This is a genomic window from Oryzomicrobium terrae (assembly GCF_008274805.1).
Classification (GTDB): domain Bacteria; phylum Pseudomonadota; class Gammaproteobacteria; order Burkholderiales; family Rhodocyclaceae; genus Oryzomicrobium; species Oryzomicrobium terrae.
In genome coordinates, this window is sequence record NZ_CP022579.1 from 2,542,889 (window position 1) to 2,600,559 (window position 57,671).

Here is a 57,671-nt window from a genome sequence, read left to right on the forward strand (position 1 = left end):
GGCCACCGAGGCCTGCCACAACCTGTGCGGTGCGACCGCCCTGGACGCGGCCATCGACCTGCTGGCCCTGGCCGACGCGGTGGTGTGCAACGATTCGGGCCTGATGCACGTGGCCGCAGCCCTGGACCGTCCCTTGGTGGCGGTGTACGGCTCGTCCTCCCCGGGATTCACCCCGCCGCTGTCGGACCGGGCCACGGTGGTCTCCCTCAAGCTGTCGTGCAGCCCCTGCTACAAACGGGAATGCCCCCTGGGCCACCTGGACTGCCTCAACAAGCTCCTGCCCGGCCAGGTATGGCAGGCCCTGCCCGCCGGGCTGACCGACCCCCACCCCGGCGCCCACACCATCTCCATCGTCCCCATGACCGGAGGCACCCCATGAGCGAGTCCCCCCGCCATCACCCCCGCGCCCACTTCCCCACCCCGGAAGACGCCGAGGCCGCCTTCTACGACGCCATCGAGCGCGCCGACCTGGAGGCCCTGATGGCGGTGTGGTGCGAGGACGAGGAAATCGTCTGCATCCACCCCGGCGGGCCGCGCCTGATCGGGCTGGCGGCGGTGCGCAGCGCCTGGCAGGCGATCTTCGACGGTCCCCGCTTCCGCCTGCGCGTCGCCCAGCGGGCCCGCTGGCAGAGTGGCCTGATGGCGGTGCACAACGTGGTTGAAGTGCCTTCCCTGGCCGATGACCCGGAAACCCAGGATCCGGTCTTCGCCACCAACGTCTACGTGCGCGGCGCCGACGGCTGGCGCCTGGTGGCCCACCACGCGGGACTGGGACCGGAAGCTGACGAGTCGCCCAACGCCGGCGACGCCCCCCGGGTGCTCCATTGAGTCATCACGGCAGCCCGCTCGCCGCCTCCTTCGCCCCCTACCGGGCACCGCGCTGGCTGCCCGGCGGGCACGCCCAGACCCTCTGGCCGCTGCTCATCAAACCGGTGCCACCGGCCTACCGGCGCGAGCGCTGGGACACCCCGGACGACGATTTCATCGACGTCGACTTCCTCGATATCGACGCCACCCCGGCCAGCAGCACGACGCCCCTGGCAGTGCTCTTCCACGGTCTGGAAGGCAGTTCCCGCAGCCATTACGCCGTATCCCTGGCCCAGGCCTGCCAGGCCTGTGGCTGGGGCTTCGTGGTACCCCACTTCCGCGGCTGTTCGGGGGAGCTGAACCGTCTGCCCCGGGCCTATCATTCCGGCGACTCCGCCGAAATCGGCTGGGTGCTGGCCCGGCTGGCCGAGCGTTTTCCCGGCCGCCCCCTGCACGTCACCGGCGTTTCCCTGGGGGGCAACGCCCTGCTCAAATGGCTGGGCGAACAGGAAGAAAGCGCCGCCCGGCTGGTGCGTTCCGCCGCCGCCGTCTGTCCGCCCCTGGACCTGGCCGCCGCCGGCTTCAACCTGGGACGGGGCTTCAACCTGGTCTACACCCGCCACTTCCTCGTCACCCTCAAGGCCAGCGCCCTGGCCAAGCTGAAGCGCCATCCCGGCCTGTTCGACCCGGCCCGGGTGCGCCAGGCGCGCAACCTGTACGATTTCGACGAAGTGGTCACCGCCCCCCTGCACGGTTTCAAGGGCGCCCTGGACTACTGGACCCGGGCCTCGGCCAAACCCCTGCTTGACCGCCTCCGGGTACCGACCCTGCTCATCAATCCGGTCAACGACCCCTTTCTGCCCGCATCGGCCCTGCCCGGCCACCATCAGGTGTCCAACGCCGTGCGTCTCGAACAACCCGCCGAAGGCGGCCACGTCGGCTTCGTCGCCGGCTCGCTGCCCGGCCACCTGCACTGGCTGCCGCGGCGGCTTCTCCATTTTTTCAACGAACACCAACAATGACCGCCATGACCACTCCTGCCCTGCCCGCCGAAATCTTCAAGGCCTACGACATCCGCGGCATCGTCGGCAAGACCCTCACCCCGGCCATCGTCCGCGCCATCGGCCAGGGCTTGGGTACGTTGGCTCTGGAGAAATCCGGCCCCGGCGCCACCATCGCCATCGGCCGCGACGGCCGCCTGTCCGGCCCGGAGTTCGCCGCCGCCCTGGCCGACGGCATTCGCAGCACCGGTGCCGGCGTGGTGGACGTGGGCTGCGTGCCCACCCCGGTCACCTACTTCGCCGCCCAGCACCTGGGCTGCGGCTCCTGCGTGTCGATCACCGGCTCCCACAACCCGCCCGAGTACAACGGCCTGAAGATGGTGATCGCCGGCCAGACCCTGGCCACCGACGCCATCCAGGCCCTGCGCCAGCAACTACTCGACGGCCGTGTGACTAGCGCTGCCGCCCCCGGCCCCTTCCGCACGGAAAACGTGCTGCCCGCCTACCTGGAGCGCATCCTCGGCGACGTGAAGCTGACCCGGCCGATGAAGGTGGTGGTCGATTGCGGCAACGGCGTGGCCGGGGCCGTGGCGCCCGAGCTGTTCACCGGCCTGGGCTGCCAGATCGTGCCGCTCTTCTGCGAGGTGGACGGCACCTTCCCCAACCATCACCCGGACCCCTCCAAGCCGGAGAACCTGGAAGACGTGATGCGGGCGCTACGCGATACCGACGCCGAGATCGGCTTGGCCTTCGACGGGGACGGCGACCGCCTCGGCGTGGTGACCAAGGACGGCGAGGTGATCTTCGCCGACCGGCAGATGATGCTGTTCGCCGAGGATGTACTGACCCGGGTGCCGGGCGGCGAGATCATCTACGACGTGAAGTGCTCGCGCCTGCTCGCCGACCACATCCGCGCCAAGGGCGGCCGCCCCCTGATGTGGAAGACCGGCCACGCCCTGGTCAAGGCCAAGCTCAAGGAAACCGGCGCCCCCCTGGCCGGCGAGATGAGCGGTCACATCTTCTTCAAGGAGCGCTGGTACGGTTTCGACGACGGCCTCTACGCCGGCGCCCGACTGCTGGAAATTCTCTCCCGCAGCCCGGATGCCAATGCCGTGCTGAAAGCCCTGCCCAACAGCACCGCCACCCCGGAACTGAACATCAAGATGGCCGAGGGAGAGCCCTTCGCCTTGGTGGCCAAACTTCAGGCCGAGGCACGCTTTCCGGCCGCCCGTGAGGTGATCGGCATCGACGGGGTGCGGGTCGAATACGCTGACGGTTTCGGCCTGGCCCGGGCCTCCAACACCACCCCGGTGGTGGTGCTGCGTTTCGAGGCCGACACCCCGGCCGCCCTGGCCCGCATCCAGGACGAATTCCGCGCCGCCCTGGTCGCCGTCTGGCCGGGCCTGGCCCTGCCCTTCTGAGCCCACTCCCTTCCGCCGCCACGCCGTACCGATTGTTTCGCCCATGAGTACCCACCCGTTCTACCTGGCCCGCCAGCCGATCCTAGACCGGGACCAGCAGGTCCAGGCCTACGAGCTGCTGTTCCGCACCAGCGAGACCAACAGCGCCACCATCGACGACGACGGCCAGGCCACCGCCACGGTGCTGGCCAACGCCTTCGGCGAGCTGAGCCTGAGCGACGTGGTGGGTCCGTACAAGGCCTACATCAACGTGCCGGCGGATTTCCTGATGCAGGACTCCCTGGAATTCCTGCCCGGTCCCAAGGTGGTCCTGGAACTGCCCGCCGACGCCCTGCCCGACGCCGACCTGATCGCCCGTTGCCGGGCCCTCAAGGCCAAGGGCTTCACCCTGGCCGCCGGCAATGTGGCCAGCCTGGACCCGGCGCGGCTGCCGCTGCTGCAGGAAGTGGACATCCTCAAGGTGGATCACCAACTGCTCAACAATCAGGAGCTGTTCGTCCTGTTCTGCCACCTCAAGCCCCTGGGCCGGGAGCTGCTGGCGGAAAAGATCGAGGACATGGAGCAGCTGGAGCACTGCCAGGACCTGGGTTTCACCCTGTTCCAGGGCTACTACTTCGCCCGCCCGACCTTGATCGCCGGCAAGAAGCTGGAGCGCTCCAGCCTGGCCCTGGTCAAGCTGATCGGTCTGCTCATGGAAGACGCCGAAACCTCGGTGCTGGAAACCACCTTCAAGCAGGAACCCGGCCTCACCCTCAACCTGCTGCGCCTGGTGAACTCGGTGGCCAGCGGCCTGGCGGTGCGGGTCGGCTCGGTACGCCACGCCATCACCCTGATGGGCCGGCAAAAGCTGCTGCGCTGGCTGCAACTGCTGCTCTACTGCCAGAACGGCAGCCCGGACGCCCCGCCTTCGCCCCTGCTGCTCACCGCCGCCACCCGGGGACGCCTGCTCGAACTGATCCAGCTGCGCCTCACGCCGCGCCATCGTGATGCCGCCGACCGGGCCTTCATGACCGGCATCCTGTCCCTGTTGCCGGCGGCCCTGGGCGTGCCCATGGACGAATTGCTGGCGCCCCTTCCCCTGGCGGCCGAAGTGCGCCAGGCCCTGCTCGAAGGCAAGGGGGAACTGGGCCGCCTGCTCGGCCTGGCCGAAGAAATGGAGCGCAGCGTTGCCCGCGACGGCCACGGCGGCAGTGCCGAACCGGAAGCCCTGGCCCAGCTGGCCGGACTGCCCCTGCAAGCGCTCAACGCCTGCCTGGCCGAAGCCCTGGGCTGGGCCAATAGCCTGGCCCAGGAAGTGGCCGCCTGACCCCCAGGCCGCCGCCCTTGCATGGCCCCGGCACCGGTCATCGGCGCCGACGCTCCGCTCCTCCTCCACCCTTGCCCCGCTGCCGGGGCCACGGTATAAATTGCCCATGAGCCGGCACAGACCGGCCGCCGCCTCCGGCCCCTTTGGTCCGGAGATCGGGGAGGTAAGAACGAGGAGACCATCATGTGGGAGCTTCGCCCTGCCCGGGAGGAAGAGGTTGCGTCCGTCGCCGCCCTCTTCGATCTCTGCTGCAACCTGCCGGCCCGTGCTGTCCCCCAGGACGGTGACGTCATACTGGTGGCTGCGCGCAACGCCCATCTCGCCGCCGCCATCTGCTTTCGCCCCCTCGATGCCCACCACGGCTGGATCTACGGCTTGGCCGTGCGGCCCGGCTTTCGCAAGCGGCGCCTCGCCCGCAAGCTCTACCAGCACGTTCTCGATGCCGCCGGGCAACGGGGGCTGACCCATCTCTACGCCACCGCCAGCGTCGGCAGCTCCTACTTCCAGACCCTCGGCTTCGCCATCGGTGAGCCGACGGCGTTGCCGGCCAGCCTGAACCAGGCCCTCGACGAATCCGGCTTCCATCAGAGCGAGGCCATCGTCCTGCACCAGCCCCTGCTGCAACCCGAAGGCATTTCACCCGCGGGCGAGGCCACCGCCCTGTTCGATGCGGGCTACTTCTGCGCCGAGAGCGTGCTGCTCGCCACCGCTCGCGCCACAGGCCTGGACGAACCGGGCCTGGCCCGGCTGGCCACCGGCTTCTGTACCGGCATGGCCCACACCTGGAATACCTGTGGCGCCCTGTCCGGGGGCGTCCTGGCCATCAACCTGGCCTGCGGCCGCGACCAGCCGGGCGAATCCGTCAGCACCAACTTCCAGGCGGTACAACGCTTGCACCAGGAATTCACCAGCGCCTGCGGCGGTTGCCGCTGCAGCGAGCTCAACGGCTTCGACCTTTCCACCTCCGCCGGACGCCATGCCTGGGCCCAGGACGGGGGCCACGCCCAATGCCGGGAATACGTGGCAATCGCCGCCCGGCTGGCCACTGCGGTAATCCGTGAGGCCCGCCAGGAGGATGAAGCCCGGGGCGGACTGATGAACCTGTTTCCGCCAGGGGACGAAAGCGAAGCGGCAGCGGCTTACGTCCCCCATCCGGCGTAAGCACTGCAAGTAAGCACCGCAAGCGCGCGATCCCGCAGCAACACCAGCAACGCAGTCGTGCCCCTGGAGCGGGCTCACGCAGCCGGACGCCTGGGTCAACCGGCCTGTGCGCCCAATCCGGCGCGGCGCAACCAGTCGGCCACCGCCAGTCCGGTGCCATAGTCCCAGGCCTGCAGGCGGGCCGGCGGCACCAGGCGGATTTCAGCCAGTTCCTCGTTGAGCACGATCTCGCCCTCGGCGCGCACGTGGTAGACGATCAGCAGTTCGTTCTTGCGCGGGAAAGGGTAGAGGCCGATCAGGTCGGCGCTGGTGGCCACCAGGGAAAGCTCCTCGCCAACCTCGCGGCGCACCGCCTCATCGGGAGCCTCGTCCCGTTCGAGAAAGCCGGTGATCAGGCCGAACTTGCCTTCGGCCCAGGCCTGGTTGCGCGCCAGGATCATCTGCCCCTGCCATTCCACCAGGGCCGCCACCACCGGCACCGGATTGCCCCAGAACACGTAGTCGCAGGCCGTGCACAGGGCCCGCTCGTGGCCGCCGATTTCGTCGGTGGTCAGGGGTGCCCGGCAGCGCGGGCAATAGCGGTGGAGGGGATCGAGGGCGGCCAGCGACGGGGACGTATGGGGCGTGAATTCGGACATGGCGGATGGGACAAAGCACGGGAATGGAAGGCCCACAGCATAGGGCCTCCGGCGCCGGCTTGCCACCACTGGCCATGATGGCGAGCGATGCCCCAATCCCAGGCCCTTCGCGGTGCGCGGCTTCCCCCCGCGAATGCCAGCGCCCCCCCGTTCCGTCGGCGGAGCCGGCCGCGACTCCCCACGTATTCCCTTGGCGCAACTCTCCTCGGACCAATCCCCCCCCGCCGGGCCGAGCGGACAAACAAAAACCGGCCCCGTGGGGCCGGCTTTTGTTGGGATGAGGTTGCCGCAGCACGCCCAAAGGCGGGCTACTTGTGCCCCAGACTGCCCCGGTTGTAGTCTCGGTCGCCGGGCATGACGGTGCGGCCGACGCCGAACACGCCCCCCTGGGCCGCCACCGGCCGGGTGTGGTTTTCCGGGAACTGATCGGCCAGTGCCTTGGCGGCCTTGGCCTTGTCCGCGTCCACGTATTCCCAGCGGCCGTTGGGCAGCAGGCGCACCGGGTCGCCGGTGGCGGTGGTGGCCTCGATGGGGGTGCGGTCCAGGGCCTTGGCCGGAACACCAGCACTGGCGCCATTCTCCGCGGCATGGGCCGGGAACGCCGCGACCAGCGCGGCGCCCAGGGCCAGGGCCTTGGGAAGGCGCATCACAGCTTGCCTTCGACCCAGGCAGCCACGGAGGCCAGGGCCGCCGGCAGGTTTTCCGGCTGGGTGCCGCCGGCCTGAGCCATGTCCGGCCGGCCGCCGCCCTTGCCGCCCACCTGCTGGGCCACCTGGTTGACCAGCTCGCCGGCCTTGACCTTGCCGGTCAGGTCCGAAGTGACGCCGGCGATCAGGGTGACCTTGCCGTCGGCTACCGAGGCCAGGACGATGGCGGCGGACTTGAGCTTGTCCTTGAGCTTGTCCATGGTCTCGCGCAGGGCGGTGACGTCGGCCCCGTCCAGGGTGGCGGCCAGCACCTTGGCGCCCTTGATGTCGGCCGCCTGGTCGGCCAGGTCGTCGCCCTGGCTGGAGGCCAGTTTGGACTTGAGCTTGGCCAGTTCCTTTTCCAGGGCCTTCACGTTGTCGAGCACCTGGGCGATCTTGGCCGGCAGCTCAGAAGCGGGGGCCTTGAAGGCGCCGGCGGCTTCGCTGATGAGGGCTTGCTGCTGCTGCACCAGGGTCAGGGCGTTGTCGCCGGTGACGGCTTCGACGCGGCGCACCCCGGCAGCCACGCCGGATTCGGAGACGATCTTGAACAGGCCGATGTCGCCGGTGCGGGTGACGTGGGTGCCGCCGCACAGTTCCTTGGAGGAACCGATGGTCAGCACCCGCACTTCGTCGCCGTACTTCTCGCCGAAGAGCATCACGGCGCCGGTCTTCTGGGCATCCTCGATGGCCATTACCGAGGCATCGGTGGCGGCGTTGGCGAGGATCTCGGCGTTGACGATGGCCTCCACCCGGCGGATTTCCTCGGCGGTCATCGGCGCGTTGTGCACGAAGTCGAAGCGGGTCTTGTCCGGATCGACCTGGGAGCCCTTCTGCTGCACGTGCTCGCCCAGCACTTCGCGCAGGGCCTTGTGCATCAGGTGGGTGGCGGAGTGGTTGCGCACGGTGCGGGCCCGGGCCACGGTATCGACCCGGGCGGTGACGGCGTCGCCCACTTTGAGGGTGCCGGTGGTCACCACGCCGTGGTGGCCAAACACGGTGGCCTGGATCTTCTGCGTGTCTTCCACGGCGAACAGGCCGGCGCCCTTGATCTCGCCCCGGTCGCCCACCTGGCCGCCGGACTCGGCGTAGAACGGGGTGTGGTCGAGCACCACCACGCCCAGGTCGCCCTCGTGCAGTTCGTTGACCGAGGCACCGTCCTTGTACAGGGCCAGCACGGCGCCCTTGGCTTCCAGGCTGTCGTAGCCGTGGAAGGTGGTGGGGGCGCCTTCGTATTCCAGGTTGGCGGCCATCTTGAACTTGCCGGCGGCGCGGGCCTGTTCCTTCTGCCGGGTCATGGCGGCGTCGAAGGCGGCCTCGTCCACGGTCACGCCGCGCTCGCGGCAGACGTCGGCGGTCAGGTCCAGGGGGAAGCCGTAGGTGTCGTGCAGCTTGAAGGCGGTCTCGCCGTCGAACACCTTGGTGCCGGCGGCGTCCATGGCGGCCAGGTCGGCCTCCAGGATGGCCATGCCGTGCTCGATGGTGGTGAAGAAGCGCTCTTCTTCCTGCTTGAGCACGTCCATGACCCGGGCCTGGTTGGCCTTCAGGTCCGGGTAGGCCTCGCCCATCTCGGCCACCAGGTCCGGCACCATCTTGTGGAAGAAGGCGGCCCGGGCGCCCAGCTTGTAGCCGTGGCGGATGGCGCGGCGGATGATGCGGCGCAGGACGTAGCCGCGGCCCTCGTTACCCGGGATGACGCCGTCGGACACCAGGAAGGAACAGGCGCGGATGTGGTCGGCCAGCACCTTGAGGCTGGGGCTGTCCAGATCGGCATCCGAGGTTTCCCGGGCGGCGGCGGCGATCAGCTTCTGGAACAGGTCGATCTCGTAGTTGCTATGCACGCCCTGCAGCACGGCGGAGATGCGCTCCAGACCCATGCCGGTATCCACCGAGGGCTTGGGCAGCTTGTGCATGACGCCGGCTTCGTCCCGGTTGTACTGCATGAAGACGTTGTTCCAGATCTCGATGTAGCGATCGCCGTCTTCCTCCGGGCTCCCCGGGGGGCCGCCCCAGATGTGCTCGCCGTGGTCGTAGAAGATCTCGGTGCAGGGGCCGCAGGGGCCGGTGTCGCCCATCATCCAGAAGTTGTCGGAGGCGTAGCGGGCGCCCTTGTTGTCGCCGATGCGGATCACCCGCTCGGCCGGCACGCCCACTTCCTTGGTCCAGATGTCGTAGGCCTCGTCGTCCTCGGCGTACACCGTCACCCACAGCTTCTCGGTGGGCAGCTTGAAGACCTGGGTGAGCAGTTCCCAGGCGTAGGAAATGGCGTCGCGCTTGAAGTAGTCGCCGAAGGAAAAGTTGCCCAGCATCTCGAAGAAGGTGTGGTGCCGGGCGGTGTAGCCGACGTTTTCCAGGTCGTTGTGCTTGCCGCCGGCGCGCACGCACTTCTGCGCCGTGGTGGCCCGGGTATAGGGGCGCTTGTCGAAGCCGAGGAAGACGTCCTTGAACTGGTTCATCCCCGCGTTGGTAAACAGCAGGGTCGGGTCCTCGTGGGGAACCAGGGAGGACGAAGCCACGATCTGGTGGCCCTTGCTCGCGAAGAATTCCAGGTACTGGCGGCGGATTTCGGCGGTATTCATGGTGGTCGGACGCTTCCGTTGCCACGCCCGGCGCGGGCCGGACGGGCCAAATATGGGCAAATTGGCGAAAGGCGGAATATTACCAAACGGGGGTATCATGGCGGCCCTTTTGTCGCTTTTTCCCGGGTTTTTCTCCGGGTTTTTCTCCAGGTTTCCCACCGGTTTTCCCCGACCGGAGCGATCCCCGCCGTTTTCGCACCGCCACCGCCCATGGTTTCCCCCTCCATCCCCCGCCCCGCTGCTGCCCTCCCCTCCCTCGTTCCGCCGGAAGTGGCCGAGGTGGCCCGGCGCTGCCCGATCGGCGTGTTCGATTCCGGCATCGGCGGCCTGACCGTGGTGCGGGCGCTGATGGAACGGCTGCCCCTGGAGAACATCGTCTATTTCGGCGACACCGCCCGGGTGCCCTACGGGGTCAAGTCGGTCGCCACCATCGAGCAATTCACCGGCCAGATCGTCGATTTTCTCCTCAAACACGAGGTGAAGATGCTGATCATCGCCTGCAACACCATGGCGGCAGTGGCCTCCCACGTGGTGCGGGCCCGGGCCGAGGCCGCCGGCCATCTGCCGGTGCTCGACGTGATCGAGGCCGGCGCCCGGGCAGCGGCCGCCGTCACGCGCAACAACGCAGTGGGCGTGATCGGCACCCCGACCACGGTCAACAGCAACGCCTACGCCCGCCACCTGCACGCCCTCAACCCGGGGCTGCGCGTCTATTCCCAGGCCTGCCCGCTGTTCGTCCCCCTGGTGGAGGAAGGCTGGCTCGACCACCCGGTCACCCGCCTCACCGCCCAGGAATACCTGAAGCCGGTGCTGGCCGAGGGGGTGGATACCCTGGTGCTGGGTTGCACCCACTACCCGCTGCTCAAACCCCTCCTCGCCGACGTGGCCGGCCCGGACGTGACCCTGGTGGATTCGGCGGTAACCACCGCCGAGCAGGCCGCCCAGCGGCTTCAGGAAATGGGCCTGGCCAACCCGGGCGACCCGGCCAACCCGGCCTCCTACCGCTACTTCGTCACCGACGTGCCGCTGCGCTTCACCACCATCGGCGAACGCTTCCTCGGCCGCAGCCTGGGCCGGGTCGAAACCGTCGCCTGGTAGGCGACCGGCACTCACCGGATCGGCGCCCGACTCCTGGCCAGACGGCCGGGGCTGCGCCAGCAACCCCAGCGCTGGCGCGGTAAAGCGGGGGGCTTCCCCGCCCCCCCGCCGGGAGCGTTAGAATCGCCGCTCTCCCTCAGTCGTGAGTCCGTCATGCCGCACTTCCGCCGTACCCTGGTCGCCGCCACCCTGCTGGGCAGCGTTGCCGCCCCGGCCTTCGCCGTCACCGAAATCCCCCTTTCCCACCAGCTCGACGAGGCCCGCATCGCCCGCCTCCAGGAAGTGGTGGACCGCTTCAACAACAGCCAGAAGGACTACCACGTGGTCCCGGTGCGGCGCAGCGAGCAGGACGCTCCGGCGGTGCTCAACCTGGCCGTGTCCGAGGACATTTCCCTGTTCTCCGCCAACCGCGGCGGTTTCCGCCCCATCGCCGACGTGATGAAGGAAGCCAAGGAGCGCATGGATACCAGCAGCTTCCTGGCCGATTACCGGGGCCCCCTCACCGAGGGCAACAAGCTGATGGCCCTGCCCGTGGCCTTTGCCACCCCGGTGCTGTACTACAACAAGGCCGCCTTCAAGAAGGCCGGCCTCAACCCGGACCAGCCGCCCAAGACCTGGTGGGAAGTGCAGAACGCCGCCGGCAAACTGGTCGATGCCGGCTCCAGCTGTGCCTACACCACCTCCTGGCCCGCCTGGGTGCTGATCGAGAACGCCAGCGCCCGCAACGGCGCCCCGGCCGCCACCGCCTCGGGCACCTTCGCTTTCAACGGCCTGGCCCAGGTCAAGCAGATCGCCCTGCTCACCACCTGGTACAAGAGCAAGTACTTCACCTACTTCGGCCGGCGCAACGAAGCCGACGCCAAGTTCGCCGCCGGCGAATGCGGCATGCTCACTTCCGGCTCCGACATCTACGCCACCCTCAAGTCCGACAGCAAGGTGGACCTGGGCGTGGCCCCCATGCCCTACTTCGACGACGCCTACGGCGCGCCCCAGCGCACCCTGGCCGGCGGCGGCTCCCTGTGGATCGGCGCCGGCAAGAAGGCGGCCGAATACAAGGGGGCGGCCAAGTTCGTCAGCTTCATCACCGCCCCGGACATGCAGATCGAACTGGCCAAGGCCGGCGGCTTCCTGCCCCTGTCCGACACGGCCTGGAAGGCGGCGCGCAGCAAGCTGCTCAAGGACGATCTGGTCAACCAGGAAGTGGCCCACGCCACCCTGGCCGGCCGCGCCGACAAGGATGCCATTCCGGCCCGCATCTCCTTCCACCCCCAGGTGCGCCTGATCGTGGAAGAAGAGCTGGAAGCGGTGTGGAAAGAGCTGAAGACTCCCAAGGAAGCCCTGGACACCGCCGTGGCCCGGGCCAACGCGGTGGTTCGCGGCCTGCCCAAGGGCAAGCTGGCGCTGCTGCTCAAGTAAGCGCGGCATGACGGGGGACGCGGCCGGCAACGGCGCCACCCCGGCGCCGGCAGCGGGTGAAACGCCCGGCGCTGGCGTTCCGCCCCCCGTCCCTTCCCCCCCTGAACGCTCTCCTACCCTCGCCTATCCCCGCCTGATCGCCCACCGGGGCGGCGGCGCCGGGTTTGTCGGGCTGGCACCGGAAAACACCCTGGCCGGACTAGCCGCCGCCCACGCCGCCGGTTATCGGGGTGTCGAATTCGACGTCATGCTGTCCGCCGACGGCATCCCCTTCCTGCACCACGACGACACCCTGGAGCGCACCACCAGCGGCAAGGGCCCCATAGCCGCCGCTTCCGCCGCCGTGCTCGACCGCCTCGACGCCGGCCGCTGGCGCGACCCGGCCTACGCCGGCGAAGCCCTGCCCCGCCTCGCGGCCGCCCTGGAGTTGTGCCTGGACGCCGGTCTGTGGATCAACCTGGAGATCAAGCCCACCACGGGGCGCGACCGCGCCACCGCCCAGGCCGTCGCCGCCACCTTGCTGGCCCGCTGGCCAACCCTGGCGGGCCCGCCCTCCGCCCCAAACAACGGCGGAACGCCCGGTAACCGGTCGCCAGCCGCGGATCCCGTTTCCACCTTCGCCCCGCCGCCCCTGGTGGTTTCCTCGTTTTCGCCCGCCGCCCTGGCGGAAATAGCCCGCCTGGTTCCGGCCCTGCCCCGCGCCCTGCTGGTGGGCGCCCTGCCCCGGGACGGGCTGGCGCAATGCCGCGCCCTGGGATGCTGCGGCCTGCATCTCGACGCCACCTATCTCGACCGGCGGACCCTTGCCGCCCTGCGCACCGCCGCCCCCGACCTGCGCCTGGCGGCCTACACGGTGAACGACCCGGCACGCATGGCCGAACTGTTCGCCGCCGGCATCGACGCCCTGTTTACCGACCGGATCGACCTGGACCCATTGGGCCTTGTGCCAGCGACGCCTGTCGGCGCGCTGCCGGCCGGGCCGGGGAATGTGGTTTAATTTCGCCACCCCTGCGCCCCACCACCTTTTTTCCTTCACGCCATGGCCTCTCGCCCCTCTTCCCCCGTCCTCCGCTCCGGGCTGGCCCGCGCGGCCCTTCTCGCGGTCGCCCTCCTCGCCCTGAACGGCTGCGACGAGGTGCAGAGCAAACTGGGCATCGAAGATGCCGCCAGCAAGGCAACACGCATGGAAAACGAGGGCAAGGCCATTGGCGGCGCCTGCCGCCAGTCCGGCCGGGCTATCGAGGATTGCTACTCGCTTTACCAGTGGGTGCCCAAGTCGGCGGTCTATACCGGCTGGCGGGAAATGGATGCCTACATGCGCGAGAATCAGCTGGAAACGGTGACCCCGGAACTGCCCCCGGCGCCACCCCCGGAAGACCCGCGCAAGAAGAAAAAGAAGAAGGTCGCCCCGCCGGCCGACGGTGCTGGCAATGGAACGGGCGAAGCCTCCGCCGAAGCCCCGGCGGCCAAGTAAGGGCCGCCCGGCCCACGCCCGGGCAAACGGCGCTACCCAGACAAAGCAACGGCCCGGCCGGACATGATGTCCGCCGGGCCGTTGGCCGTTTGCGGGGGGAAAACCCGGGGGCACCAGGAGCCGCCCCCTGGTCGGGGAGCGGCGAGCCCCGGGCTCAGGGGGCCGGATTGGGGTGGCGCAGGTGGATGGCATCGAGCTTGTCCAGCACCTCGGGCGCCAGGTCGATGTTCCAGGCCGACAGGTTCTCGTCGAGCTGGGCCAGGCTGGTGGCGCCGATGATGGTGCTGGCCACCGACCAGCGCCGGTAGCACCAGGCCAGCGCCAGTTGTGCCGGGCTGATACCGATCACCCGGGCCAGGGCCACGTACGCGGCCACGGCCTCCTGGAGGCCGGGCTTGCTGTAGCGCTGGCCGAAATCGGCAAAACGATTGATGCGCCCGTCGGCCTTGGGATCGGCCAGGTATTTGCCGGTGAGGTGGCCGAAGGCCAGGGGCGAGTAGGCCAGCAGCCCGACGTTTTCCCGGTGGCAGACCTCGGCCAGGGTCAGGTCGTAGGTGCGGTTGACCAGGCTGTAGGCGTTCTGGATCGAGACGATGCGCGGCAGCCCCCGCGCCTTGGCCAGCCGGGTGAATTCCATGACGCCCCAGGGGTGCTCGTTGGAGACCCCGACGTGGCGGATCTTGCCCGCCGCCACCAGTTCGGCCAGGGCTTCCAGGGTTTCCTCGATGGGGGTGATGACCCCGTCGCCCTCCCGGGCCGGGCTGTACTGCCAGCCGCCGAACATGGGCTGGCGCCGGGCCGGCCAGTGCAGTTGGTAGAGGTCGATGTAGTCGGTCTGCAGGCGCTTCAGCGACGCATCCACGGCGGCGCTCAGATCGGCCTTGCCGAAGCCTTTCGGGCCGCCCCGGATCCATTCCAGGGTGCGTCCCGGACCGGCGGCCTTGGTGGCCAGCACGATCTTGCTGCGGTCCTGGCGCTTCAGCCAGGTGCCGACGATGGTCTCGGTGGCGCCATAGGTCTCGGCCCGGGCCGGCACCGAGTACATCTCGGCGGTATCGATGAAGTTGATGCCGGCGTCCCGGGCCCGGTCGAGCTGGGCGTGGCCCTCGGCCTCGCTGTTCTGCTGGCCGAAGGTCATGGTGCCGAGGCACACCGCGGACACGTTCAGATCGCTGCCGCCGAGGTGGCGGTACGCCATGGGGGATGGGGTCATGGGGATGTTCTCCTGTTGTTCTGGGATCAGGCACAGCCGGCATGGCCACGCGCCGCCGCCAGCGGGCTACGGGGGAAGCCAGGAGGTGGCGCCGGCGGCGACGGTCACCGCCTGGCCTGCCTTGTGCCTTGTCATGGCGCGGCGATCAAGGGCCGTCACCATGCCGCCCGAAACAATACGCTATCCTTGGCGGATGACCGAATCCACCGACTCCGCCGACTTCAGCGACTACACCCCCACCCACGTCTTCCGCCGCGCCGGACCGGCCGAGGGGGCCTTTACCCCCCAGTTTGCCCAGCTCCTGCTCTACTGCCGCCCCGGCTTCGAGAAGGAATGCGCCGCCGAAATCAGCGACGTGACGGCGGGCCTGGGGGTGGCGGGCTACTGTCGCGCCAAGCCCGATTCCGGCTACGTGCTGTTCGTGCCCGCCGACACCGCCGACCTGCGCACCCTGCGCCGCGACCTGCGCTTTGCCGACCTGACCTTTCCCCGCCAGCTGCTCTTTGCCGGCGAGATCATCACCGACCTGCCGGTGACCGACCGGGCCGGCCCGCTCACCGCCGCCGCCAGCGTGCTGGCACCCCGCTTTTCCGACGTGCTGCTGGAAACCGCCGACACCAACGAAGCCAAGGAACTGTCGTCCTTCCTGCGCAAGTTCGACACCCCCTTCGCCAAGGCCCTGGCCGCCGCCGGCCTGGTCGGCGACAAACCGGCCAAGGGCAAACTCCGCGCCAGTACTGGATCTTCAGAGGGTGCCCCTGGGACTCCGCGCCAGGAGCCAATCTCCGAAGGCCTGCCGCTGAAATTCAATGCCGACGCGCCTCCCCCGCTACCCCGCCCCGAAGGCGCCGGGCTGCGGGGGGCCCGACTGCACGTCTTCTTCCTCTCGTCGTCGGCCGCCATCTGCGCCGTCTCCGACGCCGGCAACCGCTCCGACTGGCCCCTCGGCATCCCGCGCCTGCGCATGCCCCGGGAGGCGCCGTCCCGCTCCACCCTCAAGCTGGCCGAGGCCTTCCTCGCCTTCGACCTGGAAGCGCAACTGCGCACCGGCCAGACGGCGGTGGACCTGGGCGCCGCCCCCGGCGGCTGGACCTACCAGCTGGTGCGTCGCGGCATCCACGTCACGGCGGTGGACAACGGCCCCATGGACAAGTCCCTGCTCGGTTTTGAAATGGTCGAACACCTGCGCGAGGACGGTCTCAAGTACCGGCCCAGGCGTCCGGTGGACTGGCTGGTATGCGACATGGTGGAAAGCCCGGCGCGCATCGCCCGGGTGATGGCCGACTGGCTGGCCGAGGGCAAGGCCGCCGCCGCCATCTTCAACCTCAAGCTGCCGATGAAGCGCCGCTACGATGAGCTGGAAACCTGCCGCGCCCTGATCGAGACCCGCCTTGAAGAGGCCGGCCTGGAGTATTCCCTGGCCTTCAAGCAGCTCTACCACGACCGGGAGGAGGTCACCGCCTACCTGCGCGCCCAGGCGCCGGCCGGCGGTATCCGCCCCGCGCCGCGCCGGCCCCAGCCGGGGACCGCGGCTCGGCCAACCCGTGGCGAGCGCGAAACCAAGGACATACGGGAAAGCGACGACTTCGGCGCCTTCTCGGTTGCCGCACCGGCGGCCAAACCAGGTAAATCTGGCAAGTCCGCCAAGCCGGGCAAAACCGGTGCCGCCCCCCGCCCGGGCAAGCCCGGCGGTGCCCGCAGCTATTTCAGCGACGCGGACAGCAACGCCTTCGGCGAACTGGGCGAATTCTCCTCCTTCACCCCTGGCCAGGAACGGGGGCCACGCCGCGAGCGGCCGGCCGCCAAGCCGGCGGGCAACCCCGCTGGCAAGAGCAACGCCAAGGCCGCGCCGCGCGGCGCATTCGCCCCGGCGCCGGGCAAACCGGCCCGGCCCGGCAAGGGTCCGGGCAAATCCGCCACGGCGCCCCGCGGCAACGGCGGCAAGGGTGGCAAGAGTGCTACCAGCACCGCAGGCAAGCCCAGCCGCCCGGGCAAGGCGGCGTCTGCTCCCCGTGGCGGCGGCAAAGCCCGCCCCGCACCTTCCCGCGCGGCACCGCGCCGCAAGGGGTAAGCACCGGCTCCCGGCCCTTCGACCATGACCGACCATCTGCTCGTCATCCTCGGCCTGATCGCCGCCAGCGCCTTTTTCTCCATGGCGGAAATCGCCCTGGCGGCCTCGCGCCGGCTCAAGCTGCAACAGCTCGCCGACACGCCCGGCCCCCAGGGGGAGCGGGCGGTACGGGTGCTGCAGTTGCAGGCCGAGCCGGGCTACTTCTTCACCGTGGTGCAGATCGGCGTGAACGCGGTGGCCATCCTCGGCGGCATCGTCGGCGAGGGGGCCTTCTCCCCGGTCTTCGCCCAGGCCCTGGCCTGGGTGCTGCCGGCGGAGCAGGCGGCCACCGGCGGCTTCGTGCTCTCCTTCGCCCTGGTCACCTCCCTGTTCATCCTATTCGCCGACCTGGTGCCCAAGCGCCTGGCGATGATCGCCCCGGAGGCGGTGGCCCTGCGCATCGTCGCGCCGATGGGCTTCTTCCTCACCCTGTTCCGCCCCCTGGTCTGGCTGTTCAGCGGCCTGGCCAACCTGTTCTTCCGCGTCTTCGACCTGCCCACCGCCCGGCACAACGACATCACCCAGGCCGACATCGTCGCCCTGGCCTCCGCCGGCGCCCAGGCCGGGGTGCTGGACAAGGAGGAGCACGCCCTGATCGAGAACGTCTTCGAGCTCGAATCGCGCACCGTGCCCTCGTCCATGACGCCCCGGGAGAGCGTGGTGTTCTTCACCCTGCAGGATTCGGAAGCCAGCCTGCGCGAGAAGATCGCCGCCCACCCCCACGGCAAGTACCCGGTGTGCGACGGCGGCATCGACCGGGTGATCGGCTACGTGGACGGCAAGGATCTGCTGCTGCGCGCCCTCAACGGCCAGCCCCTGGCCTTGAAGAGCGAGCCGGTACTGAAGAACGTGCTGATCATTCCCGACACCTTGACCTTGTCCGAGGTGTTGAAGCGCTTCAAGGCGGCCAGCGAAGACTTCGCCCTGATCATGAACGAGTACGCCCTGGTGGTCGGCCTGATCACCCTGGAGGACGTGATCAGTACGGTGATGGGCGACCTGGTCAGCCCCCTGGCCGAGGAGCAGATCGTGCGCCGCGACGCCGATTCGTGGTTGATCGACGGCATCACGCCGGTGGAAGACGTGATGCGCGCCCTGTCCATCGACGATTTCCCCGAGACAGAAAATTACGAAACCATCGCCGGCTTCATGATGTACACCCTGCGCAAGATTCCCCGGCGCACCGACGCGGTCACCCACGCCGGTTTCAAGTTCGAGGTGGTGGATATCGACAACTACCGCATCGACCAGCTGCTGGTCACCCGCCTCGTGCCGGGCGAGGCCGGCGGGGCGGACGAAGGCCACCCCCGCGGCGGGCATTGACAAACCTGAAAACATCCGCGTGTCACATAGGGCCATGTATAATCATGGCCCTATGTTTCTGATCCCATTCGATTTACGGAGTCCCGCCCATGCGATTTGACGAGCTGGGCCTGGCCCCCGAACTGCTGAAAGCCGTTGCCGAGCAAGGCTACGAGAACCCCACCCCGATTCAGGCCGAGGCCATTCCCCTGGTGATCCAGGGCAAGGATCTCAAGGCCTGCGCCCAGACCGGCACCGGCAAGACCGCCGCCTTCACCCTGCCGCTGCTGCAGCGCCTGCTGCACCACTCCAGCCCGAGCGCCTCCCCGGCGCGGCACCCGGTGCGCGCCCTGATCCTGGCCCCGACCCGGGAACTGGCCATCCAGGTCCATGAGAACCTGACTGGTTACGCCAAGCACACTCACTTCCGCACCCTGTGCGTGTACGGCGGCACCGACATCAAGCCCCAGATCGCCGCCCTGCGCACCGGCATCGAGTTCCTCGTCGCCACCCCGGGCCGCTTCCTCGATCTGGTCGAGCAGAAGGCCGTCAGCCTGCACGCCGTCGAAGCCCTGGTCCTGGACGAAGCCGACCGCATGCTCGACATGGGCTTCATCCCGGACGTGCAGCGCATCATCAACCTGCTGCCCAAGACCCGCCAGGGCCTGCTCTTCTCGGCCACCTTCAGCACCGAGATCCAGAAGCTGGCCGATACCATGCTGCGCAACCCGGTGATGGTCGAAGTGGCCAAGCGCAATGCGGTGTCCGACACCATCACCCACCGGGTCTATCCGGTCGGCGAATACCGCAAGCTGGCTCTGCTCACCCGCCTGCTCAAGAACGGCGAAGTCACCCAGGCGATCGTCTTCACCCGCACCAAGCTGATGTGCTCCCGGCTGGCCCGGGAACTGGTGCGGGCGGGCCTCAAGGCCGAATCGATCCACGGCGACAAGAGCCAGTCCGAGCGCATCAAGGCCCTGGACGCCTTCAAGGCCGGCGAGATCCAGGCCCTGGTGGCCACCGACGTGGCCGCCCGGGGCATCGACATCGAAGACCTGCCCTTCGTGGTCAACTACGAGTTGCCCCACGTCCCCGAGGACTACGTGCACCGCATCGGCCGCACCGGCCGGGCCGGCAAGCAGGGCAACGCCATCTCCCTGGTCAGCACCGACGAAGCCGGCTACCTGGTGGAAATCGAAAAGCTGATCAAGCGCCCGGTCGAGCAGATCATCGTCCCCGGCTTCGAGCCCGACGCCGACTGGGAATACCCGCCCAGCGGCAAGAAGCGCCGCTCCGAGAGCCGCAACGACCCGCGCCCGGAAGGCCGCCGCGACGCCCATGCCCGCCCGGAAGGCCGGGAGCGGAGCGACCGCAGCGAGCGCACCGATCGGGGCGACCGTCCCGAACGCGGCGAACGGCGCGACCGCCCGGCCGGCGAGCGCAGCAACTACGAGCGCCGCCCCGGTGGCTCTGGTCGCGGCCGCTCCACTGTGGCCGCCGACGGTTTCGATTTCAGCAAGCCCTACGAAGCCAAGGCCGCCATTCCCCACCTGGCCAACGAAGGTCACATCACCGACGACCACGGCGCCCCGTCCCCCCAAGGCCAACCGGACCTGCGCAAACCGCGTCGCCCGGTGGCAGCCCTGCTCGGCGGGCTGGGCCGCAAGGTCTAGGCATCGGCGCACACGCCGCCCCTCACGGAGCGGCATCGGTAAAAAACCCTGTTCTCGAACAGGGTTTTTTGTTTTTGGGATAACAAAACATCCAATGATGTCTTTCACATGGGGATGGGGAACAGATCACCGAGAATGGCGACAAACCCTATACGCCAACGCCATACACTCTTCATTCGTCATGCCCCCCCTTCTTCGCAACACCCATGGCATGCCGCCCTCCTCCGATCATGCCAACGGAAACTCATAGCACAACGGCACGGGCCGGCATCGACAGGACGCGCCCGTTGAACGCACATTCCGGCTTTGAAACCAAGGTTCTGACCGGTTTCATCGCTGCGGTGCTGGTCGTCGTCGCCCTTGCCGCCGCCACCTGGAAATTAGCCCAGGACGCGACGGAAGAAACGCACAAGGTCGGCCACACCCACGAGGTGCTCAACAATCTGGCCCAGGCCAAGGCTCAGACGCTGCAGGTCGAACTGAGTACGCAGAATTTCCGCATTTCGGGAAACGCACACCACCTGCCCGAACGGGATGCGGCCATGGCGGCACGGGAAACCATCCTGAGCCGCATCAAGGCTCTCACCGCCGACAATCCCTACCAGCAGGAGCATTGGGAACAGCTGCGCGCAGTAATCGATCAGCGTATTGCGATTTCCCGGGAGGTCCAGCGCTTGCGCGCCACCCTCGGTGCCGAGGCCGCCAACGCCTACGTTGCGAGCGCGCCGCTACAGGAAACCCGGGAGCGCACCCACCGGCTGATGCGCGAAATGGAAGACGAAGAGAACCGGCTTCTGGCAAGTCGCAGTGCCGAACAGCAACGCAGCCGCCAGTTTCTGGCCATCGCCAGCCCCATTGCCGCCCTGTCCCTCGCCCTGCTGCTGGTCGCGACCTATTTCCTGATCCGCCGCCAGCTGCGGGAAACCGAGGTGAGTCAGAATGCCCTGGCCGGCAGCGAAGAACGCCTTGCCATCACCCTGCATTCGATCGGCGACGGCGTGCTGGCGACGGACGCCGAAGGGCGCATCACCCAGCTCAACCCGGTTGCCGAACGGCTGACCGGGTGGACCTCGGCCGAAGCCCAGGGACAGCCGGTGGATGCGGTGTTCCGCATCATTCACGAAACAACCCGGGCGCCGGCCTTGGTCCCGGTAACCAAGGTCCTGGAGACAGGCCAGATCCAGGAGCTGGCCAACCACACCGCCCTGATCGCCCGGGACGGCCGCGAGCATCCGATTGCCGACAGCGCAGCACCGATACGGGATGCGGCCGGTCAGATACGTGGCGTTGTGCTGGTATTCCGCGACGTAAGCACTGAACGCCAGGCCCAGCGGCTGATCGTGGAGCAGAACGAAGCCTTGGAGCAGCGGGTGCGCGAACGAACGGAACAGCTGCGGGAAAGCGAAGAGCACCTGCGCAGCGTGATCGGCAGCGTTCCAGCCCTGATCGCCTTCGTGGATGCGCAACAGCGCTATGTCTATGTGAACGACCAGTACCGCACGCGCTTTGCCCCGGAACGACACGACATCACGGGCTGCACGGTGCGCGACATCCTCGGGGAAGAACGCTATGCGATTGCCGCCCCTCTCATCGCCGGGGTGTTGGCGGGGCACGCACAAAGCTACGACTGGCAACCCTTCCCCGACGTCTGGCAGGTGGTCAGTTACATGCCCAGACGGGATGCTCAAGGGATGGTGAGCGGCTACTACGTGCTGGGGGTCGACATCACCGAGCGCAAAGCAGCCGAAGCAAAGATCCAGACGCTCAACGCCAGCCTTGCCCAGCACCTCCAGGATCTGGAGCATGCCAGTCGGGCGTTGCGCACCCTCAGCGCCGGCAACCGGACCATGCTGCGGGCCACCGACGAGCAGGAACTGCTCGACAGCATGTGCCAAGCCATCGTCACGACCGGCGGCTACGACACGGCGATTGTCTGGTACCGGTGCGACGACGCGACCCACTCGCTGCAGCCGATGGCCGAGCACGGCTACCCGGGAGGTCTCACCGCCCTGCGCCGCCTGCCGACCACCTGGGCCGAAAACCAGCGCGGCCGGGGGGCCGTCGCCACGGCGATCCGTACCGGTCAGACCAGTGTCGCGGCGGACATACATCACAACCCGGACTACCAGCCGTGGACCACCAGCCTAAGCGACTACGCCTCAGTGATCGCCTGCCCGCTCGAGGTCGGTGGCAAGACCATTGGCGCCCTGGCCATTTACGACGGGGAGCCGAACACCTTCGGCCCGGACGAAAGCGCCCTGCTGACCGAATCCGGGGATGACCTGGCCTTCGGCATCGCCACCCTGCGGGCGCGCGCCGAGCAACAAAAGAACCGGGAGGCCATGTTCCGGCTTACCCACTTCGACCCCCTTACCGGCTTGCCCAATGCCACCCGGTTCACGGAGGCGATCACCGCCGCCCTGGATGCCAGCCACGCCCCCCCCGAGCCGTTCGCCGTGCTCCAGACCAATGTCGAGCGGCTGAGCCAAATCAACGATGCCCTGGGCTTCAGCCACGGCGACCAGTTGTTGCGCGAATTCGGCATGCGGCTGCACAGCGCCATGCCGGCCTCCGCCACGGTGGCACGACTGCGTGGCGACGAATTCGCCATCCTGCTGCCCGCCAGTGACGAAGCCGTCGGAATGGAGGCCGTGCGCCGCCTCGAGATGACCATTGCCCGTCCGTTCCGGATCGCCGACATCGCCCTCGACGTGACGGCGAAGATCGGGATCGCCCTGTTCCCTCAGCACGGAACAACCCCTCACGACCTGTACCGGCACATGGATATCGCCGTGCACCAGGCCAAGGAAAAAGGGCTACGGCACGTCATGTTCAACCCAGCCCAGACCCCTGACCAGGCGCGCCGGCTGACCATCGCCAGTGAACTGCGACGAGCCATCGACGGTGGCGACCTGCGGCTTTACCTACAACCCAAGGTGGACATGGTGACCGGCCGGGTCTGCGGTTCGGAAGGGCTGGTACGCTGGCAGCACGCCACCCGGGGTCTGATCTATCCGGGAGAATTCATCGACCTGGCCGAGAGCACCGGGCTCATCAAGCCGCTCACCGAGTGGGTTATCGAGGCGGCCCTGAGCCTGAACCGGGGCTGGGCACGAGAAGGCCGGGCACTGCCGATTGCCGTGAACCTGTCGGCCCGCAACCTGCATGACGATGAACTGCTGACCAAGATCCGCCAGTTGCACAAGGCCCTGGACGTGGCCCCTGGACTGCTCGAAGTGGAACTCACCGAAAGCACGGTGATGGAAGACGCCGGATTCGCCCTGCAGGTCTTGCACGATCTGCGCGATGATGGAATCCCCCTCTACATCGACGATTTCGGCACGGGCTACTCCTCCCTCCGCTACCTGCAAAAATTGCCGGTCGATTACATCAAGATCGACCAATCGTTCGTGCGCCACATGTCCACCCACAAGGACGCCGCCCTGATCGTGCGCTCGACCATCGACCTGATCCACGACCTGGGCCGCAAGGCCGTTGCCGAAGGCATCGAGACCCAACAGGACTGGGATCAGCTGGCCCTCCTGGGCTGCGACATGGCCCAGGGTTACTTGATCGCCAAGCCAATGCCGGCGGAGGAATTCCCGGCCTGGGTGGAGCGTTTTCGCCCCCCGGAAACGAGCGGCGGCCCGCCGTCCTGATCCCCTGACGCCCTGCCCCCTTGCGTCCTGATCCGCCTGCACCGTAGCAGCGTCGCCCGCGGGTTCTGGCGAACACTGCCGGCCGCTGCCCACGGCCCCGCTAACGAACCGCTGGCGCCACGCAGCAGCATGCCGCCTCAGCAGTCATAAAAAAGCCGGGCGCACCGCCCGGCGTTTCCCTTGCCTTCCACCAGCACCTACCCCGAGGTGACCGGTGTGCTGCCCACCGGGCGGCGCACCGATGCCAGACCGGGCTTGGCCACCGGTATCTCGTTCAGTCGTACCAGAGCGAGGGACAGGTTGTCGCCCTCGCCGCGGCCCCGGCTGCGGGCGCGCCGCATCATTTCCTCGGCCGCCTCCCGGGCGGACTGGGTGGCGACCAAGCCTCCCAGTTCGGCATCGGCGAAGTACCCCCACAAGCCGTCGGAGCAGACGAGGAAGGCATCCCCCGCGGCCAGGGCGTCGTTATGGCCGATATCGACCAAGGGGGTCTCCCGGCCGCCCAGGGCGGTGAGCAGGACGTTACGGTTGGGATGGAAGGAGGCTTCCTCCTCGCTGATCTTGCCGTCGCGCACCAGTTGGCCCACGTAGGAATGGTCGTCGGTACGCTGCTGCAGCTGGCCGTTGCGGAACCAGTAGAGGCGCGAATCGCCGCAATGGGCCCAGGTGGCCCGGGTGGGTTCAAGAAGCAGGACCACGCCGGTGCTGTGGGGGTCCTTCTCGTTGATGAAGCGCCCGGCCCGGATCAGGGTGTGGGCTTCATCGAAGATCATGCGCAGCAGTTCCTCGGGCGTGTCCTCACTGGGGCTGTAGCCTTCCAGGCACTGGCGCGCGGTATGGATCACCTGCTCGGCGGCCAGGGCCCCGCCTTCGTGCCCGCCCATGCCGTCGGCAACCACGGCCAGGACGACGCCACGCAGGCGCGGATGGGGCAGCAGGGCGACCCGGTCCTGCTGCTCGTGGCGGTCGCCGATGTGCTGGGAAACGCAAACATCAAGCTGCAAGGGCATGATCGGCGATTTCGGGAAGGGGGACGAGGAAGCGGCGCAAAGTATTTATGACCTTTTGCTGACAAGCATAGCATGCGGCCCCGCTCGCTTCCCGGCCAGCCGACACATGGTCGAACGCTGCACCAGTCGTGCCTTTCCCCTGCATCCGGCAGCACCGCCAAGACGGTTGCGGCTCAGCCGGCCGCCTCGTCCAGTGCCTCGTCGAGCAACTCGATCCAGTGCTTGACCGGCGTCGCCGTACCCGCCGCCAGATGGGTCAGACAGCCGATGTTGGCGGTGACGATCACGCCCGGGTTACCCGCCTCCAGAGCCGCCAGCTTGTTGCTGCGCAACTGCTTGGACAGCTCGGGCTGGGTCAGGGAATAGGTACCGGCCGAACCGCAGCACAGGTGGCCGTCGGCCACCGGGCTCAAGGTATAGCCGGCGGCGGCGAGCAGGCGCTCCACCACGCCGCGGATCTGCTGGCCGTGCTGCAGAGTGCACGGAGAATGGAAGGCCACCTTGGCCGGCACCGGCGCAGCCGCCTTGGCCTTGGCCAAGGCCCGGCCGATGGCCAGTTCCTCGCCGGCCACCACTTCGGCCACGTCCCGGGCCAGGGCGCTGATGCGCGCGGCACGGGGTCCGTAGGCCGGGTCGTGGCGCAGCAGGTGGCCGTATTCCTTGACTTGGGCGCTGCACGCCGAGGCCGTCACCAGGATCGCCTCGGCGCCGGCCTCCACCGCCGGCCACCAGGCGTCGATGTTGGCACGCATGTCGTCCAGGCCGCCGTCCTGGTCGTTCAGGTGGTAGCGCAGGGCGCCGCAGCAGCCGGCCTTCTTCTCGCCCTGGCGGACGATGCTGATGCCCACCCGATCGAGTACTCGGGCGGCGGCGGCGTTGATATTGGGGGCCAGGCCAGGCTGGACGCAGCCTTCGAGCAGAACCACCTGGCGGGTGTGGCGCGCCGCCGGACGGGGCCGGGCCGGCGCCACGTCGTGGACCTTTTCCGCCAGGGCCTCGGGCAGCAGGGGCTTGGCCAGGCGAGCGACTTTCAGCGCCGTCTCGAACAAGCCCCGGTTGGGCAGCACGGTGCGCAACGCCCGGTAGAGCAACTGCTGTCTGGCCGGGCGCGGCACCTGGGCCTCGACGATGCCCCGGCCGATGTCGAGCAGCCGGTGGTACTGGACCCCGGAGGGGCAGGTGGTCTCGCAGGAGCGGCAGGTCAGGCAGCGGTCCAGGTGCAGGCGGGTCTTTTCCGTCACTGCCTGGCCTTCGAGCAGTTGCTTGATCAGGTAGATGCGCCCGCGCGGCCCGTCCAGCTCATCGCCAAGCAATTGGTAGGTGGGACAGGTGGCGGTGCAAAAACCGCAGTGCACGCACTTGCGCAAGATGGTGTCGGCTTCCCGGCCTTCCGGGGTGTCGCGGACGAAATCGGCGAGTTGGGTTTGCATGGCGAAAGTCTCGTCAGGGCGTTCTTATCGGGTGGGCACGTTGCGCTGTGGCCTGGGAGCCGAGCAGTCAGCAGGGCGCCGCTGAAGGCAGTTCCGGGTCAAAAGTCGGGGTAGAGGCGCCCCGGGCCGAAGACGCCCTTGGGGTCGAACTCGCGCTTGAGGTTGCGGTTGAGCGCCGCCATGCCCGCCGACAAGGGCTGAAAGGCGCCGCCGGCGCGCAACTTGGCCTCGTCGCTGGCCCGGTACAGGGTGGCGTGACCGCCGGCGGCAAGGGCTGCAGCGCGTACCTTGTCGCTGGAAGCATCGCTGTTCAGCCAGCGCAGCGCCCCCCCCCACTCGACCAGCACCGGGCCGGGCAGATCGAGGGGCTGGGCCACCGACGGCAGTGACAGGCGCCACAGGTTCTTGCCCGACTGCAGCGCAGTGGTGAAGAAGGGATGGGACTGGTCCCGCAATCCTTGCCAGAAGCCGCGCCCCACCTCGCTCTCCAGCCCCTCGCCGCCGAGCGTGGCCTGGGCGGCGGAAACCGCCGCCTCGGCCCCGGACAGGCGCACCAGCAGGGCACCGTCGTGCCAGGCAGTGGCGGAGATGGGCAGGGGCTGGCCGCCCCAGCGATTGACCCGGAGGATGCCCTCGGCCTGGTCGCAAGCAAAGCGCAGGGTGGCCTCGGCCACCGGCACTGGCAGCACTTTCAGCGACACCTCGGCGATCAGCCCCAGGGTGCCCAGGCTGCCGGCCATCACCCGGGAAACGTCGTAGCCGGCCACGTTCTTCATCACCTGGCCGCCGAAGGTGAGCACCCGGCCCTGACCGTCGATGACCTGGGTGCCGAGCACGAAGTCGCGCACCGCCCCAGCCTGGAGGCGGCGCGGCCCGGACAGGCCGGCGGCGACCACGCCGCCGATGGTGGAGGCGGGGGAAAAGCGCGGCGGCTCGAAGGCCAGCATCTGCTGCCGTTCCGCCAGCACCGCCTCGATCTCGGCCAGGGGGGTGCCGGCCCTGGCGGTGATCACCAGCTCGGTGGGCTCGTAGGCGATCACGCCGCAATAGGCGGCGGTGGACAGGACCTCGCCGTGCAGCGGGCCACCGTAGAAGTTCTTGCTGCCACCGCCCTCGATGCGCAGCGCAGTGTTGGTCTCGGCAGCGTGGCGGATGCGGGCGGCAAAGTCGGCCAGCAGGGTGTCAGAGGAATCCATGGTCATGGTCGCAGTGAAAGTCAGGGGGCAGGGATCAGAAACGCGGCAGTTCGGGGAAGGGCATCTGGCCGAAGGAGACGCGCATGCGGCCGTACTCGGCGCAGCGGTGTAGGGTCGGGATGGCCTTGCCCGGGTTAAGCAGGCCGCGCTTGTCGAAGGCCCGTTTCACGGCGAAGAAGAAGTCCCGCTCGTCACGGCTGAACTGGACGCACATCTGGTTGATCTTCTCGGCCCCCACCCCGTGCTCGCCGGTGATCGAGCCGCCGAATTCCACCGACTTCTCTAGGATCTCGGCACCGAAGGCCTCGGCCCGCTCAAGCTCCCCTGGCTCGTTGGCGTCGAACATGATCAGGGGGTGCAGGTTGCCGTCGCCGGCGTGGAAGACGTTGGCGCAGCGCAGGCCGTACTTCTGCGACAGGGCGGCAATTGCCGTGAGCATCTCGGCCAGGCGCTTCCTCGGGATGGTGCCGTCCATGCAGTAGTAGTCGGGAGAGATGCGCCCCACCGCCGGGAAAGCGGCCTTGCGCCCGGCCCAGAACTTGAGCCGTTCCTCCTCGCTGCGCGACACGGCCATGGCCCGGGCGCCGCAGCGGTCGAGCACCGCCTTGACCCGGGCGATCTCCTCGGCCACCTCTTCCGGCGTGCCGTCGGACTCGCACAACAGGATGGCCTCGGCCTCCAGGTCGTAGCCCGCTTGGACGAAGGGCTCCACCGCCAGGGTGGCGGGCTTGTCCATCATCTCCAGGCCGGCCGGGATGATGCCGGCGGCGATGATCGCCGCCACCGCGTCGCCGGCCTTGTTCACGTCGTCGAAGGAGGCCATCACCACCTGAGCCAGCTGGGGCTTGGGGGTGAGGCGCACGGTCACCTCGGTGGCCACCGCCAGCATGCCCTCGGAACCGATCATCAGGGCCAGCAGGTCGTAGCCCGGGGCATCCAGGGCCGTGGAACCGAACTCGACGATCTCGCCGCTAATGGTCACGCCGCGCACCTTGAGCACGTTGTGCACCGTCAGGCCGTACTTGAGGCAGTGCACCCCGCCGGAGTTCTCCGCCACGTTGCCGCCGATGGTGCAGGCGATCTGGGACGAGGGGTCCGGGGCGTAGTAGAGGCCCAGGCTGGCGGCAGCCTCCGAGATGGCCAGGTTGCGCACCCCGGGCTGGACCACGGCGGTGCGGGATGCGGCGTCCATGGACAGGATCTGCTTCATGCGCGCCAGGGACAGCACCACGCCGTGGGCGTGGGGCAAGGCGCCACCGGACAGGCCGGTGCCGGCGCCCCGGGCCACCACCGGCACTTCCAGTTCGTGGCAGATCGCCAGCACCGCTGCCACCTGGGCCTCGTCGGCGGGCAAGGCCACCGCCATGGGCACCTGGCGGTAGGCCGACAGGCCATCGCACTCGTAGGGGCGCAGGTCTTCGGCCGCCACTAGCAGGCTGGACTCGGGCAGTACGGCGCGCAGGCGCTGGAACAGGGTGGTGCGGGCCGCCGCGTTCCGGGCGAAATCCCGGTCAGCCCCGGCATAGTCCGGGGCCGGGCGCAGGGTAGCCGCACCGTCGGAGGTGGGAGTTGCAGAATCGTGGCTCATGGGGTGTCTCCTCCAGGATTTGTTCTGTATAGGGGGCCGGCCGGCCACTTTCAACGGGTCGGGGATTTGCCCGGGGTCCCGGCGGCGGCAAAGGTGGGAGCCAGGTCGCAGGCGATATCCACCCCGAGGGGGATGTCGAGCCGGGCGGCGGTAGCCGACAGGTGCTGGAAACTGGCGGCCCGGGCGCCGGCCGGATCGCCGGCGGCAATGGCGTCGTAAAGGGCCTGATGCTCGTCCTGGAGCAGCTGGGTACGCCCCCGGGCGTGCTGCTCGGGGCTCCAGGAAAGACGCCGGGATTCGGAAAACTGCTTGGACAGGAAGCCCACCAGGTCGCGCATCATCGGGTTGCCGGTGGCCGCCGCCACTGCGCCGTGAAAGGCGTCGTCGTCGCGGCCGCCATCGCCGTGGGCCTCGACCGCCGCCGCCATGCGCGCCAGGGCAGCGGACATCGCCTTCAGGTCCTTGGGACGGCGGCGCCGGGCGGCCAACTCGGCCACACCGATTTCCACCAGGGTGCGCAATTCGAAGATATGGGCCAGAGATTGCCGGGCCCGGACCACGTCCTGGTCCGTCGGCATGTCGAAGGCCAGCCGGCTCGGCGTGGCGGCGACGAAGACCCCGGCGCCCTGGCGCGAGATCACCAGCCCGTCGGCCTTGAGCCGGGCCAGGGCCTCGCGCACCATGGGCCGGGAGACGCCGAATTCGGCCCCCAGATCCTTCTCGGTCGGCAGACGGGCACCGGGGGCCAGGGCGCCGCTGCGGATGCGCTCGGCCAGGGCCAGGTGCACCGCCTCGGAGCGGCGGGCCGCAGGGGTTGCGGCGGAGGGAGAAGCGGACGGAGAAAGGGGCGCGTCAGGTGCAGGGGAAGCCATGGGCGAACAACTTGTCAGACAAGTTCCTCATTGCAGCATGAACTCACCTTTTCGTAAATAGGCGCGCATCGTTGCCGCAACCGTAGCCGCCGCTACCCGCTCCTGGGCCCTGTGCGCTGCCTCAGCCGGCCACCAGCACCAACCGGTGTTGGGGCTGATCGAGCCAGCGGTCGGTGAGGGTCGCCCCCAGCCACATGGAAACCAGGGTCAACCAGGAGGTCACGGCGAAGATCGCCGCGCCGGAGATCCCCGCGCCGACCGCGCAGCCGCCGGCGAGCATGCCACCGAAGCCCATGCAGATCGCCCCAGCGATGTAGCGACGCATCATCTCGCCGCCCTGGAAGCCTTCGAGCTTGAGATCGCCGCCGCGCCAGGCGGCGAGGAAGGCGCCGAGCACGACGCCGGGCACCAGCCCGGTATCGAAGCCGAGGGGTTTGGTCAGGGGGGCCAGCACCTGCATCAGCATGTCCGCCGAAGGGCCGGTGAACGACAGGCTCTGCACCGGCAGGGGTTCGAAGGACTGGCCGGCAAGGGTCGCGGTGAACCACCAGGCGGCGGCCACGCAGCCCCCTACCCCGGCAGCCGCCAGGGCGGGGCGCAGCGGCAGTTGGGCGCGGCGTACGGCCAGCGCGGCGGCCGCCAGCCACATCAAGCCGACAACCAGGCCGCCGCCATGGCCCAAGGAGGCCAGGGCGAGCAGGTCGCGGGCACCGCCGTCCACGGTCCACCAACCGGCCACGGCGGTGCGCAGCGGGGCCAGCAGGCCGGACAGGGACGCCTGGGCGGTGACGGCGAAGACCAGACCGGTGAGCAGGGCACGCAGGTTGCCGGTAGCGGCCACCACCAACTGGCGGCTGGCGCAGCCCCGGGCCAGGATCATGCCGATGCCGAACAGGAGACCGCCCAGCACGGCGCCGGACAGGCTGCCCCGGGTGGCCAGCTGGCGCGCCCCGGACACATCCAGCCAGCCGGCCAGGATCAGGGCTTGGGCCACGACCACGGCGGTGGCGAAGGTGAGCAGCCACACCGCCAGCTTGTGGCCGTTTTCCGGGCTGCGAGTCCGGGCATCGGCCAGCCATTCACCCCGGGCCACCTCGACCACGGCGGCCCGCAGGCAAAAGCGCGAGCGCTGGGCCAAGGCGCCGAAGGCGACACCGATCAGGGCGCCACCGGCCACCGCCACCGGGCGTTCACCCAGGGTTTCGAGAAGTCCCGACCACTCCATGCCTCACCTCATCCCGCTGCCTCCGGCGCGGCCGGGGCGAATCATCACATTAGAAAATAATGATAGATCAGCCGCGCCACAGCGGCTTGAGATGGCTCAAATCCGCCGTATACGACCGAGCGGGCGGTGCAGCCTGCCGGCACGGCGCCGTACCGGCAGGCCGGTTCAGACGACCAGGATGGCGCGGAAGTCGTTGACGTTGGTGCGGGTCGGCCCGGTCACCAGCAGGTCGCCGACTTCGTGGAAGAAGCCCCAGGCGTCGTTTTCCGCCTGCTTGACCAGGGCATCGATGCCCCGGTCACGGGCCCGCACCAGGGTGTCCGGGGTGACGATGGCGCCGGCGTTGTCCTCGGAGCCGTCGATGCCGTCCGTGTCGCCGGCCAGGGCCCAGATGCCCGCGGCGCCTTGCAGGGCGACGGCCAGGCCGAGCAGGAACTCGGTGTTGCGGCCGCCCCGGCCGTTGGGGTTCTTGAGGGTGACGGTGGTCTCGCCGCCGGACAGCAGCACGCAGGGAGGCTGGGCCGGCAGGCCGTGCAGGCGGCTGGAGAGAGCCAAGCCGGCGAAGGCCCGGGCCACCTCCCGGGACTCGCCGGTGATGGCGTCGCCCAGAATCAGCGGCGTGACGCCTGCGGCCCGGGCCACGTTGGCAGCGGCGTGCAGGCTCAGCATCGGCGCCGCCACCAGGTGGTAGTCGTGGTGCGCCAGGCGGGGATCGCCGGGCTTGACTGACTCCGACTCGCCCTCGCCGGATTCGAGCAGGGTCCGCACCGCCTCGGGCACGGCGATCTCGTAGCGGCACAGGATGGCCAGGGCATCGGCGCAGGTGGAAGGATCGGGCACCGTGGGACCGGAGGCGATCACCGAGGGGTCGTCGCCGACCACGTCGGAAATGGCCAGGGTCAGCCCCGGCGCCAGCGATGCGGCGGCTAGCCGGCCGCCCTTGACCGCCGAGAGGTGCTTGCGCACACAGTTGATCTCGTCGATGGCGGCGCCGCAGGCGAGCAGTTCCTTGGTAAGGGCCCGCTTGGTGGCCAGGTCGATGCCCGGCAGGGGCGCCGCCAGCAGGGCCGAGCCGCCGCCGGAGAGCAGCACCAGCAGCCGGTCGTCCGGAGTGAGGGTCCGCACCAGGGCCAGCATCTCGGCGGCGGCCGCCTCGCCGGCGGCGTCCGGCACCGGGTGGGCGGCTTCCACCACGCGGATGCGGCGGGTCGGCGTGCCGTGGCCGTAGCGGGTCACCACCAGGCCGGAGAGGCCGGACAGATCGCCGTGCCAGTGCTTTTCCGCCCAGGCTTCGACGGCAGCGGCCATGGCGGCGGCGGCCTTGCCGGCGCCCACTACCACCAGCCGGCCGGAGGCGTGGCCCAGGGCCGCCGGATTGGGCAGAAAACGGTCGAGGAAGGGCGGCAGCACCACCGCCGGATCGGCGGCGGCCACGGCGGCGTCGAACAGGGCGCGCAGCAGGTCGCGGGGGGAAGTCATGGCGTGTCTCCAGGGGATTGGGCGTGCTTTGGCGTGCGTTCAGGCTTATACGGTTGGAGGGCCGGGCGCCCGGGGAATTCACCCCGCGCGGCGGCGGTAGGGGGCGAACCAGCCCAGGCCGGCCTCGGTGCCCGCGGCCAGGTTGGCGGGCTTGTATTCGCAGCCGATCCAGCCGTCGTAGCCGAGGCGTTCCAGGATGGCGAAGAGGAAGGGGTAGGCGATCTCGCCGCTGCCCGGCTCGCCCCGGCCCGGGTTGTCGGCCACTTGCAGGTGGCCGATGCGCGGTACGGGTCCGGCCAGGCCATATTCCAAAGTGCGGGCCAGGTCGCCCTCCATGATCTGGGCGTGGTACAGGTCGTACTGGACGCGGACGTTGGCCTCGCCGATCGCATCGAGCAGGGCGAAGGCGGCCCGGGGCGAGTCGAGCCAGTAGCCGGGCATGTCGATGCGGCTGTTGATCGGCTCAATCATCAAGGTGATGCCGTCCGCCGCCAGAGTGCGGGCGGCATGGCGGATGTTGGCCAGGTAGGTGGCGCGCACCAGCTCAGGATCGGCGCCAATCGGGGGAATGCCGGCCATGGCGTGGAGCCGGGTGCAACCGAGGGTTTCGGCATAGCGGCGAGCCTGATCGAGGCCGGCGCGAAAGTCCGCCTCCCGCCCGGGCAGGGCCGCCAGGCCCCGCTCCCCCGCCGCCCAGTCGCCGGCGGGCAGGTTGAAGAGGGCCTGGGTGAGATCGTGGGCCGTCAGCCGGGCCCGGATGTCCGCGGCGGGAAAATCGTAGGGAAACAGGTACTCGACCCCGGCGAAGCCCGCCTCTGCGGCGGCGGCGAAGCGGTCGAGAAAGGGCCGGTCGGCGAACAGGAAGGTCAGGTTGGCGGCGAACTTGAGCATGGCGGCGTAAAAGTGCGGAGTAAGCGGCGGGGCGACTCGTTATAATCCCGAGTGTTTTCGTCAACCATCACCGAAGGTCAGGATTAGATCATGGGCAATCGTCTTTCGAAAATCGTCACCCGCACCGGCGATGCCGGCACCACCGGCCTGGGCGACGGCTCCCGGGTGGGCAAGGATAGCCCGCGCATCGACGCCCTGGGCGAAGTAGACGAGCTCAACTCCCTGATCGGCGTGCTGCGCGCCACCGCCCTGCCCGAGTCCATCGCGGCCCGGGTCCAGGAGGTGCTCTCGGTGGTCCAGCACGACCTGTTCGATCTGGGTGGCGAGCTGTGCATCCCCGGCGCCACCACCATGAAGGCCGAGCAGGTGGCCCAACTGGAAGAATGGGCCGAGGAGTTCAACGCCGCCCTCACCCCGCTCAAGGAATTCATCCTGCCCGGCGGCACTTCAGCTGCCGCCCACGCCCACCTGGCCCGCACCGTGTGCCGCCGCGCCGAGCGCAGCGTGGTGCACCTGGCCCACCACGAAAAAGTCTCGGAATTTGCGCGCCGCTACCTGAACCGCCTCTCCGACCTGCTCTTCATCCTCGGCCGCAGCTTGAACAAGGAAGCCGGCGGCAGCGACGTGCTATGGCGGCACAACCGGGGCCAGCAGGGCTAAGACAAAGACAGCGGCGTAGGCGCTATCGCTCGCGACGGCGCCGCCACCGGGGTTCCCCGGCCCTTATTCCCCTTCCCCTAGCACCCCTCTCCCGCGCCCTTCCCCCTGGGCCCGGCCTGACCGGGCCTGCCAAAAGGGCCACGACGGGCTGCGGCGCCGGGCCTCCGCTGCAAGCGGCGTGGGGTCGGGGCCCGGCCTCTGCCGAGGTAAGGGGTGCGGCAGGTACCACCCTGAAACTCCCCGCCAGTCCTTGTTCTCCGTCACGATGCCCTGGAGATTGGCTCAGGACGCCACTTTCCAGAGGTCATGCCTGGAGAACCAATAGGGACGCGGGGTTTCACGCCTCACCATCCGAAATTCCGTCCGCACAGCCCGTACAATAACGCGCGCCCGGCGGGGGTACGGAAGTCGGCCCGGCATCCCCGCTGACCCCAATGCCCCCGATGCCCCCGTGGCCCCCGCTGCCGCCTCCAGCTATCCACCCGCATCCTTAACGCCCCTCCCCTGCCCGCGCCTCCGGCCGGCCAGGACGGCGCGGGGCAGACACACACCACCCGCCTCGAAAGCCGCCCGTGTTCGAAATCCTCAACCTCCTCTACCTCGGCGCCACCGTCGCCGCGCAAAGCCTGACCATCGTCGCCAACGCCACCAGCGACATTCCCATCCAGGAGGGCGTGCGGGTCTACGCGGTACGGATGAAGCAACAGGCGCCGCTGTGGGCCGATCACTGCCTCTACGACGGCGTGATGGTCGAGTTCGCCCGGGATTGGGAAACGGTGCAGCCCTTCACCGACAACGTCCTGCCCCCGGAGCCGGACAAGCCCGTGGGCTATGCCCTGATCCTCACCCGCGAGAATTGCCCGAACAAGCCGGAACGCCCGATCTTCAACACCGGCGACAGCTTCTTCTCGCCGCTCTTTGGCAGACGCTACGTGATCCGCGACGGCAACCGGATGGATACCCAGGACTACGCCGGGGCCAAGGAAGAGTCCCGTCCGAAATGGATGCCCCAAGTGCTCAAAACCATCGCGGCGGAAGCCGGGAGCAATCCGGTGGCCCGGGACTTCCTGGCCGAGCTGGAGCGGCGCGAGCAGGCCGCCGCGGCGGTACCGCCTGCGGGCGCCAGCCCCCGGGAGGGCGCGGCGGAGCGGGGGCAATCCGGCGGGGACAAGATGGATCAGGTGGAGCAGCTGGAGCAACAAGACGGCGCCGCCACGGTGGCGGAAACAGCGATGCGCCGGTAAGTCGGGGCCTGGGCGGTTTGCCAGGCCCGGGCCGGCTCAGCCGGCGGCTCTGGCCAGGACGCCGGGCAGGCTTTCCAGGTAGGCCGGCAGGTCAGAGGCGGCCAGGGGTTTGCTGAAGAAGTGGCCCTGGATTTCCTGGCATGCCCGGTCGCGGAAGAAGCCCGCCTGGTCGGCGGTTTCCACCCCTTCGGCCACCACCTTGAGGTCCATGCGCTGGGCCATGGAGATGATGGCGTCTACGATCACCGCGTCGTCCTGGTTCTCGGTCACTTCCGAGACCAGGGAGCGGTCGATCTTGAGGGTATCGACGGGCAGGCGGCGCAACACGTTGAGGTTGGAATAGCCGACGCCGAAGTCGTCCAGGGTGATGCCGACGCCGAGCTTCTTCAGGTCGGACAGCACCAGCAGGTTGCGCTCGCCGTCCTGCATCAGCACCTGCTCGGTGAATTCGAATTCGAAGGCCTCGCCGGACACCCCGGCCTCGGCCAGGATGCGGGCGAAATTGGCGGCAAAATCCGGCTGCTTGAGCTGGGCGGCGCACAGGTTGATCGACACCCGCACCGCCGCCACGCCGGCATCGCGCCAGGCAGCCAGCTGCCGGGCCGCCTCGGCCAGCACCCACAGGGACAGGGGCACGATGAAGCCGCTTTCCTCGGCCAGGGGAATGAAGTCCCGGGGCAGCAGCAGCCCCCGCTCCGGATGGTGCCAGCGGATCAGGGCCTCGACACCGAGCAGGCGCCCGCTCGGGTTGTCCACCTGGGGCAGGTAGAGCAGTTCGAACTCGCCCCGGTCCAGGCCCTGGCGCATGTCGTGCTCCAGGGAAAGGCGGGTCAGGGCGCCGGATTCCAGCTCGGGGCTGAAAAACTGGAAATTGTTGCGGCCGACGCTCTTGGCCCGGTACATGGCCAGGTCGGCATGGGTGAGCAGGGTGTCGGCCAGCTCGCCGTCGTTGGGGAAGCAGGCGATGCCGATGCTGGCCGAAATGGCCAGGTCGTCGCCCTTGTGGCGGAAGGGACGGGCCAGGGCGGCCACCAGCTTTTCCGCCACCCGGCCGGCATCCTGGGGCTCGCGCAGGGCCGGCAGGAGGATGACGAATTCGTCGCCACCGAGGCGCGATACGGTGTCCTCCTCGCGCACGCAGGAGAGCAGGCGCCGCGCCGCTTCCTGCAGCACCATGTCGCCGACCTTGTGGCCGAGGGAATCGTTCACCAGCTTGAAGCGGTCCAGGTCCACGAACAACACGCCGACGGTTTCGCCGGAGCGGCGAGCGTGGATCAGAGCCTGGTCGAACCGGTCGGAAAAGAGCACCCGGTTGGGCAGGTCGGTGAGGGCGTCGTAGTGGGCCAGGTACTGGATGCGCGCCTCGGCCTCCTTGCGCTCGGAGATGTCGGACCAGGCCACCACGTAATGCAAGATGCGCCCGTCGCCGTCGCGCACCACGTCCAGGGCGCGCCATTCCGGGTAGAGCTCGCCGTTCTTGCGCCGGCTCCACAGTTCGCCGCGCCAGTGGCCGTTCTCTTGCACCGTGCGCCACATCACCTCGATGAAGGCCTCGCCCTCGATGGCGCCGTCGAGTTCGCGCAGGTCGCGGCCGAGCACCTCGTCCCGGGCGTAGCCGGTGATGCGGGTGAAGGCGTCGTTGGCGTCCACCACGGTCCAGGCGGCGTCGGCGATGAGGATCGCCTCGCTGCTGGCGGCGAACACTTGGGCGGCGAGTTTCTGGCGGGATTCGAGGGCGGCGGTATACGCCAGGGGGCCGAGCACGCCGAGCAGGGTGTCGACCATCACCGGCTTCAACACGTAACGGTCAACGCCGATCTCGATGGCCGAGATCAGGGCGTCGGCCTCGGAGTGGCCGGTGGCGATGACCACCGGGGTACCCGGGCTTTCCGCCTTGATCGCCCGGGCCAGGGCCAGGCCGTCGAGACCGGGCATGACCAGGTCGGTGATGACCACGTCGGGGTGCGCCTGGCGGAAGCAGGCCAGGCCTTCCTCGCCGTTGCCGGCCTGCAGCACCGTGCCGACCCGCTTGGCCAGGGGCAAGGCGATGGCGGCGCGAATGACCGGATCATCTTCCACCAGCAACACGGTCAGGCGCTGCAGTGGGTCGCCCACCGGGGCGATGGCCGTCAGGACATCGACCGGCAGTGAGGACGAGGAAGAAGCGGCATTCATCGCAAAGGGAAGGCAGCCGTAAAAGTGTTGAAGTAAAAGGGGATTTTATCCTCTCGACATGCGCGCCGCCAGTCAGGCGTAAACGGGCACGGCGAAAGTCAGGAAAGCAGCCAGAGAACCGCGCCCAGCCACAAGCCGGCGGTTACCAGTAGGTGGGAATCGAGGATCTCGGTGGTGGGATCGCCCCCGCCGCCACGGCGGTGGAGCAGAAAAAGGTAACGAAAAATGCCATAGACAACGAACGGCACGGTGTACACCAGGTAGCGGGTGCCATGCAGGGCGACGGTTTCGGCGCTGACGGTGTACAGGCTGTAGCTGACGATGGTGGCGGCGGCGCAGATGGAAATGAGCTGGTCGAGCAGCACCGTGTCGTAGTCGGTGAGCACCTTGCGGTGGCTGCCGGCATCCTCGTCCAGGGTATTGAGTTCGGCGCGGCGCTTGGCGAAGCCGAGGAACAGGGTGACCATCAGGCCGCACAGCAGCAGCCAGTAGGACGGCACGATGCCGATGCCCTTGGTACCGGCCAGGATGCGCAGCATGAAGCCGGCGGCGATGATCGACACATCAAGCACCGGGATGTGCTTCCAGCCCAGGGAATAGCCCAGGTTGAGCGCCAGATAGACGGCAATGATCAGCAGCAGCGCCGGCGACACCCAGGCCCCCAGGGCCAGGGCGCCGGCGGCACACCCCAGGCCGAGAACCAGGGCGGGCGCCGGCCGGACCGTGCCGGCGGCCAGGGGCCGGCGGCACTTGCGCGGGTGCAGGCGGTCCTGCTCCCGGTCCATGTAGTCGTTACCGACATAGATGCTGGACGCCGCCAGGGAGAAGGCGGCGAAGGCCAGCAGGGCCGCCGTGACCAGTTCCGGCTGGCCCCAGCTGTGGGAAAACAGCACGCCGACCAGGACGAAGCCGTTCTTCACCCATTGCTGGGGGCGCAGGAGCTGGAGGTAGGGACGGAGCATGGTCGGACAGCGGTCAACGGTCAGCGGCAGGTTTCGCCGGGGAAGTATTTATCGGCGAAGTAGCAGGCGCTCATCGGCAGGTAGCCGGGCACCCGGTACCAGCGGTCCTTGATCTGGCGTAGCACCGTATCCCGATAGGGCTCGTAGCGGAAGCCCTGGCCGAGCACCAGGTAGAAGGTCACCCCCTCGATGGTCACGCTCTTCACGTCGACGCGGCGGAAATAGGGGCGGTAGTCGTCCAGGTTGGGCTCGGACTTGCGCACGGTGAGGATGTTCTTGCCATCCAGGGGGCGGAAGTCGGTGTAGATGTCGTCGTGGCGGGCGTGGGACGACCCCGGGCCGAAGACGATGAAGTAGCGCTGGGCGTCGTAGCCCAGGGTCACGGCGTTGGAATAACCATCGCTGGCGAAGACGTAGTCGGCTTCGTAGGGCTTGAGTTCGGCGAGCAGTTCCTGGGACTTCACCGTGAGCACCACCCCGTCGTACCACTTGGTGGATTTCCACCAGCTGATCGGCGCTTCGACCACCGCCGTGAGCAGCACCACGTGGACCAGGGCGAAGCCCGCCAGCCAGCGCGACAGCCGGGGCAGGCGCCCGTCGGGCAGGCCACAGGCCGCAGCCACGGCGAGCAGCGGGGCAAAGGACAGCAGCCAGTGCAGGCCGATGGTCTTGCCCACCGACATCAGGCCGAACAGGGCAAAGGGGATCAGGGCCAGCCAGTACAGGGCGCGCACGCCCGGGTCGCGCCGCCCCACTTCCAGCACCGCCCGGGTGTCGCGCCACAGGAAGGCCACCAGGAACGGGGTGAGCACGTACAGCAGGGTCACCCCGTAGGTCACCGGGTGCTGCCAGCTGATGCCCGAGTTATTGCCCTCGTGACGGTTGAAGGCGTTGAACATGACGTTGGCCCAGCCGTGGCCCTGGTTGTACCAGATGTTGAGGATCGGTCCGGGCAGGGCGAACAACACCAGCAGGAACAGGCCGCCCCAGCGCTTCTCGTCGCGGCGCACCGCCACGGTGTGGATCACGTAGGCCACCCCGAGCAGCACGGCGAAATACTTGGAGAGGAAGGCCAGGGCGAGGAACAGGCCGGCGGCGGCATGGCTGGCCAGGCACTGGCGGCGCAGGCCAGTGACGTAGGCGGTGACCGACAGCACCGACCAGAAAATCAGCGGGATGTCGGTGGTGATCAGCACGTTCACCACCGACGCCGGCAAGAGCAGCGAGAACAGGGCGGCATAGCCGGCCCGCTCCTCCCCCGCCGGCCGCGCCAAGTGCCAGGCGCAGGCTGCCACCGGCAGCGGCAGCAGGATCGCCGGCAGGCGGATCACCCATTCGGCGTGGGACAGCTTGAGCAGTAGCGCGATCCACCACCCGACCATGGGCGGGTGGTCGTAGAAGCCCCAGTCCGGCTGGACGCCCCACCAGTAGAAATAGGCTTCATCGCCGGTGATCGGCAGCTTCCAGGCGAGGAAGGCGCGAAAGGCGAAGACCACGGCCAGTCCCAGCCAGACGGCGGGGTAAGCCAGGGGGTTGGCGGTGCGGAAGGGGGTGGTCACGGGGCGATGGGCGGCAGCAAAAAAGGGAGACAGAAGGAAGAGCCCATTCCGGGCGCTCCCCGGCAAGACCGGTCGGCGAAAGGCCGGGCCGCCGAGACGGCGGCCGGCAAGGATGCAAAGGCTACGTGGTGCGTGTTACGCGCTGGCTTCGACCAGGCGGCGGGCACGCACGGCAGCGGCCAGCTGGTCGAGGATGGCCACGCTGTCGTCCCAGCCGACGCAGGCATCGGTGACGCTCTGGCCGTAAGTCAGGGGCTGGCCGGCCACCTGGTCCTGGCGCCCCTCGACGATGTTCGACTCGACCATCACGCCGATGATGCGCTCCTCGCCGCCGGCCAGCTGGGCCGCCACGTCGGTGCTGACGTCCATCTGGCGCTTGTACTGCTTGCTGCTGTTGCCGTGGGAGAAGTCGATCATCACCCGGGCAGCCAGGCCGGCGCCGGCGATGTCCTTGCAGGCCACATCCACGCTGGCGGCGTCGTAGTTGGGTGCCTTGCCGCCACGCAGGATGACGTGGCAGTCCTCGTTGCCCAGGGTGGAGACGATGGCGGTGTGGCCGGACTTGGTCACCGACAGAAAATGGTGCGGGCTCTGGGCGGCGCGGATGGCGTCCACGGCGATCTTGACGTTGCCGTCGGTGCCGTTCTTGAAGCCCACCGGGCACGACAGGCCGGACGCCAGCTCCCGGTGCACCTGGGATTCGGTGGTTCGGGCGCCGATGGCGCCCCAGGCGATCAGGTCGGCGGTGTACTGGGGGGTGATGGTGTCGAGGAACTCGGTGGCGCAGGGCAGGCCCAGCTCGTTCACGTCGAGCAGCAGCTTGCGCGCCAGGCGCAGGCCCTCGTTGATGCGGAAGCTGCCGTCCATGCGCGGATCGTTGATCAGGCCCTTCCAGCCGACGGTGGTGCGGGGCTTTTCGAAATAGACGCGCATCACCACCAAGAGGTCGTCCTGGTACTGGCGGGCCAGGGGTTCGAGGCGGCGGGCGTAGTCCAGGGCGGCATCGCTGTCATGGATCGAGCAGGGGCCGATCACCACCACCAGCCGGTCGTCGGCGCCGTGCAACACCCGGTGGATGCCCTGGCGCGCCTGGTAGGTGATCTGGGCCGCCCGGTTGCTCAGGGGATATTCGCGGAACACGTGGGCCGGCGGCACCAGTTCCTTGATCTCCTTGATGCGGACATCGTCGGTGACCGGCTTGGACGCGTTGCTGGCGGACGTATTGGCGAGAGCGGCGGAATGGAGCGACATGACAGGAATCCCGAAAAAAGGCGCTGAACCGTGGGCAGACGACGGGGAAACCCTTGATTCTACCGGACGGAGGCCCCCTCTGGGCAGGGATGGCAAGCCATGCCCCGGCACCTCCCGCCGCGGTTCTATACTTACCCCATGGCTCCCCCCATTCGACCGCCCCGCCCGCCCATGCCCCCCGGCGGCACGTCCCTGCCTTCGCCACGGGGCCGGGGCAGCGCCGCCAACATCGGCGGACGCTTCGACACCTGGCAACGGGAACGGCCGGCGGAAGTGGTCGAAGCCGACCGGCTACAGCGCGAGCAGGCCCCGGACGACACCCCGCTGCTGCCCGATCCGCGCACCGAACTGCTGATCGACACGGCGCGCAGCGTGCTCACCCGCAACCAATCGCCGGACCTGCCCTTCGACCGCTCGATCAACCCCTACCGAGGCTGCGAGCACGGCTGCGTCTATTGCTACGCCCGGCCCAGCCACAACTACCTGGGCCTGTCGCCCGGGCTGGACTTCGAAACCAAGATCTTCCACAAGCCCGACGCCCCGGAGCTGCTCGCCGCCGAACTGGCCAAGCCAGGCTACGCCTGCGCCCCCATCGCCCTGGGGGTCAATACCGACGCCTACCAGCCCCTGGAACGTCAGACCCGGCTGACCCGACGTCTGCTCGACCTGCTGCTCGCCTGCCGCCACCCGGTGATGCTGATCACCAAAGGCGCCCTGATCGAGCGCGACCTGGACCTGCTCGCCGCCCTGGCCGCCGAGAATCTGGTGACCACTGCCGTTTCCCTCACCAGCCTGTCGAGCGAGCTGTCGCGCCGCCTTGAACCCCGGGCCGCGGCACCGCAGCGGCGCCTGGCCGTCATCCGCACCCTGGCCGAGGCGGGCGTGCCGGTGGGGGTGTCCTTTGCCCCGCTGATCCCGGGGCTCAACGACCACGAGCTGGAAAAAGGCTTGGAAGCGGCCCGCCGGGCCGGCGCCGCCTGGGCCCACTACGGCGTGCTGCGTCTGCCCCACGAAGTGGCGCCCCTGTTCGAGGACTGGCTGGCCCGCCACGCCCCGGGCAAGGCCGCCCGGGTGATGGCTGTCCTCTACGACATGCGTGGTGGCCAGCGCAACGACCCGCGCTTTGGCCACCGCCTGCGCGGCCTGGGCCACTACGCCGAGCTGATGGCCCAGCGCTTCCGCCTCGCCCACAAGCGCCTCGGCTACGGCGAGGCGCCGCACCTGGATTGCAGCCGCTTCACCCCACCGGCTGTCCCCAGGCAAGGCCCCGCCAACCCCCAGCTGTCCCTGTTCTGATGCGGGGCCACGCGGCCTGGGTAGAGCGCCACGGCAACGCATTTGGCATAATTCGCACTCACGCCGGCACGGCGGGCCACCACCACGAGGGATGCGGAAAAACATGGGGATCGACCAACGGGGCGGGCACGACGCCCGGGCCAAAGCACGTTTCCACCTGCCCGAAGCGGAAAAGATGCGCCGCCTGAACGCGTTGCGCCACGCCCTGCAGCGGGCGACGCCGCAATCCGGAGAGCGTCCGGGTCGGCACCCGACCGGGCACTACTCCCGTACCATCCTGGCCCCCCTGTGCTTCTTTCTCGGCCTGGGCGCCCTGGCCTTCGCCTTCTTTTCCTGGCTGGGCAGCCCGACAGTGCGCCAGGCGGGGACACGGATGGAAATCGTCATCCCCGCGGCCCTGGACGGCCATCACTACCTCGACGGCGCGATCAACGGCCAGCCGGTCACCTTCCTGATCGACAGCGGGGCCAGTTACGTCTCGGTCAGCCATGGTCTGGCGCAGCAACTGGGGTTGGCCCGGGGGAACAGCGCCACCTTCATGACGGCGACGGGCCCGGTGTCCGGCCAGATCGTGGCCGATCAGGCGGTGGCGGCGGGCGGCTTCGGCCCGCTGCCCCTATCGGTCAGCGTCATGCCCGGGTCCCGGCCCATGGCCCTGCTCGGCCAGAATTTTCTGCGCCACGTCGAAACCGTGCAGGCGAACCGGCAATTGATCCTGCGTGGCACTGCCTTGCCGGCCAGCAAAGCCCCCTCGCCCGCCCGAATCCGAGCGCCGTGGGTGGCCCTGACCGGGGTGGCCCTGCTGATCGCCGCCCTGGCACTGCGCAGCGGGCGCCGGCCTTGAGTCCTGGCTGAGTCCTGGCTGAGTCCTGCGCTGGGTTCAGGCCGGGTCCTGGCTAGGCAGGCTTGCCCCCGCCGGAAGCCCCCGGCTTACCAGCGCCGGTAAGGCCAGCGCGGGAAGGGGCTGTAGAAGGGGTCGCGGCAGGCCATGCTGCCTTGCTGGTAACCCTGCTGAAAACTCAGCTCCTGGCGTTTCTGGGCGTCCCGGTTGATGTCCTGCTCGCGCTGCAGCAGGCGGGTGGCGCAATCAGTTTCCTTGGCCGACTGGCGCAGGGCGTAGATACCGTCCAGCACCGCCACGGGCAGGCCCTGGCGGGTCAGTTCGAGGACCTTGGCGGGGGGCAGGTCCAGGTCGCCGCCGCGCACCCGGGCCTCGGCGACGATCTCGTCCACCGTTTTCTTTTCCTTGACCAGGCGCTTGACCTCTTCCCAGGTCAGGGGCGGCTTGGGCGGCGGCAGCGGCGCCGCCGGGGCGATCACCGTCTCGGTGCCGGCCCGGGGCAACGGGGGGCCCGCAGGCCCAGGACTGGCGCAGCCTGCCAGCAAGGCACTGGCAAGAATGAGTACTGGCGCGGCTTTCACGGCATACCGTCTGGAGATGCCCGACTGGCGCGGGGTTTCGGGCAGGGGGTGGCGGACGGCCATGGCTCAGGCGGTACCGCCCACGGTCAGGCCGTCGATGCGCACGGTGGGCATGCCGACGCCCACGGGCACGCTCTGGCCTTCCTTGCCGCAGGTGCCGACGCCGGAATCCAGGGCCATGTCGTTGCCCACCATCTTGACGTGGGTCAGGGCATCGGCGCCGTTGCCGATCAGAGTGGCCCCCTTGATCGGGTACATGATCTTGCCGTTCTCGACCCAATAGGCCTCGCTCATGGAGAAGACGAACTTGCCATTGGTGATGTCCACCTGGCCACCGCCGAAGTTCACCGCGTAGACGCCCTTCTTCACCGACTTGATGATCTCTTCCGGCGATTTGTCGCCGGCCAGCATGTAGGTGTTGGTCATGCGCGGCAGGGGCAGGTGGGCAAAGGATTCGCGCCGGCCGTTGCCGGTGGGGGCGACGCCCATCAGGCGGGCGTTGAGGCTGTCCTGCATGTAGCCCTTGAGGATGCCGTCCTCGATCAGCACGGTGCGCTGGGTCGGGTTGCCCTCGTCATCGATGTTGAGGGAGCCGCGCCGGTCGGGGATGGTGCCGTCGTCCACCACGGTGACGCCCTTGGCCGCCACCCGCTGGCCCATCTTGCCGGCGAAGGCCGAGCTGCCCTTGCGGTTGAAGTCGCCCTCCAGGCCGTGGCCCACTGCCTCGTGCAGCAGGATGCCGGGCCAGCCCGGGCCGAGCACCACGGTCATGGGACCGGCGGGCGCGGGGCGGGCATCCAGGTTGGTGACCGCCTGGTGCACCGCCTCCCGGGCGTAGCGGTCGAGCATGGCCTCGTCGAAGTAGCCGTAGTCGAAGCGACCGCCGCCCCCGGCGTGGCCCTGCTCGCGCTTGCCGTTGTCCTCGACGATGACGGTGACGCCGACCCGCACCAGGGGGCGCACGTCGGCGGCCAGGCGGCCGTCGGCGCGCATCACCAGCACCACGTCGTATTCGCCGGAGAGGGAGGCCATCACCTGGGTGACCCGGGGGTCGCAGGCCCGGGCGAAAGCTTCGAGCCGCTCCAAGAGCTTGACCTTGGCTTCCGCCGGCAGGGAGGCCAGGGGGTCCTGGGCCGCATACAGGGCGCGGCCGTCCACCAGGTTGCGGCGGCGCTGGCCGGCGGCGACCCGCTTGTTCTGGCCGGCGGCGGTGATCGAGCGCACCGCCGCGGCGGCGTCCGAGAGGGCCGCCAGGCCGATGTCGTCGGAGTAGGCGAAGGCGGTCTTCTCGCCGGACACGGCGCGCACGCCGACGCCCTGGTCGATGTTGAAGCTGCCGGACTTGACGATGCCCTCTTCCAGGGCCCAGGACTCGGAACGGGTGTACTGGAAGTACAGGTCGGCGTCGTCCACGCCCGGGGCGTTGAGCTGGGTAAACACCTTGTCCAGGGCCGACTCGGACAGGTCGAAGGGGGCCAGCAGCAGGCTGTCGGCGACCGCCAGGGGGTTGGCAGCGGCGGCGGTACGGGGGGCGGTGGCTTTCTTGCTCATGAAGACTCCAGATTCGATTCGGGCCAGGATCGGGATCGCGGATGAAGCATCCCGAATCAGGGCCGACAACAGCTTAGCGCAGCGGAAGATGGCCCAGGGGCAACGGGACGTAACCGGGCGTGACCAACGTCGCCCACACCGGGATGCGCCAGGTCATAGCACCCGGTGCCTGAGGGCGGGCAGGCTGGCGCGCACCTCGGCCAGATAGGTGGGGTCGAAATCGGCGATCACCACCCCCGGGCCTTTCAGCTTGCGGTCCAGGATGTCGCCCCAGGGGCCCACCACCATGCTGTTCCCGTGGGTTTCCCGGCCATTCTCGTGGCGGCCGCCCTGGCCCACCGCCAGCACGTAGCACTGGTTCTCGATGGCCCGGGCGCGTAGCAGGATTTCCCAGTGGGCGCGGCCGGTGGTCTCGGTGAAGGCCGCCGGCATGACGATCAGGTCGACGGGCTTGTCGTTGCCACCCACACCACCGGCCAGGTGCCGGTACAGCTCGGGAAAGCGCAGGTCATAGCAGATCGACAGGGCCACCCGGCCGAAGGGGGTATCGAAGGCCACCGGCGTGTCGCCAGCCTCGATGGTGGCGGCCTCGTCGTAGCGCTCGGCGCCCTTCTGGAAACCGAACAGGTGGATCTTGTCGTAGCGCGCCACCCGCTTGCCCTCCGGGCCGTAGGCGACGCTGCTGTTGCGCATCTTGTCCGGGGCGGACGCCTCCAGGGGCACCGAGCCGCCGATCAGCCAGATGCCGTGGCGTGCCGCGGTCTCGGCCAGGAAGTCCTGGATCGGCCCGCCGCCGCCCAACTCGGCGTCCTTCTCCCGGGCCGCCACCTTGTCCGCGTCGGACGCGCCGATGATCGGGAAATACTCGGGCAGGGCCACCAGGGTCGCGCCCTGGGCCACGGCCTCGGCCACCAGGCGGCCAGCGGTCTGCAGGTTGTCGGCCACCCGGGGACCGGACACCATCTGCACGGCGGCGAAGCGTACCGGGGTGGAAGAAGCGGAATGGCTCATTTGTCGTCCTTGCTGTCGTGACTTTCGCCGGAAGCGGCACTGCCGGCCGCCGGCGTCGCCGGTTGCGTATCGCCGGCGGCCGGCGCGACGCTGCGGCTTCCTTCTTTTTCGACCTTGGGATCTGTCCAGGTTCCGGTGACCCGGTAATCGAAGGAAAAAACTTTTTCGATCGGATTCTGCAGCACCTTCTGGGCCAGGTAGGCGGCAGCGCCGATCACCGGATGGACCACTGCCACACCGAGGGCCACCGCGTTGGTCAGGGAGGGCTGCACCGATACCTTGAGGTTCTGGGTCTCCTTGTCCAGATCCACCTCGCCGCCCAGCTTGATGCGCGCCGCCGGACCGTCGATAAGCAGATCCTGGGTGCGGGCCCGGCCCCGCTCCAGAGTGACGTCACCGCTGATGCTCTCAAAGGCGAAGCCGTCGGAAAAGATGTCGCGGAAGTCCAGGGTGATGCGCCGCGGCAGGGCCTGTAACGAGAGCAGGCCGAGCAGCTTGCCGGCCCCCGGCTCGATCTTGGCGAACTGGCCCTTTTCCGCCTCCACGTGCAGCTGGCCGGACAAGCTGGCTACGTCCAGGTCGGCGGGACTGCCCACCCAGGAGAGGCGCCCGGTGAGTTTGCCCTGGCCGCGCCGCACCGCATCCGGCTGGTTGAGGCGGGCGAGGAACTTGCCCAGGTCCGAGGCTTCGACGGTCACGTCCAGGCGGGTTTCGCCCCGGTCGTTGCCCACCGGCGGCCGCCAGCGGCCGTTGGCGGCCAACTGGCCGTCCGGACTGGTCAGGGAGAGCTTGTCGATGCGCCAGGGCGTTCCCGGTGCGGCGCTGCGCGCCTCGTTCGCCGCGCGCAGGTCGAGGCGGCCGAGGCGGCGGCCTTCGTAGGTAAAGCTGTCCGCGCTGATGTCCAGGGCCGGCAGACGGGTCAGGGTGTCATCCTCGCCGGACAGGGCGCTCTTGACCTCGGACTCGGGCAGATTGATCTGCTTGAAGCGCCCCACCAGGCGGCCATTGGGCAGGCTGGCGCTGGCGGCTTCCCAGGACAGTTGACCCTCGACCTCCCGGGAAACCAGCTGGGCGGTCAGGGCAGCCGGACCGTCGCCACGACCGCTCACTCCGGCCGGCTGGGGCTGGGCACGCAGGGTCACGTCGTGGAAATGGCGGCCGGACAGGATCAGGTCCGGAGTGCGCAGGTTAACCACCGTCGGCAGCAGCGGGGCCGAGGCGCCGTCCCCCCCCGCCGCCGTGCTCTCCCCTTCCCCGGCCAGGCGGCGCCACTGGGCGACGTCGAGGCGGGGCACGGCAATCGACAGGGCCAGCCCCCGGGCCGGCAGGGTTGTCGCCGCTCCGTCGCCGATAGCCACCACGCCCCGCTCCAGGCTGCCGGCGCTGTCGCCGCTGCCGGGGCGCTGCTGCAGCACCACGTTGGCGACACGCCCCACCTGGATCTTCATCTGATCGAGCTGGGGCGGGCCGGGCAGCCGGCTGCGCTCCACGTGCAGGGGCAAGGCATCGGCGGCGGATTTGTTGAGGGGCGCCGGCAGGCTCGACGAAATGCCCTTCAGATCACTGTCCACCACTACCTCGACGTTGCGCTTTTTCACCCGCACCTCGCCCCGGTAGGCGGTCTGGCCGGAGAGGGCGTCGAAGAAGGGGCCGGACAGCACGTCCTGCCAGGCACGGCGGGCCTCGGCAGCAGTCACCGTGCCACGGAAGCCGACCCGCAGCCGGTCGGCGTCGGTACGGGCATCCACGGTCACCGGGCCGCCCATGAACTGGCCGGTGATGGCGCGGATGGACAAGCCCTGGTCGGTAAAGCCGAGCTTGCCGTTGACCTTGGTCAGGACGGGCAGCCCCGGCACCACATTGAGCTGGTTATCGTGGAACTCGTACTGGCCGGCCACGGTGGTGCTGTTCACCTTGCGCAGCGGCATGTGGATGTCGAGGTTGAGGCTGCCGTTGCCTTGGGCGCGCATGTCCTCGGTAAAGCGGTCGATACGGGCGCCCACCGGGCTCTTGTCCACGAATTCCAGGAAGGCGCTGGTGGGGCCCTCGGCCCGGCCCTTGATGGTGAGCAGCTCCTCCATCGCTTCCAGGTCGGGAATCACCGCCTCCACCTGGGGCAGGCGCGCCGCCAGGATGCGGCCATCCTTGGCGCGGATGGTCATGCGCTCGCCCTCGAAACGCAGGCTGCCATCGATGCCGTCGATGGCCGGCCAGCCGTCGGCGTACTCCAGGCGCGCCTGGTGGATATCGCCGGTGACAAGGAACTGGCCGCCGGCATTGCCACGGAAGGGGAAACGGTCCAAGTCGCCCTTCAGCACCAGCCTGCCGTTGCTGGCGTTGCCGGCGGTAATCGCCTTGCGCAACCAGGCCCGGGCATCGACCCCGACCACGCTGGGCAGATAGCGCCACACCGCGTCGCCCCGGGCCCGGGTCAATTCGGCAGTGAGATCGATGGTCCCGGCGCCCTGGCCCGGGTAGCGATAGGTGCCCTTGGCGCTGCCGGCGGCATCGGCGTTGGCAAAGGCAACCTTTTCCAGGGTCACGCCGAGCTGGGCGGGAGCGCCGGCACGGCGCTCGACCTTCCAGCTGACCGCGGCATTGAGTTGATCGAAACCCAGATCGGGCTCGGGAAAGACCCGGGGCAGCAAGACGTGGGCGCCACGGGAATCGAGGGCCAGGCGGCCGCTGTCCTGACGCCCCTCGATCAGGCCGGACAGGCCGCTGGCCCCCGGAATGGCGCCGAGGGGTTCGAGCCCGAGTTGATCGAAACGGACCCGGTAGGTGTAGTCGGCCGGCGCCTCGCCGTGGCGATCAAGGCGTACCTGGGCATCGCGCAGGCGCCCCCGCGGACGGGCTTCGGCGAGTACCGCCAGGGCCTGATCGGGCAGGGGTAGGCGCCGCGCCAGGCGCGCCAGGCCGTCCAGTTCGAGCTGGTTGGCACTGGCCTCAAGGTAGGTGCGCTGGTCGTCGAAGCGCCAGGTCAGGGAGAAGTCGGTGGGGGGAATCACCACCCGGGCACTGCCTTCGGCCTTCTTGCCGGCAGCGTCCCCGTCGGGCGCCTCCCCCGCCAGGGTCAGGCCCTGGGTGCGCAATTCCTGCAACCCCTGGCTGCCGGGCAGGCGGCGGTAGCTGACCCGGCCGGCCAGGGCATCCACATCCAGGGGCGGCAGGCGGGAACTGACACGCAGGTTCACCTCGTCCAGGCGCAGGTCGGCGGTAGTGGCCGCCACCTCGCCCCGGTCGAAGTCGAGCCACAAGCGCACCCCGCCCCGCCCCCGGTGCAACTCCAGGGGCAGGTCGAGCCACAGGTTCCAGGCCGCCAGGTCGGTGTCGGCCAGGTTGGCGTAGAGAGTGCCCTTCCAGGTTTCCGGCCGGGTCAGGTCCCGGGTCGCCAGGTCACCGCGCACTTCAAGACGGCTGGCCACGCCGGCCGGCGGATCGGCGCGCAGGCCGAAGCGGTGCCGGCCAAAGGCCGACAGGCTGTTCTGCAGGCGCAGATCCACCCCGGACAGGGCCAGCACCGGGGCGTTGCGCAGCCGGTCCTCCCAGACCAGGCGGGCCTGGCGGATTTCGATCAGATCCTGGGACAGCACCCAGTCGCTGGCCCCGCCTTCCTGGCTGTCGGCGGCGATGGGCATGCCGGCCACCAGCAGTTGGCCCGCCTCGTCACGCTGGATGTGCAGTTCGGGGGTGTCGATGAGCAAGCGGTGCAGATGTACCGACAGCAGGGGCAGCGAGCGCCAGGCCAGCACCGCCTCGACCCGGGGCAGGGTCAACACCGGCTGGCCGGCGGCATCCGCCAGGGTCAGGTCGGTCACCGTCAGCCCGGGGCGCAACCGTTCCCAGCGGGCTTCGACCTTGCCCAGGGTGACCGGTCGCTTCAGGGTGCGCGACAGGGTCTCCTCGATCTGCGGGCGGAACTGCTCCACCCGGGGCAAGGCGTAGTAGCGCAGAAACAGGACCACCGCCGAAAAGGCCAGGATCAGGGCCACCGCCACCCAGTACAGGGCCACCAGGGTGCGCCGCACGCCGGGCCGGGACAGCCCGCGACGCAGCAGCGCCGAGCGCCGGTACAGCAAGGGGCGCAGCGGCACCGCCCCCCGGGAATCGGAGTCGTCGGAGGCGTCGATATCGGGACGGACAGGGGTCACGGCAGGCTGGGCAAAAAGGCGCGAGGCAGAGGCAACAGGCGAACGGGGAAGGGAAAGGGCGGGAGCAAGGCCTTGGTCGTCCCGGGCCGGGGCGCTAGGATGCGGCTTTGCCCCGGCAAATCGCGGCCGGGAGCCGCTCCAAACAAGCCGAACATTTTACATGAACCCCACCGCCGCCCCCGCCCTTCCTACCGCCGCTCCTCTCCCCGCACCGACCACCTGGACCGAGGCCCGGGCCTTCACCGCGGCCCACAGCCGCTTTTTTGAACGCCTGCTCAGCGCCCGTCCCGGGCTCGAACAGCGCCTCGCCGAAACCTGGCAGGCGCCCCTCTCCCACGCTGCCCTGGCCGAGTGGCTGGCACCGCGCTTGGCCGAGATCGGCGACGACGAGGCGCTCAAGCGCACGCTGCGTGAACTGCGCGCCTACACCATGGCCCACCTGGCGGTGCGCGACCTGACCGGCCTCGCTCCCCTGGCCGAGGTGGTGGAAACCATGACGTCCCTGGCCGAAGTAACGGTCAACACCGCCCTGGCCATTCTTCACGCCCAGCTGGCCGCCCAGCACGGCGAACCCCGCGGCACCGACGGCCAGGCCCTGACCCTGGCGGTGGTGGGCATGGGCAAGCTGGGGGGACGGGAGCTCAACGTCTCGTCGGACATCGACCTGATCTTCGTCTATCCGGAGGAAGGCCAGACCGACAAGGGCCTCGACAACTACGACTTCTTCTCGCGCCTGGGCAAGCGGCTGATCAAGGCCATCGACGACGTCACCGGTGACGGCCGGGTGTTCCGCGTGGACATGCGCCTGCGCCCCAACGGCGACTCCGGCCCCCTGGTGTGCTCCCTGGATTCCCTGGAAAACTACTTCATCACCCAGGGCCGGGAGTGGGAGCGCTACGCCTGGATCAAGGGCCGGGTGATGAACGACCAGGGCCAAACCTGTCACGCCCATGCCCTGGCCCAGGTGGTGCGCCCCTTCGTCTTCCGCAAGTACCTGGACTTTGGCGCCATCAACGCCATGCGCGACCTGCACGCCCAGATCCGCCGCGAGGTGGCGCGCAAGGACATGGCCGACCACGTCAAGCTCGGCCCCGGCGGCATCCGCGAGATCGAGTTCATCGCCCAGGTGTTCCAGCTGATCCGCGGCGGTCGCGACCCCCAATTGCAGGTCAAGCCGACCCTGGAGGTGCTGGCCCGCCTGGTCGAACGCAACTTCCTCAGCCCCGACGCGGTGGCCGAGCTGACCCGGGCCTACGACTTCCTGCGCCGGGTCGAGCACCGCCTGCAATGGTTCGAGGACGCCCAGACCCACCGCCTGCCCGGCGTCGACAGCGGCGGCGGCCAGGACCGGGCCCGGCTCGCCGCCTCCATGGGCTTTGCCGGCTGGGACGACTTCCTCGCCGTGCTCGACGATCACCGCCAGCGGGTCTCGCGCCACTTCGAGGCGGTGTTCGCCGATCCGGAAGGCAAGCGCCCCGAATGCGAGGGCTCGACCCCGCTGTGGCAAGGCGGTCTGGACGACGACGTGGCGGCGGCCAAGCTCACCGCCCTGGGCTACCGGCGCCCGGCCGACACCCTGTCCCTGATCCAGCGCTTCCGCGCCGGCAGCCGCTACCAGCAATTGCCCAGCCAGAACCGGGAGCGCCTCGACGCCCTGGCCCCGGGCCTGATCGACGCGGCGGCGGCCGCCAGCCAGGTCACCGGCGCCGAGGCCGACGAGACCCTGGCCCGCTGCCTGGCCTTTCTCGAAACCATCGGCCGGCGCGGCGCCTACCTGGCCCTGCTGCAGCAGTACCCGCTGGCACGGCAGAAGGTGGCCGAACTGATCGGCGCTTCCCACTGGGCGGCGGACTACCTGAACCACCACCCGATCCTCCTCGACGTGCTGCTCGACCCGCGCCTGACCGAGGTGCGCGAGGACTGGCAGGCCGACTGGACCGCCTTCCGCGCCGAACTGGCACGCCACCTGGCCGACACCGCCGGCGACGCCGAGCGGCAGATGGACCTGCTGCGCGAGGCCCACCACGCCCAGGTGTTCCGCCTGCTCGCCCAGGACCTGGCCGGCCTGCTCACGGTGGAGCGGCTCTCCGACAACCTCTCGCAACTGGCCGACATCCTGGTCCAGGCGGTGCTGGAACTGTGCTGGGGCTTTTTGCGCCAGCGCCACCGGGACAAACCGGCCTTCGCCGTGATCGGCTACGGCAAGCTCGGCGGCAAGGAACTGGGCTACGCCTCGGACCTGGACATCGTTTTCCTCTACGACGACCCGGCCCAGGAAGCCGAGGAGATCTACGCCCGACTCGCCCAGCGCATCAACACCTGGCTGTCGTCCCGCACCCCGGCCGGCATCCTGTTCGAGACCGACCTGCGCCTGCGCCCCAACGGCGATTCCGGGCTGATCGTCACCTCCAAGGAAGCCTTCCTTGAGTACCAGCTCAAGCACGCCTGGGTGTGGGAGCACCAGGCCCTCACCCGGGCCCGCTTCGTCGCCGGCGACCCGGCCTTGGGCGAGGCCTTCGAGGCCATCCGCGTCGAGGTGCTGCGCCAACCCCGGGACCTCGCCTCCCTGCGCGACGAGGTGGTGGCAATGCGCCAGAAGATGCGCGACAACCTGGCCACCGGTACCGACACCGAGTTCGACATCAAGCACGACGCCGGCGGCATCGTGGACGTGGAGTTCATCGTCCAGTACCTGATCCTCGGCTACGCCCACGCCCACGCCGAACTGACCGGCAACCTGGGCAACATCGCCCTGCTCAAGATCGCCGCCGACCTGGGCCTGATCCCCGCCCCCCTGGCCGAGGGCGCCCGCCGCGCCTACCGGGAATACCGCCGCCTGCAACATGCCAAGCGCCTCAACAACGCCCCCAAGGCCCGTATTGCCAAAACCTCCGTGGCCGAGCACATTGCCGCGGTCAACGCCCTGTGGCAGCACGTTTTCACCGCCGGCTGAACCGATGCCTGCAACCTGCGTCTTAATGGAACCGTCATTTTCCTCACTACAACAACCATGACCACTCCTGCTCACTCCCATACCTGGAAGTTCTTCCGCGCCGGTGGTTTCGACCAGGTCCGCCTCGACACCACTGCCGACCTACTGCACCTGGAGCAGCTCGACCAGAAGCTGTGGGTCGCCCTCTCCTGCCCGGTCAAGGGTCTGGAATTCGACGAAAAGACCCTGACCCTGATCGACACCGACGGCGACGGCCACGTGCGCGCCCCGGAATTGATCGCCGCCCTGCACTGGGCCGGCGCCCACCTCACCGCCACCCACCGGGAACTACTCGCCCGGGGCGCCGCCCGGCTGCCCCTGGCCGCCATCAGCAGCGAAGGCGACAGCGCCCCCTTGGCCGCCGCCGCCCGGCGCATCCTGGCCGTCCTGGGCAAGGCCGACCAGGACGACATCGGCCTGGAGGAAACCCAGGGGCACACCCAACTGGTGGCCAGTGCCCCGCTCAACGGCGACGGGGTGGTTACCGCCGCCTCCACCGACGATGAGGCCCTCAAGGCCGTGATCGCCGAGGTGATCGGCACGGTCGGCAGCGCAACCGATCTGTCCGGCGAACCCGGCGTTTCCGCGGCCCTGCTCGAACGCTTCGTCAGCGAGGCCAACGCCTGGCTGGCCTGGCAGGACAGCGCCGCCGCCGACCCGGCGGTGCTCCCGCTGGGCGAGGCCACGGCAACCGCCTGGGACGCCTACGCTGCAGTGCGCGTCAAGATCGACGACTGGTTCGCCCGGGTCCGCCTGGCTGCCTACGACGACAACGCGGCCACGGCCCTCAACCCGTCCAGCGACGACTTCCGCCTGCTCTCCGCCACCGCTCTCTCGGCCAGCGCCGAAGGAGTGGCGGCCCTGCCCTTGGCCAAAGTCGCCCCCCCCAGCAGCGACGAGCCGGTGCTGGCCCTGAACCACGGCCTCAACCCGGCCTGGAGCGAACGCCTGGCAGCCTTCGTCGCTCAGGTGGTGACGCCCCTGCTGGGTGCGCGCAGCAGCCTCTCGGCCAGCGACTGGCAGGCCATCCAGGCCAAGCTGGCCCCCTACGCCGCCTGGCGCGCCAACGCGGTCGACACCCCGGTAGCGGCCCTGGGCCGGGAACGACTGGTGACCCTGCGCGACAGCGGACAACTCACCCGGCTGGCCGAACTGATCGCCGCCGATGCGGCCCTGGCGCCGGAGTTTGCCGCCTTTGCCGACGTGGACCGGCTGGTGCGCTACGTGCGCGACCTGGCCACCCTGGCCCACAACTTCGTCTCCTTCCGCGATTTCTACACCGCCGTCGGCAACGAGCGGGCCGCCGAGGTGCGCAACGGTAACGGCAATGGCAACGGTACCGGCATCCAGCTCGGCAAGCAGCTGCGCGCCGTATTCCAGGCTGGCACCCTGTTCCTCGACGGGCGCAGCTGCGACCTGTGCGTCAAGGTGGACAACGCCGACAAGCACGCCACCGGCGCCACCCTGTCGCGCCTCTGCCTGGTCTACTGCGAGTGCGTGCGCAACGGTGAGAAGATGACCATCGCCGCCGCCTTCACCTCCGGCGATTCGGACCAGCTGATGGTGGGCCGCAACGGCGTCTTCTACGACCGCAAGGGGCGGGACTGGGACGCCGTGGTGGTGAAGATCCTCGACCACCCGATCAGCCTGCGCCAGGCCTTCTGGCAGCCCTACCGCAAGGCCGCCAAGGCGGTCAGCGACGCCGCCCAGAAGTTTGCCGCCACCCGCGCCCAGGCCCGGGAAAGCCAGATGACCGCCGCCGCCGTGGCCAACACCACCAAGACCCTGGAAGGCGGCGCCCCGCCGGCTCCGCCGCCGCCCCCGGCCTTCGATGCGGCCAAGTTCGCCGGCATCTTCGCCGCCATCGGCCTGGCCATTGGCGCCGTAGGCACGGCGATTGCCACGGTGGTCACCGGCTTCCTCGGCCTGCGCTGGTGGCAGATGCCCCTGGCCTTGGGCGGCATCGTCCTGCTCATCTCCGGTCCGGCGGTGCTGCTCGCCTGGTTCAAGCTGCGCTCCCGCACCCTGGGGCCGATCCTGGACGCCAACGGCTGGGCGGTAAACGCCCGGGCCAAGATCAACATTCCCTTCGGCACCTCCCTCACCCAGCTGGCCAAGCTGCCCGAGGGCGCCGAGCGCAGCCTGACCGACCCCTACGCCGAGAAGAAGCGACCCTGGGGCTTCTACCTGTTCCTGCTGATCGTAGCCGGCGGCCTGCTCTTCTGGGTGGCGCGCAGCCTGAGCGGCAGCTGATCGGGACCGGCACAAAAACGAAGGCCGCGGGGAATACCCTGCGGCCTCTTCGTTTTGGCGGCAACGCCTGTCGCCGGCGAATGCCTACAGCCGGCGCAGCCGCTCTCCGGCGGCGGCCAGGGTCTCTTCCTTCTTGGCGAAGCAGAAGCGCACCACGCCGTCGTTGCGACCGTTGGCGTAGAAGGCCGACACCGGGATTGCCGCCACCCCGGCTTCCCGGGTCAGCCATTCGGCGAACTGGGCTTCGGGCAGGTCGGAAATCTTGTCGTAGCGGGCTAGCTGGAAGTAGGTGCCGCGGCAGGGCAGTAGCTCGAAGCGGCTGCCTTCCAGCTGGGCGCGGAAGAAGTCGCGCTTCTGCGCGTAGAAGTCGGCCAAACCAAGATGGCGGCGGGGCTCTTGCATGTACTCGGCGATGCCGTACTGGGACGGGCCGTGCACGGTGAACACGTTGAACTGGTGCACCTTGCGGAACTCGGCCATGAGGGCCGCCGGGCCGTAGCAGTAGGCGATCTTCCAGCCGGTGATGTGGTAGGTCTTGCCGAAGCTGGAAACGATCAGGGTGCGCGCCGCCAGGGCGTCGTGGCGGGCCAGGCTCTCGTGGCGCACGCCGTCGAAGGTGATGTGCTCGTAGACCTCGTCGGACAGCACCACGATGTCGGTGCCGTCCACCAGGGCCGACAGTTCGGCCAGGTCCGCCGGGCCCATCAGGGAGCCGGTGGGGTTGTGGGGCGAATTGACGATGATCATCCGCGTCTTGGCGCTGATGGCCTGCTTCACCGCCGCCCAGTCGTAGCTGAACTCGGGGAAGGTCAGGGGCACGGCCACGGCCTTGCCGCCCACGGTCTCGATGGCCGGCACGTAGGAGTCGTACACCGGCTCGAAGACGATCACCTCGTCCCCCGGCCTGACGAAGGCGGCGATGGCGGTAAACAGGGACTGGGTGCCCCCGGCGGTGACGGTGATCTCGCTGTCCGGATCGTAGGCCCGGCCGTAGAGCGCCTGGACCTTGGCGGCGATGGCCTGGCGCAGTGCCGGCAGGCCAGCCATGGGCGGATACTGGTTGTGGCCCTCGCGCATGGCCCGATCCACCGCCTCGAACAGGGCCGGCTCGGCCTGGAAGTCGGGAAACCCCTGGGACAGGTTGATGGCCCCCACGTCCGCAGCCAGCTTGGACATGACGGTGAAGATGGTGGTGCCCACCTGGGGCAGCTTGGAGGCGAAGGAAACCGGTGTGGTGATCATGGTCGGGGGGGTCGGTGATCGGTGACGACGCAGCAAACGGACACAAACAGACGAAGGCTTGGACTATGCCACAATCGCCCCCCGGGAGTCCCGCTGCGGGGCCCGCGGCCATTCCAGCGCCATTGACGCCATTGCACCGCCGTGCGGCCGTCGCGATCAGCGACGCGGAGTGCGCTACCCGGCCCGGATTTTTCCCGCGCCGCCGCGACCGCCCACCCTGTCGCTGCCCTCCCCCGGACCCGGCCACCGGTATCGCCGCCACCGTAACGCACCGGCCGGCATCCCATGGGTGCCGCCACCTGCCACCGCCGCCCTCAACCGTTGTCCTACACTGTTCTCTTACGCCGTTTCCAGTTTTCCTCGCCCGCCACCGATGCCCGCCACCACCGCCCCCGCCACGTTTTCCTCCCTGCGCCCCGCCCCCGCCGGCCGGTCCGTGGAGATCCTCGACCAGACCCGCCTGCCCTTCGCCAAGGCGTGGATTCCCCTGGCCCGCCGCGACGATGCGGCCCACGCCATTGCCACCATGCAGACCCGGGGCGCGCCCCTGATCGGCGCCGTGGCCGCCTTCGGCCTGGCTCTGGCGATGGCCGAGGACGCCTCCGACGCCGCCCTCACCGCCTCCGCCGCCTTGCTTGCCGCCACCCGGCCCACGGCGGTGAACCTG

Annotated in this window: 42 protein-coding genes (2 of these 42 running past the window's edge); 21 read left to right on the forward strand and 21 right to left on the reverse strand. The window is 69.1% G+C overall.

Annotated features, from left to right (window positions below; translation table 11 throughout):
- The 6 genes from waaF to OTERR_RS11580 all read left to right on the forward strand — a co-directional run.
- Nucleotides 1-379: the end of a lipopolysaccharide heptosyltransferase II gene (gene waaF, locus OTERR_RS11555; RefSeq protein WP_149425845.1), read on the forward strand. Its footprint begins 719 nt before the window's first position; the window shows 379 of its 1,098 coding nt (coding positions 720-1,098); the start codon falls outside the window, past its left edge; its stop codon occupies nt 377-379.
- Nucleotides 376-828 (forward strand): YybH family protein, encoded by a 453-nt coding sequence (locus OTERR_RS11560; RefSeq protein ID WP_054621180.1) that lies wholly within the window; start codon nt 376-378, stop codon nt 826-828. The genes waaF and OTERR_RS11560 overlap by 4 nt, the downstream gene beginning before the upstream one ends.
- Nucleotides 825-1,829, forward strand: a complete 1,005-nt coding sequence (locus OTERR_RS11565) for a YheT family hydrolase (RefSeq protein WP_149425846.1) — start codon at nt 825-827, stop codon at nt 1,827-1,829. Before OTERR_RS11560 ends, OTERR_RS11565 begins: the two co-directional genes overlap by 4 nt.
- 5 nt (nt 1,830-1,834) lie before the next feature.
- Nucleotides 1,835-3,229 carry a phosphomannomutase/phosphoglucomutase gene (locus OTERR_RS11570; protein ID WP_149425847.1) on the forward strand — a complete coding sequence of 465 codons (1,395 nt, stop codon included), beginning with the start codon at nt 1,835-1,837 and terminating at the stop codon, nt 3,227-3,229.
- Between the two features lie 43 nt (nt 3,230-3,272).
- Complete coding sequence (locus OTERR_RS11575; protein WP_054621182.1) at nt 3,273-4,535, forward strand: EAL and HDOD domain-containing protein; 1,263 nt, start codon at nt 3,273-3,275, stop codon at nt 4,533-4,535.
- 183 nt (nt 4,536-4,718) lie between these two features.
- Nucleotides 4,719-5,696 carry a C-GCAxxG-C-C family (seleno)protein gene (locus tag OTERR_RS11580; protein WP_149425848.1) on the forward strand — a complete coding sequence of 326 codons (978 nt, stop codon included), beginning with the start codon at nt 4,719-4,721 and terminating at the stop codon, nt 5,694-5,696.
- A gap of 95 nt (nt 5,697-5,791) precedes the next feature.
- Here the strand turns inward: OTERR_RS11580 and OTERR_RS11585 are convergent, their stop codons facing one another.
- The 3 genes from OTERR_RS11585 to alaS all read right to left on the reverse strand — a co-directional run bounded on the left by OTERR_RS11585 (nt 5,792) and on the right by alaS (nt 9,599).
- Complete coding sequence (locus OTERR_RS11585; protein ID WP_149425849.1) at nt 5,792-6,334, reverse strand: NUDIX domain-containing protein; 543 nt, start codon at nt 6,332-6,334, stop codon at nt 5,792-5,794.
- A gap of 308 nt (nt 6,335-6,642) precedes the next feature.
- Nucleotides 6,643-6,981, reverse strand: coding sequence for a hypothetical protein (locus tag OTERR_RS11590; protein ID WP_223115941.1), 339 nt, complete (start codon nt 6,979-6,981; stop codon nt 6,643-6,645).
- Nucleotides 6,981-9,599, reverse strand: a complete 2,619-nt coding sequence (alaS, locus tag OTERR_RS11595) for an alanine--tRNA ligase (RefSeq protein ID WP_149425850.1) — start codon at nt 9,597-9,599, stop codon at nt 6,981-6,983. Before alaS ends, OTERR_RS11590 begins: the two co-directional genes overlap by 1 nt.
- Nucleotides 9,600-9,947: 348 nt before the next feature.
- Between alaS and murI the strand changes: the two genes are divergently transcribed.
- From murI to OTERR_RS11615, 4 genes are all read left to right on the forward strand, one after another.
- Nucleotides 9,948-10,697, forward strand: a complete 750-nt coding sequence (gene murI / locus OTERR_RS11600; RefSeq protein WP_246154498.1) for a glutamate racemase — start codon at nt 9,948-9,950, stop codon at nt 10,695-10,697.
- Between the two features lie 153 nt (nt 10,698-10,850).
- Nucleotides 10,851-12,113, forward strand: a complete 1,263-nt coding sequence (locus OTERR_RS11605) for an extracellular solute-binding protein (RefSeq protein WP_149425851.1) — start codon at nt 10,851-10,853, stop codon at nt 12,111-12,113.
- 7 nt (nt 12,114-12,120) lie between these two features.
- Nucleotides 12,121-13,110 carry a glycerophosphodiester phosphodiesterase family protein gene (locus OTERR_RS11610; protein ID WP_149425852.1) on the forward strand — a complete coding sequence of 330 codons (990 nt, stop codon included), beginning with the start codon at nt 12,121-12,123 and terminating at the stop codon, nt 13,108-13,110.
- A 42-nt stretch (nt 13,111-13,152) separates the two neighbouring features.
- Entirely contained in the window at nt 13,153-13,587 is a 435-nt protein-coding gene (locus tag OTERR_RS11615) for a hypothetical protein (RefSeq protein WP_054621188.1), read from the forward strand.
- Between the two features lie 154 nt (nt 13,588-13,741).
- Here the strand turns inward: OTERR_RS11615 and OTERR_RS11620 are convergent, their stop codons facing one another.
- Nucleotides 13,742-14,800, reverse strand: coding sequence for an aldo/keto reductase (locus OTERR_RS11620; RefSeq protein ID WP_425466014.1), 1,059 nt, complete (start codon nt 14,798-14,800; stop codon nt 13,742-13,744).
- Between the two features lie 193 nt (nt 14,801-14,993).
- Between OTERR_RS11620 and rlmM the strand changes: the two genes are divergently transcribed.
- The 4 genes from rlmM (at nt 14,994) to OTERR_RS11640 (ending at nt 23,544) form a co-directional block, all read left to right on the forward strand.
- Entirely contained in the window at nt 14,994-16,871 is a 1,878-nt protein-coding gene (gene rlmM / locus OTERR_RS16650; RefSeq protein ID WP_149425853.1) for a 23S rRNA (cytidine(2498)-2'-O)-methyltransferase RlmM, read from the forward strand.
- A gap of 24 nt (nt 16,872-16,895) precedes the next feature.
- Nucleotides 16,896-18,233: a polyamine export protein PaeA gene (paeA, locus tag OTERR_RS11630; RefSeq protein ID WP_149425854.1), complete on the forward strand. Its 1,338-nt coding sequence runs from the start codon at nt 16,896-16,898 to the stop codon at nt 18,231-18,233.
- Nucleotides 18,234-18,322: 89 nt separating this feature from the next.
- Nucleotides 18,323-19,885: a DEAD/DEAH box helicase gene (locus tag OTERR_RS11635; RefSeq protein ID WP_054621191.1), complete on the forward strand. Its 1,563-nt coding sequence runs from the start codon at nt 18,323-18,325 to the stop codon at nt 19,883-19,885.
- A 287-nt stretch (nt 19,886-20,172) separates the two neighbouring features.
- Entirely contained in the window at nt 20,173-23,544 is a 3,372-nt protein-coding gene (locus tag OTERR_RS11640) for an EAL domain-containing protein (protein ID WP_223115942.1), read from the forward strand.
- Nucleotides 23,545-23,741: 197 nt separating this feature from the next.
- On the opposite strand, the gene OTERR_RS11645 is transcribed toward OTERR_RS11640, so the two are convergent.
- The 8 genes from OTERR_RS11645 to otnI all read right to left on the reverse strand — a co-directional run bounded on the left by OTERR_RS11645 (nt 23,742) and on the right by otnI (nt 33,235).
- Nucleotides 23,742-24,554, reverse strand: a complete 813-nt coding sequence (locus OTERR_RS11645; protein ID WP_149425856.1) for a PP2C family protein-serine/threonine phosphatase — start codon at nt 24,552-24,554, stop codon at nt 23,742-23,744.
- A 173-nt stretch (nt 24,555-24,727) separates the two neighbouring features.
- The gene (gene glcF, locus OTERR_RS11650; RefSeq protein ID WP_149425857.1) at nt 24,728-25,984 is read right to left on the reverse strand and encodes a glycolate oxidase subunit GlcF; all 1,257 of its coding nucleotides are present in this window, start codon (nt 25,982-25,984) and stop codon (nt 24,728-24,730) included.
- A gap of 98 nt (nt 25,985-26,082) precedes the next feature.
- A complete protein-coding gene (glcE, locus tag OTERR_RS11655; protein ID WP_149425858.1) occupies nt 26,083-27,180 on the reverse strand; it encodes a glycolate oxidase subunit GlcE in 1,098 nt (365 codons plus the stop codon).
- A gap of 34 nt (nt 27,181-27,214) precedes the next feature.
- Complete coding sequence (locus OTERR_RS11660) at nt 27,215-28,768, reverse strand: FAD-linked oxidase C-terminal domain-containing protein (protein WP_149425859.1); 1,554 nt, start codon at nt 28,766-28,768, stop codon at nt 27,215-27,217.
- Between the two features lie 50 nt (nt 28,769-28,818).
- Nucleotides 28,819-29,640: a FadR/GntR family transcriptional regulator gene (locus tag OTERR_RS11665; RefSeq protein WP_149425860.1), complete on the reverse strand. Its 822-nt coding sequence runs from the start codon at nt 29,638-29,640 to the stop codon at nt 28,819-28,821.
- Between the two features lie 121 nt (nt 29,641-29,761).
- Nucleotides 29,762-30,865 carry a YeeE/YedE family protein gene (locus OTERR_RS11670; protein ID WP_149425861.1) on the reverse strand — a complete coding sequence of 368 codons (1,104 nt, stop codon included), beginning with the start codon at nt 30,863-30,865 and terminating at the stop codon, nt 29,762-29,764.
- Nucleotides 30,866-31,030: 165 nt separating this feature from the next.
- On the reverse strand, nt 31,031-32,344 hold the full coding sequence (locus OTERR_RS11675) for a glycerate kinase type-2 family protein (RefSeq protein ID WP_149425862.1): 1,314 nt from the start codon (nt 32,342-32,344) through the stop codon (nt 31,031-31,033).
- A 78-nt stretch (nt 32,345-32,422) separates the two neighbouring features.
- A complete protein-coding gene (gene otnI, locus OTERR_RS11680) occupies nt 32,423-33,235 on the reverse strand; it encodes a 2-oxo-tetronate isomerase (protein ID WP_149425863.1) in 813 nt (270 codons plus the stop codon).
- A 90-nt stretch (nt 33,236-33,325) separates the two neighbouring features.
- On the opposite strand from otnI, the gene OTERR_RS11685 reads away from it, so the two are divergent.
- Nucleotides 33,326-33,895 (forward strand): cob(I)yrinic acid a,c-diamide adenosyltransferase, encoded by a 570-nt coding sequence (locus tag OTERR_RS11685; protein WP_054621199.1) that lies wholly within the window; start codon nt 33,326-33,328, stop codon nt 33,893-33,895.
- A gap of 572 nt (nt 33,896-34,467) precedes the next feature.
- The gene (locus OTERR_RS11690; protein ID WP_149425864.1) at nt 34,468-35,139 is read left to right on the forward strand and encodes a hypothetical protein; all 672 of its coding nucleotides are present in this window, start codon (nt 34,468-34,470) and stop codon (nt 35,137-35,139) included.
- Nucleotides 35,140-35,175: 36 nt separating this feature from the next.
- On the opposite strand, the gene OTERR_RS11695 is transcribed toward OTERR_RS11690, so the two are convergent.
- The 4 genes from OTERR_RS11695 to aroG all read right to left on the reverse strand — a co-directional run bounded on the left by OTERR_RS11695 (nt 35,176) and on the right by aroG (nt 41,086).
- Nucleotides 35,176-37,314 (reverse strand): putative bifunctional diguanylate cyclase/phosphodiesterase, encoded by a 2,139-nt coding sequence (locus tag OTERR_RS11695; protein ID WP_054621200.1) that lies wholly within the window; start codon nt 37,312-37,314, stop codon nt 35,176-35,178.
- 98 nt (nt 37,315-37,412) lie between these two features.
- Nucleotides 37,413-38,276, reverse strand: a complete 864-nt coding sequence (locus OTERR_RS11700) for a decaprenyl-phosphate phosphoribosyltransferase (protein WP_149425865.1) — start codon at nt 38,274-38,276, stop codon at nt 37,413-37,415.
- Between the two features lie 20 nt (nt 38,277-38,296).
- Nucleotides 38,297-39,835 (reverse strand): ArnT family glycosyltransferase, encoded by a 1,539-nt coding sequence (locus tag OTERR_RS11705; protein ID WP_149425866.1) that lies wholly within the window; start codon nt 39,833-39,835, stop codon nt 38,297-38,299.
- Nucleotides 39,836-39,970: 135 nt separating this feature from the next.
- Nucleotides 39,971-41,086 carry a 3-deoxy-7-phosphoheptulonate synthase AroG gene (gene aroG, locus OTERR_RS11710; RefSeq protein ID WP_054621203.1) on the reverse strand — a complete coding sequence of 372 codons (1,116 nt, stop codon included), beginning with the start codon at nt 41,084-41,086 and terminating at the stop codon, nt 39,971-39,973.
- 138 nt (nt 41,087-41,224) lie between these two features.
- Between aroG and OTERR_RS11715 the strand changes: the two genes are divergently transcribed.
- A complete protein-coding gene (locus OTERR_RS11715; protein WP_246154149.1) occupies nt 41,225-42,382 on the forward strand; it encodes a PA0069 family radical SAM protein in 1,158 nt (385 codons plus the stop codon).
- 103 nt (nt 42,383-42,485) lie between these two features.
- Nucleotides 42,486-43,226, forward strand: a complete 741-nt coding sequence (locus OTERR_RS16180) for a retropepsin-like aspartic protease family protein (RefSeq protein ID WP_223115943.1) — start codon at nt 42,486-42,488, stop codon at nt 43,224-43,226.
- Between the two features lie 86 nt (nt 43,227-43,312).
- Here OTERR_RS16180 and OTERR_RS11725 read toward each other — a convergent pair whose 3' ends face one another.
- The 4 genes from OTERR_RS11725 to OTERR_RS11740 all read right to left on the reverse strand — a co-directional run bounded on the left by OTERR_RS11725 (nt 43,313) and on the right by OTERR_RS11740 (nt 50,517).
- The gene (locus OTERR_RS11725) at nt 43,313-43,867 is read right to left on the reverse strand and encodes a hypothetical protein (protein ID WP_149425867.1); all 555 of its coding nucleotides are present in this window, start codon (nt 43,865-43,867) and stop codon (nt 43,313-43,315) included.
- A 3-nt stretch (nt 43,868-43,870) separates the two neighbouring features.
- A complete protein-coding gene (gene tldD / locus OTERR_RS11730) occupies nt 43,871-45,355 on the reverse strand; it encodes a metalloprotease TldD (RefSeq protein ID WP_054621207.1) in 1,485 nt (494 codons plus the stop codon).
- Nucleotides 45,356-45,508: 153 nt separating this feature from the next.
- Nucleotides 45,509-46,366 (reverse strand): carbon-nitrogen hydrolase family protein, encoded by an 858-nt coding sequence (locus OTERR_RS11735; protein WP_149425868.1) that lies wholly within the window; start codon nt 46,364-46,366, stop codon nt 45,509-45,511.
- Complete coding sequence (locus tag OTERR_RS11740) at nt 46,363-50,517, reverse strand: YhdP family protein (protein WP_149425869.1); 4,155 nt, start codon at nt 50,515-50,517, stop codon at nt 46,363-46,365. The genes OTERR_RS11735 and OTERR_RS11740 overlap by 4 nt, the downstream gene beginning before the upstream one ends.
- Nucleotides 50,518-50,677: 160 nt before the next feature.
- On the opposite strand from OTERR_RS11740, the gene glnE reads away from it, so the two are divergent.
- Nucleotides 50,678-53,470 carry a bifunctional [glutamate--ammonia ligase]-adenylyl-L-tyrosine phosphorylase/[glutamate--ammonia-ligase] adenylyltransferase gene (gene glnE, locus OTERR_RS11745; protein WP_149425870.1) on the forward strand — a complete coding sequence of 931 codons (2,793 nt, stop codon included), beginning with the start codon at nt 50,678-50,680 and terminating at the stop codon, nt 53,468-53,470.
- 57 nt (nt 53,471-53,527) lie between these two features.
- The gene (locus OTERR_RS11750; RefSeq protein ID WP_149425871.1) at nt 53,528-55,762 is read left to right on the forward strand and encodes a hypothetical protein; all 2,235 of its coding nucleotides are present in this window, start codon (nt 53,528-53,530) and stop codon (nt 55,760-55,762) included.
- An 84-nt stretch (nt 55,763-55,846) separates the two neighbouring features.
- Here the strand turns inward: OTERR_RS11750 and OTERR_RS11755 are convergent, their stop codons facing one another.
- Nucleotides 55,847-57,004, reverse strand: a complete 1,158-nt coding sequence (locus OTERR_RS11755; RefSeq protein WP_149425872.1) for a pyridoxal phosphate-dependent aminotransferase — start codon at nt 57,002-57,004, stop codon at nt 55,847-55,849.
- A gap of 373 nt (nt 57,005-57,377) precedes the next feature.
- Between OTERR_RS11755 and mtnA the strand changes: the two genes are divergently transcribed.
- Nucleotides 57,378-57,671 carry the start of an S-methyl-5-thioribose-1-phosphate isomerase gene (mtnA, locus tag OTERR_RS11760; protein ID WP_149425873.1) on the forward strand. Its footprint extends 894 nt past the window's final position, so 294 of the gene's 1,188 nt are visible here — the first part of the coding sequence; its start codon is at nt 57,378-57,380; its stop codon lies beyond the right edge, outside the window.

Bases quoted from the DNA above. Each gene is read 5' to 3' on its own strand.
- OTERR_RS11560 (WP_054621180.1), top strand. From the start codon at position 376: ATGAGCGAGTCCCCCCGCCATCACCCCCGCGCCCACTTCCCCACCCCG.
- OTERR_RS11570 (WP_149425847.1), top strand. From the start codon at position 1,835: ATGACCACTCCTGCCCTGCCCGCCGAAATCTTCAAGGCCTACGACATC.
- OTERR_RS11575 (WP_054621182.1), top strand. From the start codon at position 3,273: ATGAGTACCCACCCGTTCTACCTGGCCCGCCAGCCGATCCTAGACCGG.
- OTERR_RS11580 (WP_149425848.1), top strand. From the start codon at position 4,719: ATGTGGGAGCTTCGCCCTGCCCGGGAGGAAGAGGTTGCGTCCGTCGCC.
- OTERR_RS11585 (WP_149425849.1), bottom strand. From the start codon at position 6,334: ATGTCCGAATTCACGCCCCATACGTCCCCGTCGCTGGCCGCCCTCGAT.
- OTERR_RS11590 (WP_223115941.1), bottom strand. From the start codon at position 6,981: ATGCGCCTTCCCAAGGCCCTGGCCCTGGGCGCCGCGCTGGTCGCGGCG.
- alaS (WP_149425850.1), bottom strand. From the start codon at position 9,599: ATGAATACCGCCGAAATCCGCCGCCAGTACCTGGAATTCTTCGCGAGC.
- murI (WP_246154498.1), top strand. From the start codon at position 9,948: ATGGAACGGCTGCCCCTGGAGAACATCGTCTATTTCGGCGACACCGCC.
- OTERR_RS11605 (WP_149425851.1), top strand. From the start codon at position 10,851: ATGCCGCACTTCCGCCGTACCCTGGTCGCCGCCACCCTGCTGGGCAGC.
- OTERR_RS11610 (WP_149425852.1), top strand. From the start codon at position 12,121: ATGACGGGGGACGCGGCCGGCAACGGCGCCACCCCGGCGCCGGCAGCG.
- OTERR_RS11615 (WP_054621188.1), top strand. From the start codon at position 13,153: ATGGCCTCTCGCCCCTCTTCCCCCGTCCTCCGCTCCGGGCTGGCCCGC.
- OTERR_RS11620 (WP_425466014.1), bottom strand. From the start codon at position 14,800: ATGACCCCATCCCCCATGGCGTACCGCCACCTCGGCGGCAGCGATCTG.
- rlmM (WP_149425853.1), top strand. From the start codon at position 14,994: ATGACCGAATCCACCGACTCCGCCGACTTCAGCGACTACACCCCCACC.
- paeA (WP_149425854.1), top strand. From the start codon at position 16,896: ATGACCGACCATCTGCTCGTCATCCTCGGCCTGATCGCCGCCAGCGCC.
- OTERR_RS11635 (WP_054621191.1), top strand. From the start codon at position 18,323: ATGCGATTTGACGAGCTGGGCCTGGCCCCCGAACTGCTGAAAGCCGTT.
- OTERR_RS11645 (WP_149425856.1), bottom strand. From the start codon at position 24,554: ATGCCCTTGCAGCTTGATGTTTGCGTTTCCCAGCACATCGGCGACCGC.
- glcF (WP_149425857.1), bottom strand. From the start codon at position 25,984: ATGCAAACCCAACTCGCCGATTTCGTCCGCGACACCCCGGAAGGCCGG.
- glcE (WP_149425858.1), bottom strand. From the start codon at position 27,180: ATGGATTCCTCTGACACCCTGCTGGCCGACTTTGCCGCCCGCATCCGC.
- OTERR_RS11660 (WP_149425859.1), bottom strand. From the start codon at position 28,768: ATGAGCCACGATTCTGCAACTCCCACCTCCGACGGTGCGGCTACCCTG.
- OTERR_RS11665 (WP_149425860.1), bottom strand. From the start codon at position 29,640: ATGGCTTCCCCTGCACCTGACGCGCCCCTTTCTCCGTCCGCTTCTCCC.
- OTERR_RS11670 (WP_149425861.1), bottom strand. From the start codon at position 30,865: ATGGAGTGGTCGGGACTTCTCGAAACCCTGGGTGAACGCCCGGTGGCG.
- OTERR_RS11675 (WP_149425862.1), bottom strand. From the start codon at position 32,344: ATGACTTCCCCCCGCGACCTGCTGCGCGCCCTGTTCGACGCCGCCGTG.
- otnI (WP_149425863.1), bottom strand. From the start codon at position 33,235: ATGCTCAAGTTCGCCGCCAACCTGACCTTCCTGTTCGCCGACCGGCCC.
- OTERR_RS11685 (WP_054621199.1), top strand. From the start codon at position 33,326: ATGGGCAATCGTCTTTCGAAAATCGTCACCCGCACCGGCGATGCCGGC.
- OTERR_RS11695 (WP_054621200.1), bottom strand. From the start codon at position 37,314: ATGAATGCCGCTTCTTCCTCGTCCTCACTGCCGGTCGATGTCCTGACG.
- OTERR_RS11700 (WP_149425865.1), bottom strand. From the start codon at position 38,276: ATGCTCCGTCCCTACCTCCAGCTCCTGCGCCCCCAGCAATGGGTGAAG.
- aroG (WP_054621203.1), bottom strand. From the start codon at position 41,086: ATGTCGCTCCATTCCGCCGCTCTCGCCAATACGTCCGCCAGCAACGCG.
- OTERR_RS11715 (WP_246154149.1), top strand. From the start codon at position 41,225: ATGGCTCCCCCCATTCGACCGCCCCGCCCGCCCATGCCCCCCGGCGGC.
- OTERR_RS16180 (WP_223115943.1), top strand. From the start codon at position 42,486: ATGGGGATCGACCAACGGGGCGGGCACGACGCCCGGGCCAAAGCACGT.
- OTERR_RS11725 (WP_149425867.1), bottom strand. From the start codon at position 43,867: ATGGCCGTCCGCCACCCCCTGCCCGAAACCCCGCGCCAGTCGGGCATC.
- tldD (WP_054621207.1), bottom strand. From the start codon at position 45,355: ATGAGCAAGAAAGCCACCGCCCCCCGTACCGCCGCCGCTGCCAACCCC.
- OTERR_RS11735 (WP_149425868.1), bottom strand. From the start codon at position 46,366: ATGAGCCATTCCGCTTCTTCCACCCCGGTACGCTTCGCCGCCGTGCAG.
- glnE (WP_149425870.1), top strand. From the start codon at position 50,678: ATGAACCCCACCGCCGCCCCCGCCCTTCCTACCGCCGCTCCTCTCCCC.
- OTERR_RS11750 (WP_149425871.1), top strand. From the start codon at position 53,528: ATGACCACTCCTGCTCACTCCCATACCTGGAAGTTCTTCCGCGCCGGT.
- OTERR_RS11755 (WP_149425872.1), bottom strand. From the start codon at position 57,004: ATGATCACCACACCGGTTTCCTTCGCCTCCAAGCTGCCCCAGGTGGGC.